The sequence below is a fragment of the Chlorogloeopsis sp. ULAP01 genome, from assembly GCF_030381805.1.
Taxonomy (GTDB): Bacteria; Cyanobacteriota; Cyanobacteriia; order Cyanobacteriales; family Nostocaceae; genus Chlorogloeopsis.
This window is the reverse complement of the sequence record NZ_JAUDRH010000008.1, coordinates 57672-115342: the sequence shown is the minus strand read 5'-3', so window position 1 is coordinate 115342 and position 57671 is coordinate 57672. Positions and strand designations below refer to the sequence as shown.

At 40.5% G+C, this 57671-nt stretch carries 51 protein-coding genes and 2 pseudogenes (2 of these 53 cut by a window edge); 29 read left to right on the top strand and 24 right to left on the bottom strand.

What is annotated here, in order from left to right; translation table 11 throughout:
- The 4 genes from QUB80_RS17320 to QUB80_RS17305 form a co-directional block, all read right to left on the bottom strand.
- Window positions 1–1245, bottom strand: the 5' portion of a protein-coding gene (locus QUB80_RS17320) for a TolC family protein (RefSeq protein ID WP_289790764.1). 1002 nt of this gene lie to the left of the window's left edge; the window shows 1245 of its 2247 coding nt (coding positions 1–1245); it begins with the start codon at window positions 1243–1245; the stop codon falls past the left edge of the window.
- Window positions 1246–1311: 66 nt separating this feature from the next.
- A complete protein-coding gene (gene kaiC, locus QUB80_RS17315) occupies window positions 1312–2880 on the bottom strand; it encodes a circadian clock protein KaiC (protein ID WP_289790763.1) in 1569 nt (522 codons plus the stop codon).
- 84 nt (window positions 2881–2964) lie between these two features.
- A complete protein-coding gene (gene kaiB / locus QUB80_RS17310) occupies window positions 2965–3282 on the bottom strand; it encodes a circadian clock protein KaiB (RefSeq protein WP_026087735.1) in 318 nt (105 codons plus the stop codon).
- Between the two features lie 170 nt (window positions 3283–3452).
- Entirely contained in the window at window positions 3453–3758 is a 306-nt protein-coding gene (locus QUB80_RS17305) for a circadian clock protein KaiA (RefSeq protein ID WP_289790762.1), read from the bottom strand.
- Window positions 3759–5003: 1245 nt separating this feature from the next.
- Between QUB80_RS17305 and QUB80_RS17300 the strand changes: the two genes are divergently transcribed.
- The 6 genes and pseudogenes from QUB80_RS17300 to QUB80_RS17275 all read left to right on the top strand — a co-directional run bounded on the left by QUB80_RS17300 (window position 5004) and on the right by QUB80_RS17275 (window position 11483).
- Window positions 5004–8507, top strand: coding sequence for an ATP-binding protein (locus tag QUB80_RS17300; RefSeq protein ID WP_289790761.1), 3504 nt, complete (start codon window positions 5004–5006; stop codon window positions 8505–8507).
- A gap of 175 nt (window positions 8508–8682) precedes the next feature.
- Window positions 8683–9165 (top strand): phosphate-starvation-inducible PsiE family protein, encoded by a 483-nt coding sequence (locus QUB80_RS17295; protein ID WP_289790760.1) that lies wholly within the window; start codon window positions 8683–8685, stop codon window positions 9163–9165.
- 344 nt (window positions 9166–9509) lie between these two features.
- Entirely contained in the window at window positions 9510–9929 is a 420-nt protein-coding gene (gene nifX, locus QUB80_RS17290; RefSeq protein ID WP_289790759.1) for a nitrogen fixation protein NifX, read from the top strand.
- Between the two features lie 53 nt (window positions 9930–9982).
- Window positions 9983–10162 carry a hypothetical protein gene (locus QUB80_RS17285; protein WP_289790758.1) on the top strand — a complete coding sequence of 60 codons (180 nt, stop codon included), beginning with the start codon at window positions 9983–9985 and terminating at the stop codon, window positions 10160–10162.
- Window positions 10163–10183: 21 nt separating this feature from the next.
- A pseudogene (locus QUB80_RS17280) lies at window positions 10184–11038 on the top strand (hydroxymethylglutaryl-CoA lyase-like TIM-barrel protein); the annotation flags it as partial.
- 109 nt (window positions 11039–11147) lie between these two features.
- A complete protein-coding gene (locus QUB80_RS17275) occupies window positions 11148–11483 on the top strand; it encodes a DUF4870 domain-containing protein (protein ID WP_289790757.1) in 336 nt (111 codons plus the stop codon).
- Window positions 11484–11642: 159 nt separating this feature from the next.
- Here the strand turns inward: QUB80_RS17275 and hisD are convergent, their stop codons facing one another.
- The gene (hisD, locus tag QUB80_RS17270; protein ID WP_289790756.1) at window positions 11643–12929 is read right to left on the bottom strand and encodes a histidinol dehydrogenase; all 1287 of its coding nucleotides are present in this window, start codon (window positions 12927–12929) and stop codon (window positions 11643–11645) included.
- A 1176-nt stretch (window positions 12930–14105) separates the two neighbouring features.
- On the opposite strand from hisD, the gene QUB80_RS17265 reads away from it, so the two are divergent.
- Together QUB80_RS17265 and QUB80_RS17260 are read left to right on the top strand one after the other, a co-directional pair.
- A complete protein-coding gene (locus QUB80_RS17265; protein ID WP_289790755.1) occupies window positions 14106–14942 on the top strand; it encodes a sulfite exporter TauE/SafE family protein in 837 nt (278 codons plus the stop codon).
- Between the two features lie 85 nt (window positions 14943–15027).
- Window positions 15028–15570 carry a DUF1634 domain-containing protein gene (locus QUB80_RS17260; RefSeq protein ID WP_289790754.1) on the top strand — a complete coding sequence of 181 codons (543 nt, stop codon included), beginning with the start codon at window positions 15028–15030 and terminating at the stop codon, window positions 15568–15570.
- Between the two features lie 343 nt (window positions 15571–15913).
- Here QUB80_RS17260 and QUB80_RS17255 read toward each other — a convergent pair whose 3' ends face one another.
- The 4 genes from QUB80_RS17255 to QUB80_RS17240 form a co-directional block, all read right to left on the bottom strand.
- Window positions 15914–16258: a four-helix bundle copper-binding protein gene (locus tag QUB80_RS17255; protein ID WP_289790753.1), complete on the bottom strand. Its 345-nt coding sequence runs from the start codon at window positions 16256–16258 to the stop codon at window positions 15914–15916.
- Between the two features lie 56 nt (window positions 16259–16314).
- Window positions 16315–17067: a rhodanese-like domain-containing protein gene (locus tag QUB80_RS17250; RefSeq protein WP_289790752.1), complete on the bottom strand. Its 753-nt coding sequence runs from the start codon at window positions 17065–17067 to the stop codon at window positions 16315–16317.
- A gap of 84 nt (window positions 17068–17151) precedes the next feature.
- Window positions 17152–17703, bottom strand: coding sequence for an MBL fold metallo-hydrolase (locus QUB80_RS17245; RefSeq protein WP_289790751.1), 552 nt, complete (start codon window positions 17701–17703; stop codon window positions 17152–17154).
- A 149-nt stretch (window positions 17704–17852) separates the two neighbouring features.
- Window positions 17853–18329 carry a protein tyrosine phosphatase family protein gene (locus tag QUB80_RS17240; RefSeq protein ID WP_289790750.1) on the bottom strand — a complete coding sequence of 159 codons (477 nt, stop codon included), beginning with the start codon at window positions 18327–18329 and terminating at the stop codon, window positions 17853–17855.
- A 128-nt stretch (window positions 18330–18457) separates the two neighbouring features.
- Between QUB80_RS17240 and QUB80_RS17235 the strand changes: the two genes are divergently transcribed.
- Both QUB80_RS17235 and QUB80_RS17230 read left to right on the top strand, forming a co-directional pair.
- The gene (locus tag QUB80_RS17235; protein WP_289790749.1) at window positions 18458–18799 is read left to right on the top strand and encodes an ArsR/SmtB family transcription factor; all 342 of its coding nucleotides are present in this window, start codon (window positions 18458–18460) and stop codon (window positions 18797–18799) included.
- 204 nt (window positions 18800–19003) lie between these two features.
- Entirely contained in the window at window positions 19004–20128 is a 1125-nt protein-coding gene (locus tag QUB80_RS17230) for a site-2 protease family protein (protein ID WP_289790748.1), read from the top strand.
- A gap of 227 nt (window positions 20129–20355) precedes the next feature.
- On the opposite strand, the gene QUB80_RS17225 is transcribed toward QUB80_RS17230, so the two are convergent.
- A complete protein-coding gene (locus QUB80_RS17225) occupies window positions 20356–20835 on the bottom strand; it encodes a midas domain-containing protein (protein ID WP_289790747.1) in 480 nt (159 codons plus the stop codon).
- A gap of 378 nt (window positions 20836–21213) precedes the next feature.
- Here QUB80_RS17225 and QUB80_RS17220 point away from each other — a divergent pair, with 378 nt between their 5' ends.
- The 5 genes from QUB80_RS17220 to QUB80_RS17200 all read left to right on the top strand — a co-directional run bounded on the left by QUB80_RS17220 (window position 21214) and on the right by QUB80_RS17200 (window position 26928).
- The gene (locus tag QUB80_RS17220; protein ID WP_289790746.1) at window positions 21214–22161 is read left to right on the top strand and encodes a DUF5996 family protein; all 948 of its coding nucleotides are present in this window, start codon (window positions 21214–21216) and stop codon (window positions 22159–22161) included.
- A gap of 428 nt (window positions 22162–22589) precedes the next feature.
- On the top strand, window positions 22590–22997 hold the full coding sequence (locus QUB80_RS17215; RefSeq protein ID WP_289790745.1) for a hypothetical protein: 408 nt from the start codon (window positions 22590–22592) through the stop codon (window positions 22995–22997).
- 350 nt (window positions 22998–23347) lie between these two features.
- The gene (locus tag QUB80_RS17210; protein ID WP_289790744.1) at window positions 23348–23545 is read left to right on the top strand and encodes a hypothetical protein; all 198 of its coding nucleotides are present in this window, start codon (window positions 23348–23350) and stop codon (window positions 23543–23545) included.
- Between the two features lie 549 nt (window positions 23546–24094).
- Complete coding sequence (locus QUB80_RS17205; RefSeq protein WP_289790743.1) at window positions 24095–24991, top strand: hypothetical protein; 897 nt, start codon at window positions 24095–24097, stop codon at window positions 24989–24991.
- 14 nt (window positions 24992–25005) lie between these two features.
- Window positions 25006–26928, top strand: coding sequence for an Hsp70 family protein (locus QUB80_RS17200; protein WP_289790742.1), 1923 nt, complete (start codon window positions 25006–25008; stop codon window positions 26926–26928).
- 22 nt (window positions 26929–26950) lie between these two features.
- On the opposite strand, the gene QUB80_RS17195 is transcribed toward QUB80_RS17200, so the two are convergent.
- A complete protein-coding gene (locus tag QUB80_RS17195) occupies window positions 26951–27169 on the bottom strand; it encodes a hypothetical protein (RefSeq protein ID WP_289790741.1) in 219 nt (72 codons plus the stop codon).
- 324 nt (window positions 27170–27493) lie between these two features.
- On the bottom strand, window positions 27494–28018 hold the full coding sequence (locus tag QUB80_RS17190; protein WP_289790740.1) for an anthrone oxygenase family protein: 525 nt from the start codon (window positions 28016–28018) through the stop codon (window positions 27494–27496).
- A gap of 240 nt (window positions 28019–28258) precedes the next feature.
- Here QUB80_RS17190 and QUB80_RS17185 point away from each other — a divergent pair, with 240 nt between their 5' ends.
- Complete coding sequence (locus QUB80_RS17185; protein ID WP_289790739.1) at window positions 28259–29386, top strand: serine/threonine-protein kinase; 1128 nt, start codon at window positions 28259–28261, stop codon at window positions 29384–29386.
- A 30-nt stretch (window positions 29387–29416) separates the two neighbouring features.
- Here QUB80_RS17185 and QUB80_RS17180 read toward each other — a convergent pair whose 3' ends face one another.
- Together QUB80_RS17180 and gnd are read right to left on the bottom strand one after the other, a co-directional pair.
- A complete protein-coding gene (locus tag QUB80_RS17180) occupies window positions 29417–29587 on the bottom strand; it encodes a ribbon-helix-helix domain-containing protein (protein WP_289790738.1) in 171 nt (56 codons plus the stop codon).
- 1175 nt (window positions 29588–30762) lie between these two features.
- Entirely contained in the window at window positions 30763–32193 is a 1431-nt protein-coding gene (gene gnd / locus QUB80_RS17175) for an NADP-dependent phosphogluconate dehydrogenase (RefSeq protein ID WP_016876892.1), read from the bottom strand.
- 205 nt (window positions 32194–32398) lie between these two features.
- On the opposite strand from gnd, the gene QUB80_RS17170 reads away from it, so the two are divergent.
- Window positions 32399–33157, top strand: a complete 759-nt coding sequence (locus QUB80_RS17170) for a Ycf66 family protein (RefSeq protein WP_289790737.1) — start codon at window positions 32399–32401, stop codon at window positions 33155–33157.
- Window positions 33158–33799: 642 nt separating this feature from the next.
- A complete protein-coding gene (locus QUB80_RS17165; protein ID WP_289790971.1) occupies window positions 33800–35425 on the top strand; it encodes a serine/threonine-protein kinase in 1626 nt (541 codons plus the stop codon).
- Window positions 35426–35617: 192 nt separating this feature from the next.
- Here QUB80_RS17165 and QUB80_RS17160 read toward each other — a convergent pair whose 3' ends face one another.
- From QUB80_RS17160 to sodB, 4 genes are all read right to left on the bottom strand, one after another.
- Window positions 35618–36307 (bottom strand): PHP domain-containing protein, encoded by a 690-nt coding sequence (locus QUB80_RS17160; protein ID WP_289790736.1) that lies wholly within the window; start codon window positions 36305–36307, stop codon window positions 35618–35620.
- A 352-nt stretch (window positions 36308–36659) separates the two neighbouring features.
- On the bottom strand, window positions 36660–37688 hold the full coding sequence (gene purM, locus QUB80_RS17155; RefSeq protein WP_289790735.1) for a phosphoribosylformylglycinamidine cyclo-ligase: 1029 nt from the start codon (window positions 37686–37688) through the stop codon (window positions 36660–36662).
- Window positions 37689–37825: 137 nt separating this feature from the next.
- Window positions 37826–38032 (bottom strand): hypothetical protein, encoded by a 207-nt coding sequence (locus QUB80_RS17150; protein ID WP_289790734.1) that lies wholly within the window; start codon window positions 38030–38032, stop codon window positions 37826–37828.
- A 230-nt stretch (window positions 38033–38262) separates the two neighbouring features.
- The gene (gene sodB, locus QUB80_RS17145) at window positions 38263–38865 is read right to left on the bottom strand and encodes a superoxide dismutase [Fe] (RefSeq protein ID WP_289790733.1); all 603 of its coding nucleotides are present in this window, start codon (window positions 38863–38865) and stop codon (window positions 38263–38265) included.
- Between the two features lie 425 nt (window positions 38866–39290).
- Between sodB and QUB80_RS17140 the strand changes: the two genes are divergently transcribed.
- Window positions 39291–39785, top strand: a complete 495-nt coding sequence (locus tag QUB80_RS17140) for an ureidoglycolate lyase (protein WP_289790732.1) — start codon at window positions 39291–39293, stop codon at window positions 39783–39785.
- Between the two features lie 35 nt (window positions 39786–39820).
- On the opposite strand, the gene QUB80_RS17135 is transcribed toward QUB80_RS17140, so the two are convergent.
- From QUB80_RS17135 to QUB80_RS17125, 3 genes are all read right to left on the bottom strand, one after another.
- Window positions 39821–40777, bottom strand: a complete 957-nt coding sequence (locus QUB80_RS17135) for an aldo/keto reductase (RefSeq protein ID WP_289790731.1) — start codon at window positions 40775–40777, stop codon at window positions 39821–39823.
- A gap of 432 nt (window positions 40778–41209) precedes the next feature.
- Entirely contained in the window at window positions 41210–42178 is a 969-nt protein-coding gene (locus QUB80_RS17130) for a beta-1,6-N-acetylglucosaminyltransferase (RefSeq protein ID WP_289790730.1), read from the bottom strand.
- Window positions 42179–42267: 89 nt separating this feature from the next.
- Complete coding sequence (locus tag QUB80_RS17125; RefSeq protein WP_289790729.1) at window positions 42268–43092, bottom strand: alpha/beta fold hydrolase; 825 nt, start codon at window positions 43090–43092, stop codon at window positions 42268–42270.
- A gap of 872 nt (window positions 43093–43964) precedes the next feature.
- On the opposite strand from QUB80_RS17125, the gene QUB80_RS17120 reads away from it, so the two are divergent.
- From QUB80_RS17120 to QUB80_RS35245, 6 genes and pseudogenes are all read left to right on the top strand, one after another.
- Complete coding sequence (locus QUB80_RS17120) at window positions 43965–45797, top strand: aspartate kinase (protein WP_289790728.1); 1833 nt, start codon at window positions 43965–43967, stop codon at window positions 45795–45797.
- 135 nt (window positions 45798–45932) lie between these two features.
- Complete coding sequence (gene rtcA / locus QUB80_RS17115) at window positions 45933–46988, top strand: RNA 3'-terminal phosphate cyclase (protein WP_289790727.1); 1056 nt, start codon at window positions 45933–45935, stop codon at window positions 46986–46988.
- A 12-nt stretch (window positions 46989–47000) separates the two neighbouring features.
- Window positions 47001–47834 (top strand): alpha/beta hydrolase, encoded by an 834-nt coding sequence (locus QUB80_RS17110; protein WP_289790726.1) that lies wholly within the window; start codon window positions 47001–47003, stop codon window positions 47832–47834.
- A gap of 300 nt (window positions 47835–48134) precedes the next feature.
- Window positions 48135–48407: a DUF5132 domain-containing protein gene (locus QUB80_RS17105; RefSeq protein WP_289790725.1), complete on the top strand. Its 273-nt coding sequence runs from the start codon at window positions 48135–48137 to the stop codon at window positions 48405–48407.
- A 560-nt stretch (window positions 48408–48967) separates the two neighbouring features.
- Window positions 48968–51886 carry a cation-translocating P-type ATPase gene (locus QUB80_RS17100; RefSeq protein WP_289790970.1) on the top strand — a complete coding sequence of 973 codons (2919 nt, stop codon included), beginning with the start codon at window positions 48968–48970 and terminating at the stop codon, window positions 51884–51886.
- Between the two features lie 128 nt (window positions 51887–52014).
- Window positions 52015–52206, top strand: a pseudogene (locus tag QUB80_RS35245) (IS4 family transposase); the annotation flags it as partial.
- 63 nt (window positions 52207–52269) lie between these two features.
- Here QUB80_RS35245 and QUB80_RS17095 read toward each other — a convergent pair.
- Together QUB80_RS17095 and QUB80_RS17090 are read right to left on the bottom strand one after the other, a co-directional pair.
- Entirely contained in the window at window positions 52270–52713 is a 444-nt protein-coding gene (locus QUB80_RS17095) for a hypothetical protein (protein ID WP_289790724.1), read from the bottom strand.
- Window positions 52691–53089, bottom strand: a complete 399-nt coding sequence (locus QUB80_RS17090; RefSeq protein ID WP_289790723.1) for a hypothetical protein — start codon at window positions 53087–53089, stop codon at window positions 52691–52693. The genes QUB80_RS17095 and QUB80_RS17090 overlap by 23 nt, the downstream gene beginning before the upstream one ends.
- 538 nt (window positions 53090–53627) lie before the next feature.
- Between QUB80_RS17090 and QUB80_RS17085 the strand changes: the two genes are divergently transcribed.
- The 4 genes from QUB80_RS17085 (at window position 53628) to QUB80_RS17070 (ending at window position 56600) form a co-directional block, all read left to right on the top strand.
- Complete coding sequence (locus tag QUB80_RS17085; RefSeq protein WP_289790722.1) at window positions 53628–55007, top strand: cytochrome P450; 1380 nt, start codon at window positions 53628–53630, stop codon at window positions 55005–55007.
- 6 nt (window positions 55008–55013) lie between these two features.
- Window positions 55014–55781, top strand: coding sequence for an SDR family oxidoreductase (locus QUB80_RS17080; protein ID WP_289790721.1), 768 nt, complete (start codon window positions 55014–55016; stop codon window positions 55779–55781).
- Window positions 55782–55871: 90 nt separating this feature from the next.
- Window positions 55872–56180 carry a hypothetical protein gene (locus tag QUB80_RS17075; RefSeq protein WP_276748996.1) on the top strand — a complete coding sequence of 103 codons (309 nt, stop codon included), beginning with the start codon at window positions 55872–55874 and terminating at the stop codon, window positions 56178–56180.
- A gap of 12 nt (window positions 56181–56192) precedes the next feature.
- Window positions 56193–56600, top strand: a complete 408-nt coding sequence (locus tag QUB80_RS17070) for a hypothetical protein (RefSeq protein WP_289790720.1) — start codon at window positions 56193–56195, stop codon at window positions 56598–56600.
- A gap of 52 nt (window positions 56601–56652) precedes the next feature.
- Here the strand turns inward: QUB80_RS17070 and QUB80_RS17065 are convergent, their stop codons facing one another.
- A protein-coding gene (locus QUB80_RS17065; protein WP_289790719.1) for a CocE/NonD family hydrolase crosses the window boundary here: on the bottom strand, window positions 56653–57671 show its 3' portion. 583 nt of this gene lie beyond the right edge of the window; only the last 1019 of its 1602 coding nucleotides appear in the window; the start codon falls outside the window, past its right edge; the stop codon is at window positions 56653–56655.

Genomic DNA, 57671 nt, shown 5'->3' with positions numbered 1-57671 from the left:
ACCATTAAAGGATGAAGAAGGTTCATCTTGGGATGGACTGCGTAATTCAGGTGGTACACCAGCTTCAGCTTGCCTTGTTCGTTCAGTCTGTAATTGTCCGCTAGCAGACTGCTGACGACCAATTTCAGCGCTCAATCCCAAATTAGGATACAAAGCAGCTTGTGCTTCTCGCAGACTAGCTCGCGCACGTTGTAGCTCTAGTAAAGATACTTGTAGCTCCCGATTGTTGCGCCGAGCGAGTTCTATTGCTTGTTCTAAGCTGATTGGTTGCGTTCCCCTCGTTCTCACTTCCTCTATTTCAGTTGGATACTGTAGAGGATTGGGGTTGGGATTGAGATAGTCAGGAATTGGTTGTGGAGTTTTAGATCCAGCAGGGGTGGTTGGCGCACTCTGAGTAGGAGGTGTTACTGGTGCAGGAGTGGTTGGCGTACTTGAAGGTACTTGCGATACTAATTCTGTCACTAATGATTTTTGTGAACAGCCAACCGGGTTCAAAATAGAAGCTTGCTGTTGACAATTCTGTACTTCTAGCAGTTTTGCCGCTCTCGAATTGCTAACATTACTCCGTAAAAATTTTGACAATGATGTACTAGGATTTTTCTGAGAACTTCGTTCCTGAGATGAAAGCTTAGACAAGCTTTTGTCTGGGACAGAACTTAGTTTTAAAGTAGTATCAGAAACACCTATTTTCTGTGATCGCCTCAGTGCGAGTACTTCACGCAGCCTCTGTCCGTTGTCTTTAGCTGTATTCCTGGAACTGGCACGGGCATTCGGCTTAACTTTGGGAACAGGAATACTAACTGATGTTTTGACAGGGCGCTTGGGTGTGCTTGCCAGCTTACCCAAGCTAGCTCCAGATGCGTTACTAGGCTGTATTTGGTTGCTAGTAATAGCACGGTTGTTCCCTGATAGATACTTGGCAGGCAAGGTGGCGCTCAAGCTAAAAATTGCTGCCTCATTTGCGGATATTTGTTCTACTGGGATACCAGTTTTTCCGGTAACTACAACTCCCAGATTTTGACTGCTGGGTGCTGATAGGCGATCGCCAATCGCAAATAGTTGCCGATCTAAATTATTTGCTTTCGTCAGCCAACTACCACTACTGATGGTGGAAGTTGAAACACTCGGAGGGACAACCTGCTGTAACCCACTGGCTTTCGCCGTTTCAGCCCAAGTGGGTTGGGTTGTTAATACAGCTGCTGTCACACCAGGCAAGAAACTATAGAAGATTTGCTGTCCTTTCACCGCATCCCCTCACACGACAATTAAGCGGCTTCAAACCGTTGATCACCACAGAACTATAGCACTATGCTAACTGGAGGTTCCGGAACTATCTTTGTCTTGAAAACTCTTGACTATACGAGATAGTTCGGCTTTTTCATCGATATTAACGCGGGTAGGTGCTCCACTGACAATTCTTTCATAATTACGGAAAGAATCTTTAATTTCTGGCCCATCAGCCGTAATATTGTACTCGCGAATACCCTTGTCATGCCAAGAGCCGCGCATTTTGAATACATTGATTGCTCGTGCCATTTCCCCACGAATTTCTACATATTGCAACATCAAAATTGTGTCAGTAATCGTAGAGATATGGGAATCGGTAATCGAATGTGATCCCATAAATTGATCTGTTGTATTGGTAAAAAAGCCCGTAATTTCTTCTTGCTTGGCGTAACCAGTGACACCAATCACAAATTGCCGGAATGCATTATTGCTCACACCTCGGGCTAGGGCAGAGAGGGAATCAATCGCAATTCGGGCTGGCTTAAATTCAGCAATCTCTGACTTAATAATTTGTAGATGATCCTCTAAACCAGTTGATTCGGGATAGGTACAAATAATTTTGAGCAAACCTTGACGTTCTAAATCTTCAAAATCAATTCCCCAAGAGTAAGCGTTGCGCGATAGTTGGGCGCGTGATTCTTCATAAGCAAAAAGTATTGCCCGTTCACCATTATTGCAGCCATCTTGTAAAAATTTGCTGACGAGTAATGTCTTGCCGGTACCTGTGGCTCCCGTCGCTAAAATTATCGAATCTTTAAAAAACCCTCCACCACACATCTCGTCCAAAGTCTTCACCCCAGACGATACTCGCACATTTGAGGATCTTTGAGTCAAGCGCATTGCTCCCAGAGGAAAAATATTGACTCCTTCGTTAGTGATTGTGAAGGGATACTCGCCTTTCATGTGTGTTGTCCCACGCAATTTGAGAATTTCCATTGTGCGGCGACGGCGTTCTCCTTCTAAGACATTGCGGACGATCACTACATTATCAGAGACAAATTCTTCTACCCCAAAACAGGCAACAGGCCCGTATTCTTCTGTGCGTTCTGTGGTAATGATGGTAGTAACGTTTAATTGTTTGAGTCTTGCTACCAAACGAAAAATCTCTCGCCGCACTACTCCTACTGCTTCATACTGCTGGAATACTGCTGTAATTGAGTCGATCGAAACTCGTTTAGCTTTGTACTTGCGAATTGCATACTGCAAACGCTCGATTAGTGCTGAAAGGTCGAAGTTGCCAACTATGTCTTGTCCTTCAGGATCGGGAGACGCATCGAGAATAAACAACTTCCCTTCGTCCATCAGACGTTGCAAGTCCCACCCAAAAATATAAGCGTTTTTAATGATATCATGTGGGGACTCTTCAAAAGTAACGAATACTCCTGGGTCATCAAAATAGCTGATACCGTTGTAAAGAAACTGAAGAGAAAATAAAGTTTTGCCAGTTCCAGAGGTACCGCTAACCAGGGTTGTTCTGCCCACAGGTAATCCGCCATGACTAATATCGTCAAAGCCTTCGATCATTGTACGAATTTTCTCTACACCCTCAAGTAACGGTGTGTGATTTTTCTCTGGTTGGTCGTTTTCTCTCATTTTTGTGGACTGTTACAAATGGGAATTCAACCCAGTTATTATATTAATAAAATTTGAAGTGTAGTTTGAGCTATTTATAATAGCTTATTCTTGGAATTGTTCTTCTTCAGACAGTTCTTCATATAGTAAATCTAATCCAATTAGCACTCTTTCTCTATCTGATAGATCACCGATGATTTTCCGAACGGGTGGGGGCAAGATTTTTGATAGTGTTGGTGTAGCTAGGATCTTATCTTCCTCGGCTAATTGGGGGCTTTTGAGCACATCGATCACCTTTAAAGCATAAATGCCTTGAAATTCTTGATCTAATATGTTCTTGAGGGTTTTTAATGCCCTGACAGAGTTGGGGGTGTTCCCTGCTACATAAAGCTTGAGAACGTAAGTTTTTCTTACCTTATTCATATCGATTGTACAGGCTGGAGATAAAATTATGACAAGATGATATTATCGGCAATTCTGTCATCAAGTTGGCTACAACATTAGATATCAAAGAATAATGTTTTTGGCTCTATACTTGTTTTCTCGCTTCAATTTATTTGCATCAACACTCACCTATGTCGATCATATACAGGCTATTTAGGAAGCGATCGCCTGTAAATTTCGCACAGATGAGCTAAGATATCGATTAATGTTAAACGGTAGTCAAGCAGGGTTTCGTCGCTCCGTCCCTCTAACTTTAGATGTTTAGAAAATTCGTCAATTAGCTCCATATGAATTTCTATAATTTGCGGCACAGGAATATTAGCACAAAATACTGCATTGATAAATTTATCAATTTTTTCTTGCAAATTTTTGTCTGTGGTAAAGTAATTTATGAGAATCTCACGGTAGTCCGATTTGATTTGCTGTAAAAATGCCTGGCGATCGGCTTTTGTCATTTGTTGAAATATTTACTGCTGTTCTGACTGATGACATCTAGCTACATACAAAATATGAACGAAAAAATTTTTTACTCAACGTTTGTTTGCAACCACTTCAGCACACGATTTCATGGAAAAATTCGTAGTGATAGCAAAATCTTGAACGCAAAATTTCACATTTGCTAAGTGCATTGTTCAACTAAACCTCCAAGAAAAACCTACTTAATGATTAAAGAGCTAAGTAGTATTAGCTTGAAGAACCTCTATAGGAAATACGCAACATAGCACTTATATATTTAAACAGAGTTAGCTCTATGACCTCCTTCGCTCTAGGCGACTCAAAGTAGTAAAAAAGTATTTAAATAAATCTAAACGCTACTTCATACAGTCGAAGCAGGTATGTGAGTCAAAGAGTAAAGTTATTTAAAGCAAGCAGCCTCAATAACAAATTGTAAACTAAATATTAACAAATATTACCCTATTGTTCAGCAGAAGCATTTCATCGGTCTTTGAGGAGGCGTTGGACTGAAAAAGGGTGTAGAGTGTGGGTTATCCCCATCAATCTCCTTCACGAGACTTATATACCTGAGATATTTTGTTTTCGCCATCGACCTCCTTGAGAGGTTTCAAGTCAATTGCTTGTGGGAGAGGATGTCAATTCTTGTATTTCTCGTATTCATCCCTACACCCTACACTCATTCGCTAATTACTCTCAAATTAAATCCTGCATATCTATCTAAATATATATTTTGACTTTGACTCCTTGATAAGATACTTAAACGAAGTTAAATGTTTGTCGCATTCTAAATCATTATAATTCCTAAAGGTTCTAAAGCGAATATTTAGAGCCATAATTGGTTTAGCTGTCGCTATCTTAAAACAAGAGTTTTAACATCAGAAAAACACTGATGAACAGGAGGCTGTGGTTGTGGCGGTAATTACCGTTAGTTGTAAACTACTTTGGTTCAAAAGTAGCTTTCCACTCAAACCCTCAGGTAAATTCCCATAAGGTAGGATAACTTAGCCTCCGGAACTTTTAAGCGGTAAAGCCAAATGCCGTTGTGAGAAAAAACTTGCTTGTTGCAATCAGCATAATTTATGAAGGTAAATTTTGTTCTAAGAGTTGCAAATGTGACAACTATCACCTAAATCCTGCATAATTTGAGGAGATTAGGTTGAGGCGCTAAAGACTATACACCATACTGGCAGCTTGGTAATGCTGGATGCTTCCGCAGGAAGAAAGACCCCTGAAGCCTTATGTCAATGCTAAAGTACCCGCTTTATGAATTTATCGCCACCGCGCCCAGCTGTGTAGAAACAACTGCTTTAAAAATGGTGCTGGAAATTTTTGAGCAACAGCAGTGCGATCGCTTAGTAGTTTTAGATGAGCAACAATGCCCAATTGGGTTAGTTTATTCTGGGCGTTTGCTGACCACACTTTTAGCAGCAAATCAAGCAGAGCATAAAGGTGGTGGGTTGATTGACTTGCAGGAGCCTCTTGCCAAATGGCACTCAACCTTAGTTGAACCAGTCAAGACATTCCCAGCGACATGGAGTATCGAGCAATTGAACTGGTTTGTGCGATCGCAACAAAACCAGAATCATACTCACTTAGATTGGGTACTCATTGACTCAAAGGGCAAGTTTTTAGGACTAGTAGATAGTTTGCGTCTGTTGAAATTTTTAGCCAAGCAGAAAGTAAAAGTTCAGCCACAGGAAAATAAATCTTCTCACCTCCCCTCTGGTGCAGGCAACACAACCAAAGATTCTTCTTGGGTGGCTTCCCCCAAAGTAAAATCTCGTCGCCGCAAACTAGCAACAGAGCAAGCTACTGTGCCAGAAGTCGTAGGTGCCTCTGCGGTGGCGGAAGAAAAAGCAACTGTCATGGAATCGCGAGCACCATTACACCAACCATTAGTACAGTTGTTGGAAAGATTACCTTGGCCTTTGATGTTACAAACTAGCAATGGCGAAGTAGTCACACAAAATCCAGCTTGGTGGCAGCAATTGGGAGTGTTAAAAGATCCAGAAGGAGTGAGACAGGAGGTAGAAGCAATACTCACCCCCACAGTTGTGAAAAAACCTGAATACACAACTGCTAAAGTAGCAAATAATGCAAACGCTAAGATAAATGACAGTTGCTATCAAGCACAGCCTACACCCATCCAAGTTCTGGCATCAGAAAATGACTTATTAAATGACAATACGGTAACATTACCAACAGGCGTGCCATTGCGGCCAAAATTAACTACACCAGATCCAAATCCCTTTGCCAATCTACCTGCACAATCATCTACTCTGCGAGAAGCCGCAGACGCATCAACAACAACAAATCGCTGCTTTTTGGATAGCCAGCAGGGTACTTGTACCTGTGTTGTAGAAGTGCAAAATGGACAAGAGCGAGTTTGGCAATTTGCCAAAATTCCTCTAGATAGTTCTGATTTGAAAACCAAAAGTTCTGAGTCAGGCATGGTGACAAGCACTGACTTGTGGCTGATGCTAGCAACAGATGTGACTGAACAGCAACAACTCAGCAAAGAACTAGCAGCGAAAAATGCCGATTTAATTCAACTAAATCGTTTAAAAGATGAATTTTTAGCCTGTATTAGTCATGAACTCAAGACTCCTCTCACCGCAGTCTTAGGATTATCGCGATTGCTAGTAGATCAGCAATTAGGAAAACTCAACGAAAGGCAAGCGCGTTATGCCGGGCTAATTCATCAAAGCGGACGTCATCTGATGAGCGTGGTCAATGATATTTTAGACTTGACCCGCATGGAAAGCGGACAGATGGAGTTAATGCTAGCAGGTGTCAACATTCGGACAGTGTGCGATCGCGCCCTATCAGAAGCCAAAGCGATGCATACTCAAAACCGCAAAACTACGATTGCCTCGCCAGCACCAGCAGTTGTCAAAGAACACCAATTTACCCTCTCGATTGAACCAGGTTTGGAGGAAATTGTCGCAGACGAATTTCGCCTCCGGCAGATGTTAGTACATCTGCTCTCCAATGCCTTTAAATTTACCGAAACAGGAGGCGATATTGGAGTCAGGGTAAATCGGTGGGAAGGTTGGATTGCCTTTACAGTTTGGGATACGGGTATTGGTATTCCCGAACACCAACAACATTTAATCTTTCAAAAATTCCAACAATTAGAAAATCCCCTCACCCGTCAGTTTGAAGGTACCGGTTTGGGATTGGTACTAACTAGAGCTTTGGCTCGTCTCCATGGTGGAGATGTTAGCTTCTTATCTCGTGAAGGACAAGGTAGCCAATTTACTTTGTTATTACCGCCGACTCCTCCACACAAAATTGGGGCAGGAGAAGATAGCCATGAAATTGCTACAGAAAGTAGTTATTATTCGCCCTCGTCTCTAAACTCACTCGCCCCTACCTCAAATTCCCATTCATTAGTTTCAACTTCTCCAGCCAATCGCAACAGTTTAGTTTTGATTGTAGAGGCAGTAGCCCGATATATAGAAGACTTAACTGAACTATTAACAGCTTTGGGCTACCGAGTTGTAATTGCGCGATCGGGATGTGAGGCAGTAGAAAAAGCACGCCGCTTACAACCAAAAGCGATATTTCTCAATCCACTACTACCTTTGCTGTCGGGTTGGGATGTACTCACCTTACTAAAATCTGATGTTGCAACTCGCAGCATTCCTGTAATTGTGACGGCAACAGCAGCTGAAAAAGAACAAGCATTTGCCAATCGTGCTGATGGTTTTCTCAGTTTGCCAGTGAAGCATCAAGTGTTGGCACCGCTATTGGAAAGTTTGTGTGCCATGCCAGAACCAATGCTGCAAAATGCAATTAAAGAAACTACGGTTGAGCACACGCCACTGCGAATTCTGAGATTAGTTAATCATCAAGGAGATACTTTAAATTTACACCCTTTTTTACAGCAGCACCGGGTGATAGAAGTAGATGACATCGAACAGGCAGAACTTTTGGCTAGAGTTTGGCAATTTGATGTAGTGTTACTAGATGCAGAAATGCCAACAGCACAAGCCTGCTTGCAGAGACTTAAAGCTAATCCTCGTTTGGCGTCACTACCGCTAGTAACCTGTGATGTAGCTACCACCCAGGCGGCTTCTCAAGTAGCTGGATTATCAGTGTTTCCTTGCTTAACACAAAACAGCACAGACAACAGTAATAACGACAAGCAAGTGGACGCTTTGTTATCAGTATTGCAAATTGCAGCTAGTATATGCTGTCCTCCCAGCATCTTAGTGGTGGATTTGGCACTCTTACCTGACTTACCAGACACCAAATACAAACGGGGATCAAGAGCAGATGGTGTTCGTTATGCCAAAGGTGCTTCCTTGGGGGAGTTAACTGTAGACGAAAATACCCCTTTTCCTAGCCAAAATCTGAAATCTTCAACTACCTCTCGCGGTTCGGAGTGGTTCCAAGCTTTGATTCAATATTTGCAAACTGCTGGGCTGAAAGCGACAATAGGGCGTTCTTGGGCAGAACTGTTACAACAACTCCGTCACGAAAGTGTTGACTTATTGCTGATTTGCTTGAGAGAAACTAAGATGCCAAAAGAGGTATTCTCAGCACTTAGGGCATTGGAGCAATTACCATTTCAGTTGCCACCAGTTTTGGTACTCGATCAGCGACGAAATCCCGACATCTCCCATGAAGGTTCTGTTGAAAATGTAGTGGGTGCGATCGCAAGCGAAATCCTCCCCCGCTCAATCTCTATGGAAGACTTACTAAAGCATATCAATCAAGCTTTGAGTACCAAAAATAGGTAACAGCGAATGGGGAACAGGAAACAGGTGCCGCTGTTGTGTCTACCGCGTCTACTGCCCTCTGCCTTTGTTTATTTAAAATCTTCAAGCAAAGCAAAATTAGTTTCTCCTGAAACTAATTTTAAATTTTGAATTGCTTATTATGGATCTGGACGAATCGAAACTGTCCGGAGATGCCATGCCAAAACGGCTGATTACAGAGTTAAATAGTTGGTTTCAACGGGATAGAATTGTCAGTAATCTTGTCATTTTTCAAGACATTATTGTTATCTCTCTCTGCCTTGGTTTATTCTGTGTGATGCTGATCCGATTAGTAGATATGTTCTTCTCCCTTTTGCATCCATTGGATTTAAGGCAAGTAACCTCTGATATCTTGTTCATTTTGATTCTAGTAGAGTTATTTCGGTTGTTAATTGATTATTTACAAGAACAGCAAATCTCTGTTGTTGCAGCAGTAGAAATCACTATTGTTTCTGCCTTAAGAGAAGTAATTTTACGTGGTGTACTTGAAATTCCTCGTGACCAAATTTTTGGAATCTCTGTATTTTTAATAGTATTAGGAGTTATTTTAATTGCGATACCTTGGATGTCTCGATTTTTTGATCACGTCAAAATTCCTCATCCCGAAATTACTGAAGATTCTACACAATTATCATCATAGATGTTTTTAAGTAATTATTACCCTCAAGATATCAATATATTTTCATATCTATCTTTGTAGGTAATAATTTTATAAGTAACTATGAAAATAAATCAGATTTGTAGCTGTATAAAATTACTGTTTATTCAGCAATAAGTAAATTATATTGACTTGTTGCTTGATAATTAATGCTAAGAGAAACGAAAATTTCTGTGGTATTTACCACCACAGAATAAATTGAGCATAAGATTAAAATTAGAATCTTAGAGCAACTACCCATTAGAGGAGTTCTTATTCGGGAATCTGGCTGTTGTAAATGCTGATGTACTGCTCATAACTCCTAATTATGGGAGAGGAGAATAAAGATGAAAATCGCTTTCGCAACAACTGATCGGGTTAATGTAGATGCTCATTTTGGCTGGGCGCAGGAAATTGATGTTTATGAAATATCAGCATCTGGATACAATTTTGTAGAAACCCTCAAGTTTGATGGTAAATCCAAAAAAGTAGAAGTAGAAACTAAGCAAGATGAAAGTAAAATAAAAACAAATAAAGATAGTGAAAGTGACGACAAAGTAGCAGCTAAACTTGAGGCATTAGCTGACTGTGCAATTGTTTATGTAGCGTCTATTGGAGGTATTCCTGCTGCTAAATTAATTAAACAAGGAGTGATGCCAGTACGACCACATTCCGAACAGGAAGATATTGCTTTTATTCTCAATAAATTAGTGCAAACCTTACAAGGTAATCCGCCTCCGTGGTTACGTAAAGCTCTACAAAAGTAATCGAAATAAGTAATTAGTCATTTGTCATTAGTCCTTTGTGTGACAAATGGCTAATGATGATCGCAACGAAAAGATATGCAACGCCAGACGCCCATGACTACTCACCTTTGCTGCTGAAAAGAGAGCCTCTGGCTCTAATTCTCGTTACCAGGTTCAACCTGGTAATGAGGGCTTGTGGGCTGTTAGTAGTGGTGCAAGATGTGAATGGAACAGAGGCAGAACGCGGAGAATAATATATAAGGGGCATTTGAGTAATGAATCAAGTTCTAATTAACGATACAACTCTGCGTGATGGCGAACAAGCAGCTGGCGTTGCCTTTAACTTAGATGAAAAAGTGGCGATCGCAATTCTTCTCGATGCGATCGGCACTCACGAGTTAGAAGTTGGAATTGCAGCGATGGGTGGGGAAGAGCAGCGAGCCATAGCCACAATTTGTGACTTGGGTTTGCGAACTCAACTACTCGGCTGGAATCGTGCGGTTATCTCAGATATTCAAGCTTCTATCAGTTGTGGTTTGCAGCGAGTACATATTTCTATTCCTGTATCAGAAATCCAAATTGCTGCTAAATTTCAGGGAAAGTGGCAATTCGTTTTGCAAAAACTCAAAAGTAGTATCAGCTTTGCCTGCGATCAAGGGTTGTTTGTATCTGTTGGTGGAGAAGATTCTTCTAGAGCTGATGAAAATTTTCTTCTAGATGTGGCGCTTTATGCCCAACAATGGGGAGCATCGCGGTTTCGCTTCTGCGATACGGTAGGCATTCTCGATCCTTTCACGACTTATACGAAAGTGAAGCAACTTGCGATCGCATTATCGATACCTATAGAAATGCACACTCACAATGATTTTGGCATGGCAACTGCCAATGCTCTGGCAGGAATTAAAGCTGGAGCATTATCAATCAATACAACGGTAAACGGGTTAGGCGAAAGAGCCGGAAATGCTGCATTGGAAGAAGTAGTCATGGCTCTTAAATACATTCACGGTATGGATTTAGGTATTGACGCTCCTCGTTTGCTGGAAATATCTAAACTTGTGGCATCAGCATCAGGTTGCAGTGTGCCTGCTGGTAAAGCAATTGTTGGTGAAAATACCTTTGAATTTCCATCTCAATTTCTACAGCAACAATATCTTCTAGCAGAATGAGGGCAACCAAAATTTCACTAGTTAGGATTGGGGATGATAACAAAATTTTGAGTGATTAATTACTTAATTAATTATGGAAGATGAAACAAAACGTAAGCTTTTATCAGCACTATGTCATGGAGCAATATTTTTTAGCTCATTGGTTGTGTCTATAGGTATACCCATCGCCATTTTGTTAATCAGTAATGATTCTGTAATTAAAGCCAATGCCAGAGAATCCCTAAATTTTCACATCAATCTCTACGTTTATGGGATTATCTTTGGATTGCTGGCTTTTATTGCTATTGGTGTTCCATTGCTGATTATATTGTGGATTGTAAGTTTAATCATGCCAATTATTGCCATCATCAAAGTCCTTAACGAACCTCAAATAGCCTATCGCTATCCGTTTATTTTTCGCTTAGTTTAGTAGAAGTAAATTTTAGCGATCGCTCTAATAGTGGAGTTAGAGCGATCGCCCCTAAATACAGGTATCATGCCCGTGGGTAGGGATATATCTAGCGATCGCGCCCATAGTTAAAGATATAGAATTCGCGATCATAATTCTACCAAGGTAGCCAAAGACAAATTAAATTTCTCTTAACCGTATAGCTACACTACCTGCATGAGCAGGCAATCCTTCTGATTCTGCAAGGGTGATGGCAGCCTCACCTATATTGTGCAATGCTTGTTCATCACATTGTAAATAGGTAATCCGTTTGACAAAATCATAAATACTTAAGCCAGAAGCAAAGCGGGCAGAACGTGCCGTTGGTAACACATGATTTGGTCCACCTACGTAATCACCGATAGCCTCTGGAGTATGGCGTCCTAAAAACATACTGCCAGCACATTTAATCTGGTTTGCTAGCAACTGAGGAGCGTCTACACATAATTCCACGTGCTCTGGTGCTAACTGATTTAAAAGCGGAATACTTTCATCTAAGTTGCTCACAACAATCACCGCACCATGCTTTTCCCAACTCGCGCTTGCCACTTCTTTAGTGGGCAAGGTGGCGAGAACTTCCCCAACAGCTGCTATTACCTTTTGAGCGAAGCTTTCCGAATCTGTAATCAAAATTGATTGAGCACTAGGATCGTGTTCTGCCTGCGACAGCAAATCCCAAGCAATCCAGTCTGGATTATTCTTACCATCTGCCACCACTAAAATTTCTGAAGGTCCAGCAATGCTGTCAATACCAACTCTACCAAAGACTTGTCGTTTAGCTTCAGCAACATAAGCGTTACCAGGGCCGACAATTTTATCTACAGGAGCAATACTTTCTGTACCATAGGCTAGGGCTGCCACTGCTTGCGCTCCACCAATACTATATATTTCCGTAACTCCCGCAACTTGAGCAGCAGCCAGCACTACAGGATTAATCTCACCACGCGGCATCGGTACTGACATGACGATCCGCTCTACTCCAGCAATCTTGGCAGGCAGGGCATTCATTAACAGAGAACTTGGATAGCTTGCTCGTCCGCCAGGTACGTAAATTCCGACTGTCGGCAGTGCTACCCAGTTTAATCCCAATTTCACTCCGGCTGCATCGGTATAAGCAATATTTTGGGGTAGCTGTTTTTCATGAAAAGTGGCAATTCGCTCTGCTGCTACTTCCAGTGCAGACTTGACATTAGCAGGACATTGTGATGCTTGCTCGGCAATAAAAGTATCACTAAGACGAAAGGACTGGGGATTGAAATGGTCAAAGCGGCTAGTATATTCTTTTACTGCTGCATCCCCACGCACTCTGACATCAGCGATAATATCTCGTACTGTCCCACTGACATCAACCGTTGCTTCCCTTCGCTCATTCACAAATGCTTGGAATTTGGTAGAAAAATCTTGGTCGGTAGTTTTCAGTATTTGCATGGACAGTTTCTCTAAACTAGGGGCGTTCTACTAGTGTAGTGGGTTGTGTTGCAAAAACTCGTTTAGAGAATGAAAACTCTGCTTTAAATATTCTCACAACCGTTTTATCTCCCCAAGTTAAAGCAGATTCCCCGTCAAAAGGGAGACTTTGAAATAACTTCCCACCTTAAAAAGGGGCTAGGGGGGATGAAGATAAATATTTAATACTTCTAAGATATCCTTTCGCTTGGTATTATCACTATCATCATTGCTAGCTTCCCAGGGTTTTTTGAAGGTTTACTAGTACCAAGAGCCTAGATAAGATGATTGGGAATATTGTAAATTGCAATTATGATGAAGCAATTACTAAATCAAGAAATAAAAATACAGAAATTCAATCTGTTAATACTAATTAAAGCTATCTACTAATAGTCAATCCATACTAAATTTTATTTTGAGTATTATAAGTTTACAAATATATAAATTAACAGTATTTACGCTACAGGTATATACAAATTATTTATTTGCTTTTCTATAAATTTGTAATCTCATACCATTTCTATATGAAGACACATAGAAATAACCCCACTGCCTGCGGCACTCCCCTTGCCAAGGGGAGGTTGGGAGGGGTCAAAATAATGTGCAGCTTTACACAGAATTGGTATAAATATAAAAACATATAAAAATCTCACTTAATTACCGGGTATTATGAAATACATTTATACGTTTTAGTGTGAAATTATGATAGAAAAAATCTGAGTAAATCCGATGGGATTAGTGGTCATTTAAGATTATCGATAAAACCTAAAAAATATTTGTAATCGACTATTGATTATGAAAATTCCTTAAAATAGTATTTACTTTGTGGTGAAAAATGAAATAAGCTATTTGCAAATTTAGCAAAAGATAGATGAAGTTGTGTCTATATATAGGACTCCGATTCGATTTTTGAAAAAATCAGTACACCTCTAACTACCTTCTAAACTGTTCCCTGTTCCCTATCTCCACGAATATTTCAGTAATCAAATCAGATTAATATAGGTTTATTTATGTCTAAAAATCCTAATAAATTTACGCTTAACTTAGCTATATGAATATAAATTAACGTATCCACAAGCGACGCATAGTTTCTGACTCGTTCTTTTTATAGTAGAAATTTCATGCCTTTTGCCCCAATTGGATGAGGAGCTTTAATTTTTGAACATCCTAGAATTTTCTTTATTAGTGTGGCTGGGAGCTTTCAGTGCGGGCTTTGTTGGGGCATTGACAGGCTTAGGAGGAGGAGTTGTCATTGTCCCTTTGCTAACTTCTGTATTTGGTGTTGATATTCGCTATGCTGTAGGCGCTTCACTCGTTTCTGTCATTGCTACAAGTGCTGGTGCAGCCTCAACTTATATTAAAAAAGGCTTTGCGAATCTACATTTGGGAATGTTTTTAGAAGTTGCAACAACTATTGGGGCGATCGCTGGTGCTTTGATGGCGACGTTCGTGTCTGTCAAAGCATTAACTATTGTCTTGGTAATTGTTCTACTTTACTCTGCTTATCTTTCAGGGCAACCTAAGTTAGAAAATCCAGAAAACGACATAACCGATCCTCTTGCTGATTATCTCCAACTCAACGGTACTTATCCCACACCTGAAGGTGTGATGTCTTACCAAGTTCATGCTATACCAGCTGGATTTGCCGTGATGTTGGTTGCTGGTGCAATTTCTGGGTTACTGGGAATTGGTTCAGGAGCGTTTAAAGTTTTAGCAATGGATCAAATTATGCGTATCCCCTTCAAAGTTTCGACTACCACAAGCAATTTTATGATTGGTGTTACCGCCGCAGCATCAGCAGGAGTTTATCTCGCCCGTGGTTATATTGATCCAGGGTTATCTATGCCAGTCATGTTAGGAATATTACCTGGTGCTTTTTTAGGAGCAAGAGTTCTGGTAGGTGCAAAGACACAGATATTAAGAATTGTCTTTAGTCTGGTGTTGGTATCAATGGCTGCGAAAATGGTTTATCAAAATCTCGCTGGAGGAATCTAAACAATTCAAACTTTAATATCCAAAAACGGCAGTATTGGCAAGCAACTTGGCAGACTGCACTAGGTAATTGCTATTGGAATTGAGTATGTTTAAATTAAATTCTAATCAGTTGTCAACCTCTGTACAGTCAGATAGTCGAGTTATTACCTTACCATTGCAGCTACAAAATGCTAACTCTGACATCAATGCATTAACTAAGCCAAGTCTTGAAACTACAGACATCTATGTTGACACTGAAAATCAACAATCGCAGATTATACAGAATTTACATCTACTCAATATCTTATTGAGTAATCTGCTGAAATATGGTGTTTTGCTTGCTAGTAGTATGGTTTTGTTTGGTGGCATACTCTATTTATTACAACATGGGGCTGAACCTGTTGATTATCAATTTTTTCACGGTGAACCATCCGAGTTGCGTTCTCCCACTGGTGTTGTAACAGCTGTTTTGTCTGGTAGTCGTTGTGGCATAATTCAGCTGGGATTGTTAGTGCTAATAGCTACGCCAATTTTGCGGGTAGTAGTTTCTCTGCTAGTTTTTGTTAAACAACGCAACTGGATTTACGTAACAATTACCACTTTAGTACTAACTGCTTTAATTTATAGTCTTGTAGGAGCTTACTATTAAGTGGTCGTGCAAAATAAATTATCTAGTTAGAAAAGGGAACGGGGAATAGGGTTGGGGGAAAGAATACAGCTATTTCAGTCGTGTTGAAAAATGTCTAAATATTTATGCGTAGGTACTTACAGCCATTTTCAGATGAATAGACCACATAATACTGTAGGGGCGGGTTTTGTTTAAATCTCTAGCTCAAACCGAAAGGATATCTGCTAAACACGCCCGACAATAAATTGTGGTTCAAATAAATGAAATTTGCTGTAATAGAAAATTTATAAGTATTCAGGTGTGAAAATCGAGAGGCTCAGATCCCCAACTTTTGAAAAAAGTTGGGGATCTTGTTGTTCACTAATCAAACTTTTGTTGTCCTAATGCTAGCAATCTTCCGGTACTCCTCTGCCGCTTGTTGACAAACCCTAGCGCATTTTTGGCAATGTTCCAAGTTATACTTTTGGCATTCCTTCGCACAGGCTTCGCAGATGTCAGCACAAGCTCGTGCAAGATGGGAAATGAAGTACGAACCACGAACCATGTAAGTTGCAAGAGTTTGGCAAACTTCGGCACAATCGAGACACATTTGAGCGCATTTAACCATGTCTGGATGACCCATGCAGGCTTTGGCGCAGTGTTCGCATTCTACTGCACAATGCATGGCAGTATCAAAGCTAGATTGGTATTCTTGCTGAATTAAAAGCATTGAAGTTCTCCTGATATTATGGTTGCAATAAGTAGATGACTCTAAATGACTAACAACTAACTTGCTACTGCTAGCCCCGCAGCCTTCCAAGCATTCCACGATCCGGGAACGTTAATAACTTTGTCAAAACCGTGTTTTTGCAAGAGACTAGCAGCGATTGAGGCACGGTAACCACTGCCACAGTAGGTTGCGATCGCTTGATTTTTATCCAACTCATTCAGATGTGCTTCGAGATGCGGTACATAGATGTGTGTAGCCCCAGGTACCTTGCCCTGTTGAAATTCATCATCGCTGCGTACATCCAGCACAGTTAAATTCGGATCTTCTTTATGTTCGTTTAATTCATAAACTGTCCACTCACCCAGATGCTGTAGTGGCAAGCCTGCATTTTGCCAACTTGTCATGCCATCGTGTAAGTAGCCGCCTAAGTGATCGTAGCCAAGCCTGAATAGCTGTTCTGTTACTAGTTTAACGTCGCGATCGCTCTCGATGACAAGCAACAGTGTTTTCTCTGGTTCAATCATCCAGCCAACCCAGTTCGGAAATTCAGCTCGTAAGGCGATGTTGATGGCACCTGGAATATGCCCCCCACCAAATGCAAGAATTGAACGGGTATCGATGACGATAATGTTTTCGTCTGCCATCATCTTCTCAAACTCCTGTGGTGAGAGCGGTTGTAAAGTCGGTACACAACCCATCACCTTTGCACCTTGAGCGTTGACTTTTTTAAGGCGTGCGTAGTGTCTGGGCGGTTCTGGCATTCCGCTTAATATCCACTCAATAAACTCTTGTTGGCTACGTGCTTGCAACGCTGGGTTAAATAGTTTCTCGTTACCGATAGTACTTTGTCTACGATCGCCGATTGATTTACCGCAGGCTGAACCAGCACCGTGTCAAGGATAAATCTCTATGCGATCACCAAGTGGCACTAGTTTGTCGAAGATTGAGTTATATAGTTGCGCTGCCAGCTTATTTTCAGTGCCACCACCTAGCAAATCTGGTCTGCCAACATCTAAATTAAATAAAGTATCGCCAGTAAAGATGCCAAATGCTTCCTTACCCTGCTTGGCATCAAAAATCAAAAACGAAAGGTGTTCCGGTGTATGCCCTGGTGTGTGCAAGGCACGTAGAGTAACGCTGCCTATTTTCAATTCGTCACCTTCACTGAGTTGGTGCAACTGAAATTGATAGGCATTACTCTTACCTCCATAGATAGACGCACCACTTCGCCCTTGGAGTTCACGGGAACCGGAGACAAAATCTGCATGGATGTGGGTTTCAATAATGTGGGTAATTCTAACTCCCATCTCCCGCGCTCTTTGCAGATAAATATCCACATCGCGGCGAGGATCAATGACTGCTGCTACACCCGCTTTGTCATCGCCAACAAGATAGGATAAGTGCGCCAGCCCCTCTACGTTAATTTGCTCTAAAACTAATGCCATAGCGCTTATTCCTCCGACTGCAATTTTCAGATCAATCTGAAGAAGCCTGTTTTATATTTTGCATCTAGGCTCTTGTCCGCTAAAAAATAAATTTCTTGGCTCAAGGCTAAAGTCTACTTTTGTAGACTAGGTAGGGTTTTCAGTCCGTTTTAACTGACTTGAGCTATGAGAGAGGAACTGCAGTTCCAGGCATTCTTAGAGACATATTGCGCGAAAAACTCTTTCATTTTTGGATTAGAACTGCAATCAAAGCCAATTTCACCAGCTTTCTCAAAAGCCTGCTCTGGTGTCATTTCTTGCCGTGTCGCTACATTCATTAAAGACATTGCACCAGCACGCATTGTTGTACCGCAATGAATTAAGGCTGGTTTAGGAAGTTCGTCTATTTCTTTGAGAATTTTAGTTGTCTGTTCTTCAGTTAAGGTATCAACTTTGACTGGAATATTTACATAATGTAGCCCCAAAGCTTTGGCTTGTTGCTCCTCGTCAGTTAAAAAACCTTTTTCATCAGGCGATCGCAAATTCATTACTGACTTAAAGCCCTCATTTGCTACTTCATACAACTGTTCTGCCGTTACCTGCCCGGATACAGTTAACTCATCATTAATCTTTTTCATGTTTTCCATTGGTTCCTCCCTGGAAAGTGAAGCCTGCTAAGTTGATTTCTGTGTGTAATTTCAAGCAACTAAATTCAGAAGCCTTAAATTACTATATTACTATATAATTATATATTAAAAAAGATTGTTAAAAGTTTATGTCAGAGATATCAATTACAGCTCTTGCTCAAGTTGCTGAGTATTTTAAAGTACTTTCAGAAGTTAGCCGATTACAAGTTTTGAATTGTTTAAGATCTGGCTCTAAGAGTGTAACGGAAATTGTGGAAGCAACGGGTTTAGGACAGGCGAATGTTTCTAAACATCTGAAAGTTTTGACGCAAGTAGGAATGGTTTCTCGCCATCCCTACGGAGTGAGCGTCTTTTATCAGATTTCCGATCCGGTAATTTTTGAGCTATGTGAAGTAGTGTGCGATCGCATCGCCACCCGCCTATTAAAACAAGTGCAGCAGTTAGAACAGATTAAGGAAATGGCTGAATAAATTTTATGTGCAGATATCAGCGATTGTAAAAAAACCAGAAGCTGTAGCAGAAGTAGCACATACGATTATATTCGCATAACCACACCCAAACAGACGGACTCCACTACCGCCAAAAAGATTAAAACTGCTTAACACTTCGTTACGATAGAAACATCAAGAGGTACAAAAACAAACCTCTGGTGGCTGAAATCAAAGGTAAACACCATGAATGGCACAATTCGCGTTGGCAACCTCTTTGGGATTCCCTTTTATATTCATCCGTCCTGGTTTTTAGTCTTGGGTTTGGTAACTTGGAGCTATAGTAGCGGACTAGGAGCGCAATTCCCTCAACTAGGTGGGGGATTAGCTTTGTTACTGGGATTGATGACAGCGTTGCTTTTATTTAGCTCTGTTGTTGCCCATGAATTAGGACATAGCTTTGTCGCTATTCGCCAAGGAATTGATGTCAAATCAATTACATTATTTATATTTGGCGGATTGGCAAGCTTAGAGAAAGAATCAAAAACTCCAGCTGAAGCTTTTTGGGTAGCGATCGCCGGGCCTTTAGTTAGTTTACTGCTGTTCTGTCTCTTTACAGCCATTAGTTTTGCTACTGCTGCATCTGGCCCTTTGGCAGCGATTATTGGTGTGGTAGCTTTTGTTAACTTGGCGTTAGCACTGTTTAACCTCATTCCTGGCTTGCCCTTGGATGGCGGAAATATACTGAAAGCTTTAGTATGGAAAATTACGGGTAATCCTTACAAGGGTGTAGCTTTTGCCAGCCGAGTCGGACAAATCTTTGGTTGGGTTGCGATCGCTTCTGGTTTAGTGCCACTACTGTTATTTGGCAGCTTTGCTAACTTCTGGAATTTGTTAATCGGTTTCTTCTTACTGCAAAATGCTGGTAATGCCGCTCAATTTGCAAGAGTACAAGAACAACTCACAGGTTTAACAGCAGCTGATGCTGTAACACTGGATAGCCCGGTTGTATCTGCTCATCTTAGCTTGAGAGAGTTTGCTGACGAGCAGGTTTTGAATGAGCAAAACTGGCGTCGATTCTTAGTTACAGATGATAACGGGCAACTGTTGGGAGCGATAACTGTTGATAATCTGCGTTCCATTCCAACTACATTATGGACAGAAACTCTAGTTAGAGAAGTAACGCAACCAATTGCAGACTCTAGTACTGTACAATCCGATCAACCCTTATTGGAAGTAATGCAGCGACTCGAACAACAAAAATTATCTGCACTTGCCGTGATTCGTGACAATGGCGTGCTAGTCGGAATTTTAGAAAAAGCTGCAATTATCAACTTACTCCAGAAAAGAGTACAAACAAACCCTGCATAATGCCCTTATAAGGGAACAGGGAACAGTCTTGAAAGCTGCTTATTGCCCATCTATCCGGCAACTGCTAGAAATTCCAAAATTAGAGGATAATTGTCATTCTAATGAGAAGAGTTGAGTAATCGTTAGGCTTCAACACCTACTAAGTTACTCAACTCTTTTTTTGGGTATTTTGGCGGATATAGCATTGCCAAACTAAAAGCGATCGCAATATTTCCGGATTGTTCTTGTTAATATGCGATCGGAACTTGCATTTCTGGCGCACTTTCCTGCTCTAGGTAAGCTTTTACTTGTTGGCGTTGCTGTGGGTTTAACGCAGTTGCAATTTCTTGATTTGTTTTACGAATAATACTAGCAACCTGCTCTTTTTGCCCATCATTGATATTTGCATCCATGAGTGCTATATCTAGTCTTGTCCCAGAGCTAAGATCTTGTTCAAGTCTAGTTCGTTGCGCTGGAGTGAGAACCAGTCGAATTTGACGGCTTCTGCGAGATAATATTTCCCAAATTTGTTGCTTTTGTTGCTCGGAAAGATTTAACTGCCTCAGAATTGATGTAGAGTTACTTGGTGTACTAGAAAACTCTGTATTAGTTGGTTCGGAGGTACCGTTAGGAGTTTCGGGTTGTGCCAACACTGCACTCTGAAGTAGTGTTGTTAGGGCTAGCGTAACGAAAAAGATTGAAGTGTATTTAGTAGTGTTAAATTTCATATTTAGAAACTCACAAGTTGTAGAGGTTGCTTGAACTTGAGGTATGCATATCAACTAAGCAGTCATTATCTGCGCGGATAACCGATAGTAATTTTGCAGATTGAAAACTAATAGCTCTCAAATAGTAAAGTGGAAAAATAACAGACTAGTAGCTTAAAAATAAGACATCAATAAACAAGGACTGAACTGATCGCAACCAGTTCAGAACTTTCTGCTCAAAAGCAGTGATGGAATTTGTGTCAGAAGAGAAAATTCACGAAAACTTGCGGCAGTTTCGTGTACTCTGTATACAGAATAGGCAACATTTTTGTTTACTCGTATAGTCTTAGTTTATACATAGATGCTGAGTTCTTAATGTCCTCGCATGGAGGTTTTTTTATGGCAGAGACTGTTCGTGGAACATTAACCGATGTCATCTGGCCTACCTTGCCCTTGAGAGAATGGCAAGATACGTATGAAACTTTACATATGTGGACTCAGAGCGTTGGTAAAATTCGACTGGCTTTATCTCCCAAACTCAACCACTGGTGGCAATCTACTTTGTATGTCACACCACGTGGACTAACAACCTCTTCAATTCCTTACGGAACACGCACCTTTGAGATTAGCTTTGATTTTATCGCTCACCACTTACAAATCGATATTAGTGATGGCACCACCAAAAGAATTGCCCTTGTTCCTCGCTCTGTAGCTGATTTTTATCAAGAGATTATGGACACACTAACAGCGAGTAGCATCGAAGTGAAAATTTGGACGATGCCCCAAGAAGTTGCCGAGCCAATTCCTTTTGAGCGCGATCGCAAACATACAGCTTACGATCCGGAATACGCCCAGCGCGTTTGGCGCATTCTTGTGCAAGCAGATCGGATCATGAAAGAATTTCGCTCGCGTTTTATTGGTAAATGCAGCCCAGTTCACTTTTTCTGGGGCAGCTTCGATTTAGCTGTGACTCGTTTTTCGGGGCGTCGTGCTCCAGATCATCCAGGTGGAATTCCTAACATGGCAGATTGGGTAACGCGAGAAGCCTATTCTCATGAAGTCAGTAGCTGCGGTTTTTGGCCTGGTGCCGGAGCAATCACAGAACCTATTTTTTACTCCTACGCCTACCCAGAGCCAGAAGGATTCAAGGATTACCCCATCCAGCCAAAGGAAGCGTTTTACAGTTCCGAGATGCGAGAGTTTGTCTTACCATATGAGGTAGTAAGACAGGCTGAAAATCCAGATGCAGTGCTTCTCACCTTTTTGCAAAGCAGCTACGATGCAGCAGCAAATTTAGGAAATTGGGATCGAGCAGCTTCGGAACGTACGCAACTTTTGTCAGCGTAAGAACACAGACATAACCAAGGAAAGATGAAGGATGAAGGATTTTATGAATTCAGACTTCATACTTTAACTGTGTGCTGTACTTTTCCTTAGAAACTATCTTTATTCTGACAAATTACACTTACCAGAAATAATACCTCTGATCAAGGTTAATGGTAGGTAAAATTGTTATTTTTATTGTCATTGAATTTTCCAATTAAATTGAAATAAATTATAAAAATAAAGATACAATAAGAACTTAATAAGAAAATAATAAGAAATAAGTAAAAATAAAACTATAATAAATAAAAAATCAGAAATACTTAAGAGAAAAGATAAAAAATAAAGCCTTAATCTACCTAAAGGAATATTTGCAGAATTAACGAATGCAAATAATCTGTTACTAACAGTTTTTTGACTGTAAGTATTAATTACTTCCGGTGTTAAAGCTCATGATAATTGCATCTACCAACTACCAGTTTTTTTGTGTAGATTTTTGGCTTCCCAGTGATTATCAATCAGAGAAAAACGGCGAGACTTTTATATTTGCTTACGATGAAAGCTTAAATTTAAGTATTGCAGAGTTTTCTCTGAGTAATTATTGTTTTGCCGAAAAGGAAAATCAGGAATGGTATCAATACAAAAATCTTTTAAAAACTTTGGCTTTCCCATTAGAATTTTATGGAGAGGCTGTGGACTTTTTAAGCCTTAGTAGCGCTATCTTCCTATTAGATGAAATATCTAATAGATATGCTTGGGAACTTTCTTGCTGGCTGCGAAATTACATTTGCCCTTCTTGGAAAAGCCAGGGAAAAATAAATATACCTCGTGTCACTGATTCTTATACTCTCTTTCAATAGAAAGATTGTATAAGTATTTGCGCAAAAAATTCCGAAGATTAATGTCATTCAGAAGTTACGTGTATGATAGGCATCCGCAGCTTTTGATGAAGACGGTAAAAACTTTCAGATTGAGTAAGACTTCGCACACGCTCACAAAAATAAAATCTCAATCTTACTTAACTTAAATTTAAATTAGCAAGCAATTGAGTCAGTCTCAAAAGATAATTTTTGTTCTTTCTAATACTCAAGCTTCAATTCCCAACAACAAATACAAACTGCAAAGTCTGTTACTTTGCAAATTCTGTATGTCTATTTGTTGTCAAACGGAATATGGATGATGTCTTTCAGCAGTAGGAAAACAAAATAATATGAATAGCAACAAGCATCTATACACTCAAATTCAGTCCCATGATGACCTATGCTTGCAATATATCCGCAATCATGGTGGCAGCGCCCAATTGTGTGATATCAAATTTAGTAACGATATCGTTCAAAGATTAATAAATCGCAAGCTTGTTAAAGTTACGAATACAGGCAAAGGCTTTTACCTACAATTAGAAGATTGATGACAATTAAGAAAACTTGCACAATGATTGTGCTGTCATGAGAATAAGCTCTCAATTAAAGTGATCGCTTCTATAATTAAATTATAATTTGGCTCGATGATGGATATCGTAATTATGGTTTCGTGTGCCGAAACACTGATATCTATACATTAGCCAAATTTTTGTTTTTGTGATTTAGCCACATGGATCGTAACTTTTTGCGCGATCGCTAAATCTGAAATTGGATTGCCCATATAACCCCGACTTCTTTAAAGAAGTCAGGGAGCTGGGAACTGAACATCTGCGACTAAAGGATAGAGAATTACCATACTATCAGCCGATTTAGAATTTATGGCTCTATGGATATGCTTAGATTGGCTATATATTACCGCTCTTGAAAATACGCAAGAATAAATTTAGCAGTCATGGTAGGGGTGTGAAAATTTTGTGCTGGCTAGACAGCTAACAGACATTTAACTATTAGCCATTAGCCACTAACCATTAGCCACCAAAGAAATGTCTAGTTAGGATTGCTATGGATATCTTAAATTATCGCTATCATTCAAGGTAATGAAAACACTATCCACACTGTTTAGCGAAGAACGCAACCAACTTCAGACAGAAATTGACAAAGTAACCAGTATTGAAGAAGTAGTTAAGCTAGTTCACAACCAACTAGATCGCCTGGAAAGAATCTACGTGAGTGAGCTAAATATAGCTCAAGTACGTCTAGCTTCCTTTTTCCTGGATACACTACGGCAGTCTATTGCCACTCTTGCTGCGGCTACCCAAACTCAAGTTACTCAACAACAGCAAATTATTCAGGAAACAACAACCTCTACCTCCAAAAAGTTAATCTTGAAATTGCTAAAGGCACTAATCTATATAGGTATTTTCGGTTGGTTGTTCCATTTAACCGAAAATACGCCAGGCGCGTGGATGGGTATCTTGCTAGCTTCTGTACTTTTAGGGCTGGAAGTTGTTCTTCAACTCGACAAAAATAATCAGGAAAATAACTTGCCCCAGCGATTGGAATTACCCCAATCGATTCTACGGGTAGATAGCAGAGTTCTTTTAGATCACCTTGCCGATGCTCTGCACACCATTGACTTAGCAGTTGCTAGAGTTGAAGAAAGAAACCAACCTTTTGCTGAACGCGGTATAGAAGAATTACCAGAGCTATTAAATTTTTTACAAAGACTAATTGGGGCATCGTTTCTCGCCCAACCTCAAATGGTGTTAGAGCTTGCCAAACTTCTGCCACAGATTTTAATAGAGCAAGGAATTCGTGCTCAAATTTATCAACCAAACGAGCCTGATCGCGATCGCGAGAATTTTGACTTTGAGCCCAGCATCGATCCTGCCACCAAAGATTACGTAACTATAACTCCTGCTTTGGTGAAAGGCGATCGCTTGCTGCGGCGTGGGCGGGTAATAGAGCCAGCATACTCTCAGGCTAAAGAATAATAGACAACAAAAGTATGAAAATTTTTGAGACAATCGGTTTTGATTTAGGGCATGGTGAAACAGCTGTTGCAAGAGCAATAGTAGAGAGCATCGAACCTCCCCAAATGCTGGAAGTGAATAACAAGAAAAACCAAGTCACGGCTCTTGGTTGGCATCCTCAGCTTGGTTATCTTGTCGGAGAACAAGCCTTAATTCAAGCTGGCGTTACTCGACTGCAAATTTCTTTCAAGCAGAAACCAAACAACGATCCAAGTTATAGGGAGACAATTAGCACCTTTATTGCCACCTACTACCACAAACTCAAAGAAAGCAAGCAAATTGAAGGTGGGGAAAGTAGCTACTTTTATGTTGGCTGCCCTTCCGGGTGGACAATGAGTGAAAGGGAAGAATACCAAAGGCTACTTCAAGCAGCTGGCATTCCTCTGTTGACTGTTGTACCCGAATCACGAGCTGCTTTCATGCAAGCTAAAGAAGCCGGCAAACTAGAGTATGAAAAACTTAGATCATCGGTGCTAATGATTGATATTGGCTCTTCGACCACAGATTTTACCCTAGTTAAAAGTTTGCAGGAAATTCCTATAGATTTTGGAAGTAACGCTTTAGGAGCATCCCTAATCGACAAAGCCATTTTTGAGCGCACTCTTGCTCAACACGAGCGATCGCAATTACTCGAAAAAATATTCACAGAATATCCCCATCATCAAGCTCGTTGTGAACTTGCCTGCCGCAAAGCCAAAGAAGATTACTTTTCTAATGAGCAGGTATACAGCGATCCCCAAACCTTTGCTCGTGGCTTCGAGTCTATTAACGAACAAATTTACTTTATCCCCCAAGTTAACAAATTAATTATGGAGGAAATCTTGAACCAACCATTGCCCCAACTAGGGCAAAAAAGTTGGCTTCAATCTTTTCACGCAGCTGTCAACGAGGCAAAACAAAAGCTAGATGAAGAAAATATCGTACCGAAACTCGTACTGATGACTGGTGGTGCATCTCGAATGCAGTTTACTCGCCAAATCTGTCAGGAAATCTTTAGTGATCCCCAAACGTTACTTCGCCCAGATCCAGAGCCTGAACGATGTATTGCATTAGGATTAGCGCGAGTGGGGCGATGGGATTTGCGTGCCACTGCTTTTAAACAAGAAGTTAACACCCTCTTTGACTCAAACACACTCCAACAGATTATTGAAAGATATATCCCAGAGTTAATCACATCCTTAACTAGGCTGCTGGCGGATAGCTTGCTTGAAAACACAGTCAAACCAAGTTTAAAAGATTGGCAAAAAAATCAAATCCGGACTTTAGCCGAATTGGAAACATCAATGAAGTATCGAGCAGAGCAATGGTTTAAGGGTAATAACGCTCAACAAATAATTAACAATCAATGCATCAGTTGGTTTAACAACAAAATCCAACCCAACTTAGCTGCTCAAACCGATCCTATTTGTCGAAAATTTCATATCCCTAGAAGCAGTTTAAGATTTGAAGATAGCATTAACCCAGATTTTGTCCAACCAGAGTTGCGAATCGGAGATGCAATTCTTGCCGATACGGTGGCGTTTATCGTCAATGTTGTGATTGGCGGAGGCACTCTTGCTAGTATCATTACTTTGATATTAACAGGACATTTAATCTGGCCGATCGCATTGGTTTATGGAGCTTCAGTGATGGCAGCAGGGATGGAACTAAATCGCAAAGGTGTACAAGAGGCAATCAAGACAAATGTAGATATCCCCGGTTGGATGCGTTCTAGTTTTTTAAGCGACAAAAAAATTGAGGATATCTGCGAACAAATCAAACCTGAGTTAGAGAAGGTGCTGCAAGAACAACTAATAGCCAATCAAGAGGCTTTTGACAAACTAATAGAGAAAGTTTGGCAAGGGCTGCAAAAGGCTCTTTCCACAAAGGTACAAGAGGCAATTATTCTAATTCAATAGTGCTGTTTTAAAGATGTTGTCATTAAGGAATGAAAGAATTTGCAATACTAAGTAAACCTTGTGTCACAAGAGGATTTAAACTTTGCCAGGGAATCTGAGTAGAGGAATTTGGTGGTTGGACAGTAAAAGAAGGAGAAAGTGAAATGTCTTGACCTCCTATAATGATTTTAGCTTCTTCTTCTGTTAAATCTGTAATTGCCAAATCATCTACTAGGTTATTAACTGATATTTGGGTAACCATTGTAAAACTTCCTTAAGCAAAAACTGATTATGACTAACTAACTAGGAATAAATCCCATAAAACTTAGCATTCCAAAAAAATATGGTCTTGTAAAGTTGTATACAACTTCCATGCAATTCAACACAACATCATTGTTATATTTCAATTGCAAAGATAATAAAATTCAAAACTCAGAACTCAGAAGTAAAACAGCTTCTTTAGTTGGTTACCAGACATATGTTGCGTACTTCACCAAACAGCAGAACCGCTATATTTATTAATAAGAAAAATCGCCTCTGATTCGGAGGCGTTTGTCTAACAGAATTTCTCAAAGATAGGCTATTATCAAGCTACACCCTGGCGTTGGCGTTCTGTGGAAGCTTCTGTGAGCGGACGGTTTTTTGGAGTCTCAACAAGCACCGAAAGCAGGAGCGCACAGAATCCAATTAATTGAAAGACAAAGCGTGTCGCGTGTGAGTATTCCCATTGATCGCGCCACCGCATCCAGTCTGCTGGAATTGTATCAATTGTCCATTGTCTCACTTGGGCATTCACAGGCTCAGTGAATGCAAAGAAGATGATAGGAAAAGCTATTAGCAGGCAAACTGTTCCCACCAGCGTGAAGCGAAAGGCTGTACGACGTTTGCGGACGAGGAAAGTTAGTATGATCGCCGCCAGCAGGGCAGCAACCTCAACAAATGCACCAATATTAGGCGGGCCAAAAGTTACATACAGAGTTTGATGGAGCGTCACCCAAAGGGAACTATCATAACCCATCTTGGCTGGTAGCTCCAATGCATGACACCATGCCATCCCCATGCTCAGGGCGACGAGAGTAATAGTAATAAAGCGCCAAGTTCTCACCAGCATAAGCATCTCCTTATTGTTTGAGAAGCGCGAACAAGCACGGTAGAGAGCAGCAGCCAAGAGCTAAAAATCCTTTAATCACTATCAAATATACCAACAATCAGTCAGAGCAGGGCAAAATAGAGACAGTTATAAATCATCAACCCATTTGATTAATCCCATAACAAAATACTTTATGAAAACCTCTTTTCCTTAGCTTCTAGCCTCTAGTCCCTAGTCCCTATTTTCAGGTGAGTCCTCAATATGAGTTATTGCCTCAATCCCAGCTGCCCCAAGCCTCAAAATAACAATCATAGTAACTTTTGCCTAACCTGTGGTGCCAAGTTATTTCTCAAGGAACGCTACCGCGCTATCAAACCCATAGGACAAGGTGGTTTTGGCAGGACTTTCTTAGCAGTAGATGAGGATAAACCCTCCAAACCACGGTGTGTAATTAAGCAGTTTTACCCACAAGCACAAGGCACTAGTACTGTGCAAAAAGCAGTGGAGTTATTTAACCAAGAAGCAGTGCGGCTGGATGAATTGGGCAAACATCCGCAAATTCCAGAACTTTTGGCACATTTTACCCAAGATGACAGGCAGTATCTCGTGCAAGAATTTATCGATGGACAAAACTTAGCGCAGGAATTAGCAGAAAAGGGAACTTATAACGAAAAGCAGATCCGGCAACTGCTGAATGATTTATTGCCAGTGTTGCAATTTTGTCATGCCAGGCAAGTTATTCATCGCGACATTAAGCCAGAAAATATTATTCGTCGTGAAAGCGATCGCAAACCAGTTTTGGTAGACTTTGGTGCTTCTAAAGTTCTCACCAACACAGCCCTCAATCGCACAGGTACAAGTATTGGTAGCCCAGAGTATGTTGCACCCGAACAAATTCGCGGACAGGCGATTTTTGCCAGCGATATTTACAGCTTGGGTGCTACTTGTCTGCGTTTATTAACAGGGCAATCGCCTTTTGACTTGTATGACGTTAACAACGATGCATGGCTTTGGCGGCAATATGTAAAATCTCCACTGAGTGATGAGTTAAGTCGGATTTTAGACAAAATACTAGAAAGCATTCCGGCGAGACGCTATCAAACAGCTGATCATGTCCTTAGAGATTTGAACCAAAACTCACAGGCGATCGCTAAATCTGTAGTACCAAATCAGCCAACTGCAACATCACCGCCCGCTTCTACATCAACCTCAATCGGAAATCCAGTAGAGAAAGATTTAGAAGAGCTAAAAACTATATTTCTTGGTGGTAATAAGCCCCAAAATCAAAAGACAAAGCCATCAGTACAACCGACAAATCAGTCTACTGGTAATAGCAAAATAGATGAAGAATTAGAAGAAATGAGAGCTAAATATTTGGGTGAGCGGTAAGTTTATTATTCTGTATTTCTGGAAAATAGATTAATCGACCATTTTTTGTTCATCTTGTGTTTGTACGGATAATCCTCTAATTAGTTCCCGAATTACATCTGTTGCCGGTCTACCCGTTTGCTGGCAATAGTTTTCAAGTTTTTCAGCTTCACTTGATGCCAGATTTACGGTAATCCGTTTCGTTGCCCATTTTTTGTTCATCTTTAAAGAAAAGTTATAAGTATTTTGGCGCAGTTTAGTCTACACATCTTTAATCACTATTGGTAGAAATAACTACTCTGAATAGAGATTTAGTTTTTTGTGAAAGAAAAATACCTTTCCAAGATAATCACATAATTATTCCATTTTCAGGAGAATTTGACTAGAAAATAACTTAATTCAAGTATAAATTACAAAAAAATTATGTGTAAGCAGATAAAATATTCTAATACTAAATTTTCCGGAATTTTCTAAATCCAAAATTAATAATTCACAGAAATAAAGCACTGTCAATTTATATGCAATTTTCTTGCAATATCATGTAAACATTATTTGCATCTTTAGAAATGCCATTGGACATAGTAGTTGGGGAATGCTAAAAGCAAATTTTTAGCAAAACTAGCATTTTGCGCTTTTCAAGATATGAGGCAGACTATTGATGAAGAGAAACGTATAAAAATAAAAAACGCCAGGGTTTTCTTACCACTGGCGAAAGGTAGCATACCAATGAGGTTCATCTAGCACAAGGAACTGTATATAAGAATTACAGAAAATTATGTTTTTATAAAGTTATATACAATTTTCATGCAACATCTCATAAATTTTAGTGCTTTTAAGTAGAAGGCATCTGCTGTAGACGCAGTAGAAAGAGGATTTTATAAGGATTTTGCGTAAGTCCTATAATTGCTAAACGTAGAAAAAAGCCAGTGTGAAAAACACCACTGGCAAGAGATAGTGCAAAACTACAACTAAGAATTCCAGAAAATCTTGATTTGATAAAGTCAAATACAACTTTTGCGCAACATCTGGTTATTCATCTTAAGTTAAGGGACTTCCAATCAAAAAATACAGCAGATTTCAACTTCGTGAGGTACAGAAATACCTCTCCCTAACCCTCCCCTTGCCAAGGGGAGGGTTAGGGAGAAGTGTACCTCATGTACTTGCAAAACGCTGTATCTAATTTGTAGGGAGGCAGTTTGCTGTGTAGATTTTCTAATCGCAAAACTGCCGTTGTGTTAAGACGATAGTCCGTAAAGCACCATCAACTCTCAAATAGTGGTGGGTCACCCTACATTATTGATTGAATAATTTATTTTTTGGTAATCCCTAATAAAGAAAGCGATTCTGAAAACTCAGAATCACTTTCTCAACCTCCTATTCAGGAGTTATATGAAAATTTACTTTGATTTTTCAGTTACAGGTACCCACTCGGTGTGGAAAGTTCCTGGTTTGTCGAGCCGTTCGTAGGTATGTGCTCCGAAGTAATCGCGTTGTGCTTGGGTGAGATTTTGAGGTAAGCGATCGCGGCGATAGCTATCAAAGTAATCTAAAGATGCACTAAATGCTGGCACGGGAATTCCCAATTTTGCTGCGGTTGCCAACACTTCGCGCCAAGCTGTTTGTCTGTCGAGAATTGTTTGCTTAAATTCAGGAGCCAATAAAAGGTTAGGCAGTGCCGGATCTTCATTAAAAGCTTTCTTGATCTTGTTCAAGAATCCAGCACGAATAATACAGCCGCCTTTCCAAATCCGTGCCAATTCACCTAGCTTCAAATTCCAGTTATAGGTTTGTGAAGCTTTAGACAAAAGCGCCATGCCCTGAGCATAAGAACATATTTTAGAGCAATATAGGGCATCACGCACCATATTGATAAAGTCCTTAGTTGAGCCGCTATACTTGCCGCTAGGACCTGTCAATACCTTGGATGCTGCTACCCGTTCTTGTTTGTAAGAAGAAATAATTCGGGCATTGACTGCTGCGGTGATTGTCGGGATCGAAACTCCCAATTCCAAAGCAGTCTGTACTGTCCACCGTCCGGTTCCCTTTTGCCCTGCTGAGTCTACAATCAATTCAACTAAAGGTAAACTTGTGTCTGGGTCAATGTAAGGGAAAATATTGGCAGTAATCTCAATCAAAAATGAATTGAGTTCGTCGGTGGTGTTCCACTCCGCAAATACTTCGTGTAGTTGCTTGTGGTCAAGTCCGGCGGCATTTTTCAGCAAATCGTAGGCTTCGGCAATTAGTTGCATATCGCCGTACTCAATGCCGTTGTGTACCATTTTTACATAGTGACCGGAACCACCAGGGCCAATATAGGTTACACAAGGGCCGTCATCAACTTGAGCGGCAATTTTATTGAAAATTGGCGACAGATACTGGTAAGAGCTTTCTGTTCCTCCAGGCATCAGGGATGGGCCGTTTAGTGCTCCTTCTTCACCGCCACTGACACCCATACCAATGAACCGAAATCCGGCGGGTTCTAATTCTTGGGTGCGGCGATCGGTATCCTCAAACCAAGAGTTTCCACCGTCAATAATGATATCACCTTCATCCAGCAGGGGTCTAAGTTGAGCGATCACTGCATCTACTGGCTTACCAGCTTGCACCATGATCAGAATTCTTCTTGGACGTTCTAGAGAGGCGACAAAATCTTCCAGGGTATAAGCAGCTTTAACGTTCCTACCCTCGGCGCGCTCCGCCATAAATTTATCGGTTTTGTCGCGGGAGCGATTATAAACTGCGATTGGGAAGCCGTTACGCTCTACGTTCAGAGCGATATTTTCTCCCATCACGGCCAAGCCAATCACACCGAAGCTTTGTAGTGTCATAAATGATTTTGGCTAACTCTTCCAGTTATCTTTAGGGTAGTCCGAGATTTTCGCTTCTCCCCTAAAGAAGACATTAAGAGTTAATTCACAGACTATAAATGCACATCCGACACAGATAATAAATTTTAATTTGTATTGAAATCAACAATTTTCTTGCAAAATTTGCAAAATTAGTTAGTGATTACGTAGAAGGAGTAACCAGAAAATGCTGGCATATATCCTGGCGCTAGTAGTTGGACTTGGTAGTATAGCGATTTACATGGCTGCTTTCTTTTTTCCAGAAATACATCGCAAAAATGATTTTATCTGGAGCGGTGTAGGGTTGTTCTACGCCTTAATGTTATGGGTGTTTGCGCCACGCTTATCAGGATGGCTTTTATTAGGACATTTGGCTAGTGTTGCACTTTTGGTTTGGTTTGGTTGGCAAACGCTTTCACTACGCCGTCAGTTGACACCCAAGGTACAGCAAACTCCAGTACCTACTACTCAGGAGGTGCAGACAACCATTGAAGAGCAGGTTAGTAAATTGTCCTCATTGCAGGAACGACTTGGCCAAGTACAAAATAGCTTGAGCGGCGTTATTTCTGGTTTACAAGGTCGATTCCAAAAGACTACAACTAAAAAGGCACCTGAAACTCCCACAATTAAAGAAGCGATCGCCCAAACTACAGAAACACCTGCTGTTGAGGTTATCGACAATCGAACTTCGACAACAGAACCACTAGCAGAAGCGATCGCACCTACCGAAACAGAAGCCACAATCGAGACTGTACCTGAGGCAATTCCACCCCATCCCCCATCTCCTGAGTTGGTAGAGGCTGCCCAAGAAGCTGCTGCTGAGGCACAGGCAGTAGTAGAAAATTTAGAGAAAATTCCGGTTGAAGAAATTGCTCCTGATGCTGAACTAGCTCCGCCAGCAGAAGCTCCTCCCGAACAAATACCGCCGAGTGATCGGGCTGGTTAAATAAAAGGCAGAGGGCAGAGAGAAGTTTGTAGGCGCGGAGCGACTTCCCGTAAGGGTGTAGAGGTTTCCTCCGAAAGCGTTGCTCCTCCGAAGGAGGCTCAAAGCTTCAAAGAAGCAGTACGCCCTTGGAGGTTCCCCGGAGGCGGAACTTCCCCGACTCCGCTCCGTTATAGCAACTGCCGATTAGATTAGATCCCCAACTTTTTAGAAAAGTTGGGGATCTGTGTTTTTAGTTAGATGAGTCACGAGTATTTCCCCCATCGCCAGCCATAATTTTTTCAATGGATTGTTTATGCTGACACGTATCATACAGTGGGCAATTACAGGTTTTTGGTTTCGATGATGACTTTGGACGTGGCACAAACAGTAGCACGAAACCAATGAGAAGGGCGACCACGATTATTGATTCCATAATCGCAATAATTAGGTATGAGTGACTTAATTGTTAGTCTACCGAAAAAAAGATACTTGGAAGTATTGCTGTGAAATTCGTATACTCGGTATTTTGGGAGAAAAGTTCAAGAATTCATATTTCACACAGTGAAAATACGCATAATGTCAAATTAATGCAGGTACAATAAGAATGGCGAGCGATCGCACTGGCGATGATGACTGGCAAAATCAGCAAATAGTGTTTTGATCATGCGCTATTGTATTAATCCCCACTGTCCAAATCCTCTCGATCCAGCTAATGCAAATACTTCTAAGTGTTGTAACTGTGGCTTCGATCTCCTACTGCAAAACCGTTATTGGGTAGTAGAGCGGCTGGGAAAAGGAGGTTTTGGTAACACTTGGGTAGTAGATGATCGCGGTACGCCCAAAGTTTTAAAAGTTCTGACAGACAATAATTCAAAAGCCATTGAGCTTTTTCGGCAGGAAGCACAGGTTTTAAGCCTCCTCAAACATCCTGGAATTCCCAAAGTAGACTCTGATGGTTATTTTACAGTTCTCCCTCAAGGTAGCTCTGCGCCGTTGCACTGTCTGGTAATGGAAAAAATTGAGGGAGTTGATTTAGAACAATGGATGCAATCACGTCACAATCAACCAATCTCTCAAACTCAAGCTCTTGATTGGCTCAAACAACTGGTTGAAATTCTATCTCTCATACATTCTCAACAGTATTTTCATAGAGATATTAAGCCTCAAAACATCATGCTCCGACCTAACGGACAGCTTGTTTTAATTGATTTTGGGGCAGTCAGGCAAGTTACTACAACCATATTAGCTGGAGTTTGCCATACCAGAATTGTTTCTAGAGGATATTCTCCGCCAGAGCAACAAAATGGTTATTCCGTACAACAGTCTGACTTTTTTGCTTTAGGACGCACTTTTGTTTTTCTGCTTACAGGTAAAGATCCTCAAGATGTAGATATTTATGATCCTTTCAATAACAAGTTAAACTGGCGCAATTATGCATTGCATATTTCACCACTTCTAGCAGATTTGATAGATTATTTAATGGCTCCTACCGCAAATCAGCGTCCTCAGAACACGCAGGTAATTTTGCGATGCTTGCAGAAAATTGAGCAAGATTTAAGTCAGCCAAATACACTCTTGCAAATATTTCAAAAATCAGCTTTACCTTTGGCAACTACAGCTATCTCTCATCCAAATTGGATAACTAAACAATTGTGGAAAGTTCTCATTGGCTCCGGAGTAGGATTCTTTACTGTTTCAGCATTAATTATCAGCTTCAATGGTGTTAAAAAACAAGTTTCTACAACTACACCAGATTCTGTTATTACTCCTATTGTAACTCCTGCATCAGTTCCCCTAGTTACTAAACAATATAAGTACAAGAAGCCTCAAAAGATAAGACCATTATTTATTTCAAATTCTAATAAAATAACATTAAAACAGAAAAGAACAGTAGTTAGTAAAGAAAAACCAAAAAAATATCTAGTCAAAGCTAAGGCAAATATACCATCATCATCTCACATTCAACCGAAAAAGCGACAAGCGAAATTTACAGTTCATCCAAAAAGATTAACCACTCTAAGTCAAAGAAAGAATAAGCTAACTTCCAAACTAACAACAAGAAGTATTATTCAACTTAGGATAGGACAAGAAATCAAGATAAACCTTAACCAAGGCAAATCAATAAAGCATCTATTTAATAAGAAGAAAATACCAGAATTAAATATCAATTTGCCCAAGCCAATCAAATCTTTAATTAAACAAAAAATCCATAATAGAAATTCAAGATATAAGTTCAATAGCCGGATGAGAGTGAAGCTAAAAACGGATCACAAAAAAATTAAGAAGTAAGCAAAATAGTTTAGAGTCAATCAAGTTATGCCCTCAGAGCAATGAGCCTGTAGGCGAAGGTAACACAATTAAGCTTCCTGGCTAGTTAAACCAGGAGTAATACTAATTTTGGATTTTGGATTAAAAACATTGATTAATAGACTAGTTCAGAATTTTGAAATCAGACTCCCTCCGCAAATTTTATATAATTATTTACAATCGTTGCAGAAGACTTAATCCATGAGTATCAGTTCCACAGGAATTGTAAAGCCCGTGTTTAGCAGCTAATTGTTGCACTTGTTGTGATTCTACAGCACTCGGTTTCCAAGGATTAGGGTTGTTGTAGGCGTAAAAACTTTCCACACCATTAATACCAATTTCGGCAGCAGCAGGAATTAAGTCTAGATGCGATCGCCTGTAACGTGCGGGGTGAGCAAGTACTGCTAAACCACCAGCTTTGTGAATAGCAGCAATCACATTTGCCGCTTGATATTCTTCGCCTGTAACAATTCTCCTTTGAATATATGGTTTAATGCTTGGATGTTCTAGGTCGAAAGCATAACCCAAAATGTGGACTTCCACACCTAAAAGATTGGCATTAATTTCTACACCAGTCCAAAGCTGAGGAACTTTAGCGTCTGGATTGTGATGCTGCCAATTTTTCAGCCAGCTTTGTGCTGCTTGGTATCCACCGACAGTGTGGTGATCGGTAATAGCAAGCCCTTTTAAGCCGATAGCGATCGCTTGCTCCATCAATATATGTGGCTGCAATTTTCCATCAGAGTAGATGGTATGCATATGAAAGTTAAAATACCTTGGACAGCTTTGGGCATTAATATTTTGAAATACCTCTGCCAAGGATTCTTTAGTCGCAGAATAAGTCGGAGCAAAATTGACAGCCATAACCCCCTCATTTCTAACTTAGGTAATATTTACCACTCCAACACGACAAACACATAGCTTGGTCAATTCCAGCACTTTAATGTAGTGTTAGCAGGCTTTTTTTAAGCTTAGTTAGCTAAATTTTTCAATATGTTAAGACTACGTTAGCAAATTCAAACGCTCGTAGTCATGAGTATTTCCGATTAGCGATATCAAGAAAGTCAAAAGTATTGCCAGTTAAGGCATTTCTTCTTGAATAAAAAACCCAGAACGCAGAATCCAATTATTAAGACATTTAAACGCTACACGAATCTTCACCTTTACTCGCTCAATATTTTTTTGCCATATTTTGGATTTTGACTTCTGAGTAATTTTACTCAGGAATTCCTACTAATTCACCTGAGCCAACAACTACCTCACCGATCGCAAAAGCCGCAATATTTTGTGACTCAAAGTAGGAAATTGCTTGCTGTGCTTGTTGGGGAGGCACAAGCAGCACAAAACCAATTCCCATATTAAAGGTGTTATACATTGCTTTACGGCTAACTAAACCAGCCTCCGCCAGCCACTGAAATACTGGTGGAATTATCCAACTAGTAGTATCAATTTGAATTGCTTGTTCTTGCCCTAAGCACCTGGGTAAATTTTCAGGTAATCCACCGCCTGTGATATGAGCCATACCGTGAATTTCTAGCCCTGCTTGGCGTGCAGCCAGAACGGGTTTGACGTAAATACGGGTGGGGGTGAGGAAAGTTTCTCCTAAAGTTTTGCCACCAAGTAATTCTGGGCTATCGCTCCAAGCAAATCCCCGATCACTAATAATTTTTCTTACCAAACTGTAGCCATTACTGTGAACACCAGCACTAGCGAGAGCGATCGCTACATCTCCTACTTGTACCTGAGAACCATCCAATAGCTGGCTCTTTTCCACAATTCCGACACAAAATCCAGCCAAATCATACTCACCTACCTGATAAAAACCAGGCATTTCTGCTGTTTCTCCTCCCAACAAAGCACAACCAGCTTGTTTACATCCAGAGGCGATCCCCGCAACTACCTGAGTTAACTGCTCTTTGTCTAGCTTGCCAGTAGCCAAATAATCTAAAAAAAACAATGGTTCTGCGCCAGATGTCAATACATCATTCACGCACATTCCTACTAAATCAATACCAACGGTGTCATGACAGTTGAGAGCTTGAGCAATTTTGAGTTTTGTACCCACCCCATCAGTTCCGGAAACTAAAACGGGTTCTTTAAAGCCTGTTGGTAGTTGAAAGCAACCACTAAAACCACCCAAACCGCCAAGTACTTCCGATCTAAATGTGCTGTTAACCAAATTGCGAATTTGAGTTACAAATGCTCGACCAGCCTCAACATCAACTCCTGCGTCCTTATAGTCCATTACTCAAAACACCGTTATCAATCCACCAACCACTTAGGCTATCATCACATATTTTGTCATTAGTCATCTGTCATTAATCAATTGTGAAAGACCAATAACAAATGACCCATGACAAATTACGATTGACTATTAACTAATTAAAACACTTGATCTTCGATACCATGCCACCATTCACCCAGATTCATTAAATCCTCGTGAATGTCTGCTAATGCTTCGGCGTACTCATTTTCGGACAGTTTATCTCGATGCTCTTGGAGCTTCTTTAAGCGTAGCTGTACTAACAACCACGGTTTAGCGAAGCTGTTAGTAGCTTCCAGATACTGTGCTAATTGTGTGCTATCCATATACTGAGTTTTGAATTTGGTATTTTAGATTAGTCATTGGCTCTCACACCCTTATTCATAAGTAGAAGCCTTTTCATGCCTCTACTCAAAATATAGATTGACTTCGTTAATACAAATCGCACTTGTGCAAAAACAAATCAAAAACAGTCACGACTAGTTTCGTGACTGCTTTTAACTATTTGAGCTAGAAAACATCCAAAACTTAAATAGTCGGTTAAATTTTTGACTAATTAAGCTTTGCTATATTGTTCAGCAGCAAAATCCCAGTTCACCAAATTGTCTAAGAAATTCTTGATGAATGCAGGACGAGCATTTCTAAAGTCTATGTAGTAGGCATGTTCCCAAACATCCAGTGTCAGGAGTGGTTTTTGCCCATGAACAATAGGATTTTCTGCATTGGGGGTTTTGGTGATTTTTAAAGTCCCATTATCGTCTACCAACCAAGCCCAACCACTGCCAAACTGAGTAGCGGCAGCATTGGAGAACTCTTCCTTAAATTTGTCAAAACTACCAAAATCTTTTTCAATTTTGGAACCTAGTTCACCTGTAGGCTGTCCTCCACCTGAGGGACTCAAGCAATTCCAGAAGAATGTGTGGTTCCAAACTTGGGCAGCGTTATTAAAAATGCCCGTTTTTGAGGAGTCTTTAAAGGAGATTTGGATTACCTCTTCTAGAGGCTTATTGGCAAGTTCTGTCCCTTCAGTCAGCTTGTTGAGGTTATCTACATAAGCTTTATGATGTTTACCATAGTGATACTCGAAAGTTTCAGCTTTCATCCCATGTGATTCCAAAGCATCCATAGGAAAAGGAAGGGGGGGCTGTGTAAATGCCATGTGAAATCCTCTCTTGACCGTTTTTTAGTTTTCAGCTTCTTGTTAAGGAAGCTAACAAATTTACAAGCTCAGTGTTCAGCAGTTTGAGATGCTTCAAACTGGCACATAAAACTTAACACTTTGATCTTACTAGCAAATGCGGCACTGAGAGCGTTAACCAGTACTAGTACAAGGATGAAATTACTACCAAACTAAAAGCTCATCAAGCATTAACACCAAAAATCTATCGCAGGATTGATCAAAAGCCTAGAATAAGCATTACTAAAAATCGGCGATCGCAAAAATCCTATGAGTTAAGCTTCAGCAGCAGTCTAAGTATTAGTTATATTTATCACAAAAAACTTGAACTATCTACAGGCATGAGGGCGTTAGCTAGTTGTATCAAATATGAATAGTAAAATAATGACGATGCAAAAAAATAAATTATGAATACATCCAAGACAGTACAACAGTTGCAGGCACAATGGGTGACACCAGAGAATTTTCGCCGTTATGGACAGGTAATTTTTCCTAGTCAAGATGGCAAAGTCTTTGATGCAGAAGATGCCAATTTAGTTCTAGACAAAGGCACACCTCGTTTTTACATCATGCGGTTGGAGCGTCGAGGGCGAAAGTTTCATAAAATCACTCGTCATAGGCAATGCACTCAATGTCTGGGTTCATTGGAAGGCAAAGACTGGTTGATTGCAGTTTGTCCCCCTGATCATGATGTGGATGAACCAGATTTAGCAAATATTGCTGCTTTCCGAATTCCAGGGAATTGTTTTATTAAATTAGAGGTGGGAACTTGGCACGCGGGGCCATATTTTGAGCATGAAGTTGTAGATTTTTATAATTTAGAGTTGAGTGATACGAATGTGGTGGATCATTTTACTCATGATTTTTTACAGAGTCAGCAAATAGAATTTGAAATCGTTTAGGTAATTGTGATTCCGCATTGAAGATCCTAACCATACTAAGCCCAAGCGCGGTAGAATGTACTATCCTGCCAAATTTCAGCCGTGCGTTTCTCAATCTCTGCTAATTGTGTATTACTCAGTTGCTTAAAAGTACTGGCTACCTTAACGTTTTCTTCTAATTGCTTTGGATCGTCTGCCGCTATTACGCAACAATGTACTCCAGGTTGGGATAGTGTGTAACCCATTGCTTGCTGCATTCCCCTCAAAGCACCTGCTTGAAACAACTTCCCATAAGCTGGTACTTTCATTGCAATGACACCTACATTTTGTTTCTGAGCTTCTGATAAAACTGTCGGAAAGAACGGTTGCGGATGATTTTTTTCGGCGGCATTCACAGGAATTAGGGTGGTGTGGAAGGGATAGCGACGCAACCCTTCAATAATTACTGTTGGATTGTGGTGTCCTGTAATACCAGCAAAGCGCACGAGTTTCTGTTGTATTGCTTCTTCTAAAGCTTGAATTGCTCCTGATTTGCCAAAGATAGTGTCAAGTTGTTCGGGATAGGCAACAGCATGCATTTGCCATAAATCTAGATAATCTGTATGCAGACGTTTGAGCGATCGCTCTAATTCTCGCCATGCCCCATCCCGATCTCTTTTATCCGTTTTGGAAGCTAAAAAGATCTGGGAACGATAAGATGGCAGCACTTTACCGAAATGATCTTCACTAGAGCCGTAGTTAGCAGCACTATCAAAGTAACGAACTCCTAGCTCTAGCGCTCTTTCAATAATAGCCACAGCATCACGTTCTCTGTCTTCTTTGTCTAATGGTGTTTTTGAACCTGCACCACCCAACCCAAAGATTGGAACTTTTACCCCTGTACGTCCTAGCAATCGTTCTGGTATCGTTGCAGTACTAACGGAATTTTGTTGCAAGCTGTTTGCTCCTACAATGCCACCAGCAGCAGCCACGCTGGTAATTAAGAAGTTGCGCCGTGTCGTTTTTTCCGTCATCGCTTCTCAAAATTATGTACAAACAGAACTTGTACAATTTGAAACTATTTATATAGTTATTATTTATTACTCAAGATAGATATTTTTAGAGACTATTTATAAAGTTAATATTAAAAGTAGGGTGTGTTACGGCTATGTAGGGATTTGAGTGTTTAAGAGAGTCAGATTAGCCGTAACGCACCAGTAAATGCGGCGCGTTACTGGATTGTTTCAGCTAAAATAGTGCAATAGATTTTGAGCTATTTTTTGATAAATCAAAATTTCTGATTTTTCCTAATGCACAAATTTAGTCTAGACAGTCCACTACAATTTAAGATTTACTTTATAAGTAATCTCGTACTTCTAGAAATAAATATTTTAGTATCTGACTCAAAACGTGAGCTAAGATTTAAAAATTATATTGTATTAATTACTAAATTTTATCAAATACAATCAGCGAACTAAGCCTTCTTCCTTAGCTGCAATAGTTTGCAATATTCTTGCATCTAGCATATCTAAAATTTTACTATCGACAGACATATCAAATTTTCTAGCAAAATGAATTTCGTCCGAAATTAAGTGTGAATAATGATTAACTGTAAGTATACGAGGATGTCCTTGTCGACTATTCGTAAAATCTATATAACGCTTATTGTCATTACAAATATTAAATAATTCACTATTAATTAAAATAGTTTGTATAAAAGATTCATCAGGAAGACACGTCTTTTGATAGTACGTAATTAGCTCAGGATTTTGATTACAAAAATAATATAGATATTGAATGCATTTTAATGAAAGAGTATGAAAATAGGAGCCTCCATAACAAGCAAAGTATTCATTAAATGGAGTGAAATTAGCACGAATTCCCGCTGTTATTCCATAGGAGGTATGAACACGAATGTAAGGCTGAATGTTATTGATAATTCTTCGTGAAAATTTAATTAATCCTTCTTGCCAGGGTGGTAGTGATTCAGCTAATTTCCTGTATTGGTAAAGATAGCGATCGCGTCCTTCCTTACTGCCCCAACAATTTTTTTCACAATCAGAAAGTGCATTAAAATGAAATAAAAATGCATCATATTCGGTTTCGGCAAGAAATTTCTCAATTTTAGGTAATGGTTGGGTGGGATAATCTTGACCAGTGAGATTAATTAGCCAATCAAACTTAATATTGTGGCTAAATAGCCAGTGAACAGCATCCAGATAGCCTTTAATGAGTGAAAAATCTCCTCGTCCTCCTTGATTATTAATAATCTCAAAATTGGTTAAATTACCAAAGGTTTCTTTGTCTAACTTACAAAAATAGGGGTTATGGCTGATTAATATATAGGATTTGGGACTTGATTCTTTAATAATGTTAACTAGTCTATAAATTTGCTCTGGATTTTTATGAGTTTGAATTAGATAAACAATTTTCATAAATTTACCCACAATTTTATAAACAGCAAAAAACTAGGTTATCAAATGCTTTCGGAAATAGCTAAGTTTTAAAGTTTCCTAATCACTTGTTAAAATTTAATATCTAACTGAACAGTAATCAACCACTTAGCGATCGCCTCATTTATCAAATCAGAATATTCTATCATCACCAGATGTCCTGCTTGATTAATGTGTAAATGAATACTGTTGGAAAAATAACTTGCTAATTTTTTTCCCATGCTGTGTGTAAATATTTTATCTTGACCGCCAGTAATCACTAAAGCAGGGACTTGTAAATTTTTGGGTGAAGGGTAACGGGCAAAAAAATCATAATTCCAAAAGATTTTCAACGCTTTGTAGGCAGAGAAACCTGTCGATATAGAATTTTCACTAAGAAACTGTTTTACCAATTTGTGATGGTATGAGGTTGAAAAAAAGTTTGTCAGTGTTTGTACGGCAGGTACCTTGTAAAGAGAACTTCCTCCCAAAGCTATCAACTTCATCAAAGGAATTTCCCACCAAGGTATTAAATTATGGGTTCCGCCAGCAATAGCGATGATGCCACTAATTGGACGATACTGAGCCAACTCTAAACCAATAGAAACTCCAAAGTCATGACAGCATAAAATAGGTGAGGAAATACCAAAATGATCCAACAATCGCCCTAAATCACGACAATGTCGCCCGATGGAGTAGCGCTTGTAAGGGCTAGATTGTCCGTTTCCTGCTAAATCATAAGCCAAAACTTGCCAACCTAAACTTTGGCTAAATTCATACTGAGAACGAAAGTCGAAGCGGTTTCCCATTACTCCATGGATAAATACCACAGCAGGATTTGTACCTCGACTGTGACAGACTTGTAAATTTACTCCACGCCGTAGATGAATGCTTGAACCGAAGGCATCTTTCATCATAGTTAGTTAGCTAGCAGTTGGCGGTTTTGAAATCGAATCATCAAGTAATTGCTTTTGGAGTAGTCACCCTCGGTATAACTATTGGTAGCTTTGACATTGCGCCAACTATTTTTGACAAATAACACCTAAACATTGAATTCTACGTGCGTTATGTTTCAATTTTGTGCCAATCTTGTGTCAAAGTAATGAAGTTTTCACGACAACTTGCAATACGTTAAAGATAGCTATGCATTAAGCAGTCCTACATCAAAAAGTTTTACAGGCATGAATAAAGAGAAAGTGAGCCAGACAATGAGACAAAAGGAGAAACCTTGACTTGTAGTTCCGTAAATCAGCATTCTTTCAAGCAAAATCTGCACATGCTGGCTGTTTGCCTACTCATATACTCAATTAGGTTTTGAAAGCTGTTATGTTCAAAAAACTACAAATTTATCTGCTGTGATTAGATTTTTGCAGCAGCTATGTAAATTTTATTGTCTTATAATATACAACTATTCTAATCAAACTTTATGAAAACCTATTTATTAGCAATTTTTGCAAGTGCAGCACCCTTCTTGGAAGATTAGGTGTCTTAGAATCTATAATTTTTTGATTTTTTCCTCATACAAATTTATACCATAGGTATTTAAGGGTAATTATTATCTAATTGAGTAGTTTATTACTTGCTTTCTAGAAGAATCACAGCAAATTTACTAGAAAAGTATAAATTTAAGCATGGTATTAAAATCTCATCAAAAAAAATGTAAAATTCATTATCTGTGTGTGATCTGATTCTGATAAGTTAATTAAACTAATATACTGGCAATCTTTTCTAGACTTCTTTATTCAGCGCGGGTGTTGATAAAGCAAGCACAATCCATCTAGTTAAACTTATGGCGCTCATAGTTCAGAAATTTGGTGGTACATCTGTCGGTTCAGTCGAACGCATTCAGGCTGTGGCACAGCGCGTTTACAAAACCGTAAAAGCAGGAAACTCTATTGTGGTGGTGGTTTCCGCAATGGGTAAAACCACCGATGGACTCGTGAAACTGGCGGCAGAAATCTCCAAAAATCCTTGCCGCCGAGAAATGGATATGTTACTTTCCACAGGTGAGCAAGTATCCATTGCCTTGTTAAGCATGGCCTTGCAAGAACTTGGGCAACCTGCAATTTCTCTAACTGGTGCTCAAGTAGGAATAGTGACTGAAGCTGAACACACCCGCGCTCGCATTTTACACATTGAAACAGAGCGGGTTGAAAGACATATTCAAGAGGGCAAAGTTGTTGTTGTTGCTGGTTTCCAAGGTATTAGCAGTACGGAAAAATTGGAAATTACAACCTTAGGGCGTGGTGGCTCGGATACTTCAGCAGTTGCCCTCGCCGCAGCATTACGAGCGAATTTTTGTGAAATTTATACTGATGTGCCAGGTATATTAACTACCGATCCCCGCCTAGTGCCTGAAGCACAACTAATGGATGAAATCACCTGTGATGAAATGCTGGAACTCGCCAGCTTGGGAGCCAAGGTGTTGCATCCCCGTGCGGTGGAAATTGCCCGCAACTACGGTGTTCCCCTGGTAGTACGCTCTAGTTGGACAGAGGAACCCGGTACTTGGGTAACATCGCCTCCCGTCAAAGAGCGATCGCTCGTCAACTTAGAAATTGCCCGTTCAGTAAATGAAGTACAATTCGACACCAATCAAGCTAGAGTTTCACTATTACGGGTTCCAGATAAACCAGGCGTTGCAGCACAGCTGTTTGGAGAAATTGCTCGTCAAGAAGTAGACGTAGATTTAATTATTCAGTCAATTTATGAAGGTAATACAAATGACATCGCCTTCACAGTAATGACACCAATTTTAAATAAAGCCGAAGCCGTAGCAGCAGCGATCGCCCCAGTTTTGCGTACTCACAAAGGTACAGAAACCACAGAAGCAGAGGTAATGGTTCAGCAAAACATTGCCAAAGTCAGCATCGCAGGTGCAGGAATGATTGGACGTCCTGGAGTTGCAGCTAAAATGTTTGCTACCCTAGCAAAAGCAGGCGTGAATATCCAGATGATTTCCACCAGTGAAATCAAGGTTAGTTGCGTAATTGATGCCGCAGAATGCGATCGCGCCGTTGCTGCCCTGCGAGAAGCATTTGAAATAGACAACACAAAGACAGAAAATTTCTCCGCGTCTTTAAGCCCCCGCGTCTTTGTTTCCTCTTCCTCCACTCCCCCCGTGCGTGGTGTCGCCCTCGACATGAATCAAGCTCGTCTTGCCATTCGCCAAGTGCCAGATCGCCCAGGGCTAGCAGCGAAGTTGTTTGGACTATTGGCGGAAAAAAATATTAGCGTAGACATGATTATTCAGTCGCAGCGCTGTCATGTCATTAATGGAGTACCAAGGCGAGATATTGCCTTTACTGTAGCGCGGTTAGATGCCGAAGAAGCTCAAAAAATGTTACAGCAAGTAGCAGCAGAGTATGGTTGGGGTGAAGTTGCACTAGATCGGGCGATCGCCAAAGTGAGTATCGTTGGTGCTGGCATGGTAGGGCAACCAGGAGTCGCAGCAAAAATGTTTGCAGCGCTGGCACAGCATCAAATTAACATTCAAATGATTACTACCTCAGAAATAAAAATTAGCTGTGTAGTAACACAAGAAGAAGGTGCAAAAGCTTTGCAAGCCATTCACGCGGCATTCGGACTAGCAGGTAGCGAAAAATTCGTAGTACCAGCTTAGAAAATTTTACTCTCACCTCATACCATTTTGGATTTTGGAAAATGGAATTGGAAATCGCCTTCTGTATCAGGGTTCCATTTTTCAATTAGTATTAAAACTTCTAGAAGGCTCCCCTAAAGGCTACTTCAATTTATAATGATTCACATTGATGGTTCCTATGGCGAAGGTGGAGGGCAGGTTCTTCGCACTTCCCTGAGTTTAGCTGCTATCACCAGTAACCCCATAAGTATTCATAACATCCGTGCTAAACGCAAAAAGCCAGGGTTAGCAGCTCAACACCTAACAGCAGTTCGCGCCGCCGCCGCAATTTGTAATGCCAAAGTGCGGGGCGATAGTTTGGGTTCTACAATGCTGGAATTTATTCCTGGTGGTACTATCAACACCGGAAACTACACCTTTGACGTGAGTGAAGCTCAAGAAGGTGGTTCCGCAGGTGCGATTACTTTAGTATTACAAACAGTCCTCTTGCCTCTATCATTAGCAAGTGGTGACTCCCAAATAACACTAAGAGGTGGAACCCACGTTCCTTTTAGCCCACCAACAACTTACCTTGAGCAAGTATATCTACCCTTACTCAAGCGGATGGGCATACAAATGGAGATGCAACTAGATGCTTGGGGGTGGTATCCCCAAGGCGGGGGTAGGGTGAGACTGTGGGTGAATGGTGGTAGAAAACTTAGCGGGATAAACTTAGAGGAACGCGGTAATTTGCAACAGGTACGGGGATTAGCAGTAGTGACAGAACTACCTTCCCACATTCCTCAAAGAATGGCTAGCCGTGCCGAGAATTTATTGCGCGAAGCAGGATTGAAAGCTGTTGTGCAACCATTAAGAAATAAAGGCATAGCATCTGGAGCAGGTTTATTTCTCACTGCTGAGTATGAAAATAGTTTAGCCGGGTTTAGCGCCTTGGGGCGTGTGGGTTTACCTGCCGAGAAAGTTGCTCAAATAGCTTGTGAGGAACTACTGGAGTTTCATCAAAGTGGTGCAGTAATAGATGAACATTTAGCAGATCAGTTGTTGTTACCAGCTGCTTTGGCTGCAAATCAAAGTAAGTATCGAGTAGCCAAGGTGAGTATGCACTTGACGACAAATGCCTGGGTAATTGAAAAATTCGGATTGGCAAAGATAACAGTAGATGAAGTAGAAAAGATGGTGACAGTACAACCTTCTCTACTATTGCCAAGCTAAGAGAAAATATTTATGGCTAAAAGGCGTCTTAGCGAACTATTATTTGGTGATTTTACTTGGAAAAGATTGATTAGCTCGCTTGTATTTATCTATATATTTTTTGCTGTTTATATTTTTTTTGGGGCAGATAGCATGATTTTTCTACCTCAACCATCTAGCTATCAAGATACAAATGAGATTATAAAGTTGACTAGTGCAGATGGTACAAAACTTTCAGCAATTTATTTTTTTAATCCTACAGCTACAAACACTATTCTTTATGTTCACGGTAATGCTGAGGATTTAGGAGATATTAAAGTTGTACTCGAAAAATTACGCAATCTGGGATTTAGCGTCTTTGCATACGATTACCGGGGCTATGGCACAAGCGAAGGAAAACCTACAGAAAAAAATGCTTATCAAGATATCGATACTGCTTACAATTATTTGACACAACAATTAAAGATTTCGCCACAGCAAATAATTGTTTTTGGACGTTCGGTTGGAGGTGGTTCTGCTGTTGATTTAGCAGCCCGGAAACCTGTTGCAGGCTTGATTCTAGAAAGCACTTTTATTTCAGCATTTCGGGTTGTTGTGCCTTTGAGAATTTTGCCTTTTGATAAGTTTGCCAATCTGGATAAAATCAAAAGAGTAAATTGCCCAGTATTAGTGATACATGGTAAAGCAGATAGAACTATTCCTGTTGCTCATGGAAAAACGCTATTTGCTGCTGCACCATCACCCAAACTTTCTTTATGGGTAGACGGCGCAGATCATAATGATTTAGCTTGGGTGGCTGGGAAACGGTATGACGAAATTTTACGAGAATTCGAGCAGCTAGTAAACAACAATAGAAATCACGTCTAATGTAAATTAAAATGGCAAGCAAAAATTATGTTTTAGAAATCGACCACCGATAAACCACCAGATGCACACAGATGATTTATCTGTGTTCGTGATTATCCTAAACAATAAACCCTGACGCAGAAGACGAATTTTAATCCAAAATCTAAAATCCAAAATAGTACGAGTTCGGCTAATTCACATTATACGTATTATACGTAAATTAATAGTTGTGTAACCACTCAACAAATTTTAATAATCATCTCTCTCATTTAAATGATGATATAATGATCAGATTGCATGAAGAAAGGGGGTGAACATACTATGCTACCCAAAGTTGTACCTAACTTAGAAAGTGTAGTCGAAGACTTTGGTATTCCTGGTATTGTGGCGATAGTGATTCTGCCTTTAGCGATTCCGGTTGTCGCACGTTTTGGTAAATCCTTAACCAAGACAACTATTAAAGGCGGAATAATCCTCTATGAAAAGAGTCAGAGAGCGATCGCAGCAGTTAGTGAAAACTTCGCAGATATAGTCGCTGAAGCCAAGGCAGAACTTACTGTAACTGATAGTACGCGCCTCCGAAGAATTAGGTAAGATAGTTATTGTTTAGCTGCGTAAAAAGCATAAAGCTATCACCTTAAAAATATAACTTCTACAAAAAAGCATAATATTCCCATCGGTAGTAACCAAAACCGATCGCAACCTCATTAAACAATTGAAACAAGTTGCAATTCAAGGAGAAATTTGATGCAAACAAGGAAAGACACGGCAATGTGGATAAAAATCAAATACATTTACCGTGTTGACCGAAGTTTGTATCTTAGTATTAGTCCCCACAACTGAGTGCAATTTGGCAAGCATTAAACATAATTTGCGAATAACATCACATAGGAAATCTCGTAAATTAACAACGATTTAAACTCAGCAATTTTGTTGTTGATTAGCGATTTATTTTCAGCTTGGAAATGGGTGTATTGCAAATTGATGTGCCTTTATTTGGTGTGCTTGCCATACTTGCTTTCACCATTGCAACTATCAAAGGCAACGGATCAGCAGTCTATAAACTGCCCAGAGCAACCATCCGCTACATCCGCTTGCTTTGGTTCTGTTTACTTCTACATCTACCCATCCCATCACAGTTGAGGAGGCGCAACATGAGCAATTGGTACAAACTCGACGCCCAAAAAGTCCTGCAACAACTCGGCAGCGATATGGCTTTTGGATTAAGTACAACTGAAGCCAGTCATCGTTTAAAGCAGCACGGTTTCAACGAATTAATTGAGCAAGGACTAAAAAATCCCTGGCAGATTCTGTGGGAACAAGTCACTGCCAGTTTGGTAATTATTCTAATCGTGGCTGCATTGATCTCAGGCTTATTGGGTGATTATAAAGACGCAATAGGTATTATCGCTATTGTTGTCCTGATTGCTTTTTTGGGTTTCAGTCAAGAGTACCAGGCACAAAAAGCGATCGCCACACTCAAACGACTATCTTTACCTAATGTTAAGGTACTCCGTAACGGTCGTTGGGAAGAAATTTCAGCCCGCTATCTTGTGCCGGGAGATATTGTGCAGTTAGAAGCAGAAGATATTGTTCCGGCTGATTGTCGTGTGTTAGAAAGCTTTGGTTTGCGCATCCAAGAATCAACTCTGACTGGTATATCCGAACCCATAGATAAAGATCCACAGGCACTCACTCAAGCAGATTTACAACTAGGCGAACGCCACAATATGGCTTACATGGATACCGTCGTCACCTACGGACGGGGGTTGGCAGTGGTGACAGAAACCGGGATGAACACAGAGATGGGGTGTGTTGCCTCAAGGATTCAAGCAGTAGAGGTACAACCAACACTACTCCAAAAGCGCTTAGATCATCTAGGAAAAGGATTAGCATTTGCCTCTCTGGCTTTAGTGGCAATAATTCTAATTTTGGGAATCCTGCGGGGAGAAGACTTGAGGTTGATGCTCTTGACTGCCATCACTTTAGTAGTAGCAGCTTTACCGGAAGGTTTGCCAGCAGTGGTAACAATTGCCTTAGCTTTAGGGGCGCGACAGATGTTGAAACGGCGAGCGCTAATTCGCAACTTACCTGCCGTGGAGACTTTGGGATCGGTAACGGTGATTTGTTCTGGTAAGACAGGTACCCTCACAGAAAACCGCATGACAGTCAGTGTCCTTGATGTGGCTGGACAACGTATAGATTTGACTACTCGAATGCGTACTCCTGTAGGAGAAAAAAACCGAGAAAGGCCATTTTTACTGTGTCAGCCGCCAAGTGTAGCCCTACTTTTAGCTGGTAGTACTCTCTGCAACAATGCTTTGTTAGAACCAGATCAAGATGAACCGCTCTACTGTCGTGCCGTCGGCGATCCCACTGAAGGTGCTTTGGTAATGGCTTCAGCTCAACAAGGACTATGGAAAGCTGACTTAGAATATCTCCTCCCCCGCATAGCTGAAGTTCCTTATGCATTTCAGCGCCAGCGCATGACTACTATCCACAAATTCCCAACTAATGCATCGAGAATTCCCTGCGTTTTGGAAACGGTTTGGCATTGGAGTGAAAAAATCGGCAGAATATCTCACATTGCCTTTACTAAAGGTACGGTGAATAGTCTTTTGGATGTTTGCAGTCATATTTGGATCAATGGACAAGCAAAGCCGCTAACTGAAATTTGGCACAGACATATTTCTGTTACCTATAGTCAACTAGCCAAAAATGGTTTGCGAGTGATGGGTGTAGCGTTTCGACCTTTACAATCTGCCCAAGCATGGGAAGATGTAGAGCAAGACTTCATTTTCATCGGCATGGTAGGCATGAACGATCCAGCTCGCCCGGAAGTCAGAGATGCCGTACTCACCTGCAAAGGTGCAGGCATCCGTCCAGTCATGATTACAGGCGATCACCCTCTCACAGCCCAATTTATCGCCCGTGAAGTAAGTATTGCTACTAATGGTCGCATCCTCACCAGCGATGAACTTTGCCAATTACCAACTGAAGAATTAGTAGCCATTCTAGAAGATGTATCTGTTTATGCACGAGTAACTTCCGAACACAAGCTAGAAATTGTGCAGACATTGCAAAGACGGGGGCATATCGTCGCGATGACAGGTGATGGCATTAATGACGCACCCGCTCTTAAAGCAGCTAATATTGGTGTGGCAATGGGAATTAGAGGTACGGATGTAGCCAAAGAGGCGGCAGATATGGTGCTGCTAGATGATAACTTCGCAACTTTGGTTGCTGCTGTCAAAGAAGGACGTGTCATTTACGACAATATCCGCAAGTTCATTAAGTATCTGTTGAGCAGTAATGTTGGCGAAATTTGGGTTATGTTGGTAGCTCCTTTTTTGGGAATGCCGTTGCCGTTGTTGCCACTACAAATTCTTTGGATTAATCTAACTACCGATGGTTTACCAGCCTTAGCTTTAGGTGTAGAACCAGCAGAACAAGACACTATGAATCGTCCCCCTTACCCTCCCAACGAGAATATTTTTGGTCGAGGGATGGGCAGAGATATTATCTGGATCGGAATACTGATGGGAGTAATATCTCTTGGTACAGGCTATGTGTACTGGAGAATTGGTAATCCGAATTGGCAAACTATGCTGTTTACCACCCTTACCCTTGCACAGATGGGTAATGCTTTAGCAATCCGCTCGGAACAAGACTCGCTATTTCAAATCGGTTTGTTGTCTAACAAGCCACTTTTGGGAGCAGTAACTTTGACGCTGGGACTACAGCTAATGGTAACTTACGTTCCTTTCTTCCAAAAACTATTTACAACCTTACCTCTGTCAGCAGTTGATTTTGCTGTTTGTTTGGTTGTCAGTAGTTTAGTGTTCTGGTGCATAGAACTGGAAAAATTACTGTTACGTCGCCGTCAACCTCGTACCAACAAATTGCATTTAGTTCCAGAAGTTGAACAGAGCTACGTTCAGCCGTGCCATGTCACCTCATCTTCTATGGCATCACCCCGGATGCACTCATGTAATTCCTCAAAGTCACGCGATCGCGCTGCTTCTTTACGTCTGCATTTGCGGTTAAAAGCGAGTGGATATAAACGAAAGTGAATAACATGAACGTTCAGACAGGGAACAATACAACTATAATGTTCTTGCCGTTGGTTTCTCCCAAGGCGCACCTTACTCTGTCCTTGAACAAGATCCGCATCACCCGTAATCGTAAAATCTGCATTTGCACTTTAGTCTGGTCAATACGTACTGGCATTTGGTAACATTATCAACAACAATTACCTCTCAAAAAACATGGTCGTCCTGCTCGTAGTTTTTTGTTTCGTCTCGGTTTAGATTTTCTTCGTCATGCTTTATTTGTTTTAGATGCTCAACCTCTATTGTTTCGACAATCTCTCACTTTTTTGTCCTGTACTTAGGCGTACGCAGGCTTATAACTCTACATATCTTGTATTAAAGCTCTCAAAATTACGTGCATGAGATCACAATAACTGTGCAGCAGCTTCGCGCAATCTTTGAGGGCAATTATCTGCGATCGCTTCGCCATGAGCCACAGAAATAATACGCAAATCAGCTACGCTATCAGCTAAAGCTTCTAACCACTGACGATAGGCGTTTTTGTCAGTTATGAAAAATCGTTTTCCTAAGGCTGTAATTCCAAAATAACCAGTTGCTCCTAGCCATCGTAAAATAAATTTGTTTTTGGATACGTATTTTTGTAAATAAGGCTCAGTTAAATTAAACAAAATATCCGTCAAAATTAATGCTTTTCCTGTTGGTAGTTGCAATTCATATACCAACTCTTGCGGACGGATACCAGCAGGTTGATGGCAAACTATACCGTAGTTAGGAAGAAATTCTTCGGCGATCGCATCAACAGCAACAACTTCTTCAACATATGGTTTAGCGGCGGCTGGAGCAACCAACGACTAATAGTTCGGGATAGCGTTGTTTATAGACACGTGCATCAAGTCTGTGAATCCGATTTGGTACAATCATGATTTTTGGAGTACCTAAAGATTCGAGTTGTGTCATCTGTGTTTCATTCAAAGCGATCGCATTATGAATTAAAAGCGCAGAATCTGGTAATTGGTACAGCACCATTTCTCTATGTGCCATTGGTGCATTTGGAAAAATGCCTGTAACGTGCCAAAGTTTGGGTGCAAGTTCTTGAATAGAACTGTGAAGTACTATGTGTGAGTGCCACTCATCGCTACCAATATTTACACTACCTTGACGAGGTTTAACAAAAGAAAATAAAGAATAAAATAACTCAGACGCATCTATTTTTTCTTTGTTCATAAACTTCTCTAAGGCAGGAGGCAGAGAGCAGCGCGTTGCGGAGCTAGTGCTTTGCGGAGCCAGTGCGCCCTTGCGGGTTAAGCGCGTCGAGTGCGACTGCCCAGAGGCAGAAGGAAAAAGATTATTTTCTCTATTGTTTAAGGAATGAAATTTTAATTATATCTATCTACTCATACCATTTCTATATGAAGACACATATAAATAACCCCACCGCCTGCGGCACCTCCCCTTGGCAAGGGGAGGTTGGGAGGGGTCAAAATAATGTGTGGCTTTACAGAGAATTGGTATCAGATATTTTTTCATTTTTTGATTTTTATTGCCAACGTATATAAAGTATTGAATGATTTTTAATTATAATATACTCAACAAGTAGAGCAAAAATTAACTACTTTATTTTATATTTTAAATTATTTACATTATCAAGTATCAAGTATGAAAAATCAGATTACTGACTTCTCAAAGAAGTCGGAAATCTGCATTTTAAATTGCTATATTGCTATAGTGGAGAAAATATAAATAAACTAAATTTCAAACTATTATGAAACTTTCTGATGGGCCGAATATACCCCCACTGATACAGCTAAGTCTAACACTCTTTCGCCCTTTAGAAACTCTAGAAGAGTATCAAAAGCGCTATGGCGATATCTTTTTATCAAAATTAATTGGTCTTGGTCAATTTGTAGTCTTGAGTCATCCACAGGCAATTCAAGAGATTATGGCTGCTGATCCGAAAGTGTTTAAGTCTGGATCTGCCAATCAATTATTACATCCGTTAGTAGGAGATGATTCAATGCTGTTGCTAGATAGCGATCGCCATCAAAGTCAGCGGCGATTGTTGAACCCTGCTTTCCATGGAGAAAGAATGCGGGCTTATGGCAAATTGATTTGTGAGATTACTGAGCAAGTTACAAGCGACTGGACTGTTGGCAAGTCTTTCATTGCCCGTCCTACCATGCAAAAAATTTCCTTGCGAGTTATCCTTAAGGCTGTTTTTGGCATTGATGAGGGAGAGCGTTTTGAGGAACTGCAACGCTTTCTCAGTGGAATGTTGGATACTTTCGATTCACCTTTAAAATCTAGCTTCCTGTTTGTAAAGGCGCTGCAAAAAGATTTAGGTGCGTGGAGTCCGTGGGGACAATTTGTGCGCAAACGGGAACAAGTTAACAAACTCATTTACGCTGAGATTCAGGAACGGCGGCAACAGCCTCACTTGAATGGTGAAGATATCCTCAGTTTAATGATGTCAGCTCGTGACGAAGCGGGGCAGCCAATGACGGATCGAGAACTACGTGATGAGTTGATGACTTTGCTGTTTGCAGGACATGAAACCACCGCTTCTGCCTTAGCATGGGCATTGTATTGGATTCACAAACTGCCGACAGTTCGTGACAAACTTCTTAGGGAATTAGAGAGTATTGGTGAGGATAAAGATGCTAGTGAAATTACTCGCCTGCCCTATCTGACAGCAGTATGCCAAGAAACTCTGCGGATTTATCCGATCGCTTTGTTTACCTTCTCTCGGATTTTACAAGCACCATTTCAGGTAATGGGTTATGACTTTGAAGCTGGTACAAGATTTTCCCCTTGTATTTATTTAATTCACCACCGCGAAGATATATACCCAGAGCCAAAACAATTCAAACCGGAGCGCTTTTTAGAACGGCAATTTTCACCTTATGAATATTTGCCCTTTGGAGGTGGCAACCGTCGCTGTCTGGGTATGGCTTTTGCCATGTATGAAATGAAACTTGTGTTGGCAACAATTTTGTCACGCTGGCAACTATCTTTAGCAGATAACCATCCTGTATGCCCGGTTCGCCGTGGTGTTACTACCACACCTGCTGGTGGTGTACGGATGGTAGTAACAGCAAAGGTGTCACAATACCCTAAAGTTAGAAGTGAAGCGATCGCACAATAATTAAAGATGGCAAAAAATCAAACCATAATCGTGACGGGTGGCGCACAAGGTATTGGCAAATGTATTAGCTTAAGTTTGCTTGAGTGCGGTTACCAGATTGCGATCGCCGATATAGATCGTGAAGCTGGAGAGGAATGCCTGCAAGAGTTCAACAATTTTGAAGCCGCTTTGTTATTTGTGGAAACCGATGTTTCTCAAGAAAATTCTGTCAGACAATGTATAGAAACCGTTGTGAATAGGTTTCAACGTATTGATGGACTTGTTAACAATGCTGGTATTGCTCAACCAGATAACGGCCCGGTTGAAGATTTATCATTAGATGATTGGCACAAAGTCATACAAACCAATCTGACTGGTTGTTTTTTGATGTCTAAGTATGCCATTCCATACTTGCGTCAATCAAAAGGAGCGATCGTGAATATAGCCTCGACTCGTGCCTTACAATCAGAGAAAAATACAGAAGCCTATTCTGCTTCCAAAGGGGGCATTGTTGCTTTAACTCATGCTTTAGCTATTAGTCTTGGATCAGATATTCGAGTCAATTGTATCAGTCCCGGATGGATTGAGGTGAGTGAATGGCGTAAGTCGAGACTAAGAACAAAGCCTCAATTAAAAGAAATTGATCATCATCAGCATCCGTCAGGGCGAGTTGGAAAGCCAGAGGATGTTTCTTCTATGGTTAAGTATTTAATTTCTGATGCAGCAGAATTTATCACCGGGCAAAATTTTGTCATTGATGGTGGGATGACTAGAAAAATGATTTATGAAGAATAGCGAAGTTAGGATTTTGTTACTCTCATCCACTGGGATAACTTTTACTGAATTCAAATAAATATTGTTTTGATTATATCAGTAGTAAGTTAAATGGAAGCCTTACCCAATAATTGGGCAGATGTTAAACCAGACATTGTATATTTTTCAACCAATGGTCTGCAAATTTCATTTGCTAGCGAGCAAATAAGGTTGGGATTAAAATACGATCAAAAAGGCAAACATTTAAAAGCTATTGAGAAAGGTCAAGTACCCATACGCGGTAATATTGGGCTGGTTCCTTCTCAAGAAGAAGGCTACGATTTGAAATCCAAGGTATTAGGTAAAGGCGGCGATCGACGGTTTCATGCAAAATTTATTGATGGAGTTTTACACTTCCCCGGTTTTGTAACAGAACATTAATCCCGAATAAGTATGACAAGACTCGAATTAAAAAATCACCAAGTTTGGCAAGATTTAACTGAAATATTAGAAAATATAAATGCTAACATCCTTGTTAAAGAACATCTTGAAAAATGTGATTATAAAGTTTGCGGTTACTGGGATGAGCAGGATGAATATTATGAAACAATTACTTTCCCTCGTAGTCTAAAAGCTGAATTAATCGGTAGTTCTATCGGTGTTACTAACAAAGAACGCTTTCTAAAACTAAAGTTTATCCTCCTAACTGCTGCTGTTGATGCCACACAGGCACTAAGTGATAATGCTCAAAAGGTAGGCGAGTTGATTCTTGTTTATGATGAAAATCTGGAATTTATTGATGAAAATTGGCTTTTAGATGTCGATTCTCCAATGCTTGAAATCAAAGGAGCTCACACTTGAGCAGATGTGGTTACTGACAAACAACCTTCTATTTAATTTGCAACACTTTACTTTAGCCAGTTCGCGCCACTACTGGTAACAATACTTGGGAAAGGGAAGCACCCCCAGAACTCACCTTTAATGTAATTGTTTGTGCATCGATACCAAATGCTGAATGATTACCATGATTCATGGCATAGGCTGGAAAACAGGCAGCGCTCAGACTTAGGCGTAAGGCATTACCTTGAGGAATTCGCGCACAAGTCGCCTGCAATTGAATTTTTCTAGTCACCTGATTCATGCCACCTCGACAACGCAGATAACCTTGCGTCAAATTGTAAACTCTACCGTCGGGATATACTTGCGAGATGACAGCACATAAATCAAAGCTTGGTTTATCAGCCCCACACAAAATTGCTACTACTACATCACCTGCTAAATGCAAGTCAGATTCTAGAGGTTCGCTAGTGTAAGTTAAGACATCTGTACGGCTATCAATATGCGATCGCTCAAATACACCCGCAGGTATTGCTGCATGACCGCCCAGGGAAGGAACTGGTCGCCAAGGATCGTGAACTAACACATCATCAACACTATGTTCTGGACAAGTGGTGGTCAAAACGCCTTCATCTTCCCGAACACTCACAAGTCCATAGCTTGACAAAAAATAGGATTTGTGGTCAAATTCAGGAAAGGTGGGAAAACCCTGCCAGTTGTTACTTCCCATTTCAAATAACCAAACAGGCATTTGTTCTGACAAACCTGTGTTTATTCCTTTGAGAAATTGGTCAAACCAGCATATCTGCATCCTATCTACAGGACTGATGGCATTAGCTCCAAAATCAGCTTCACCAACTTTACGCCCCCAAGGCAAGTGACACCAAGGCCCGATTAAAAGTTGTTGGCGATATTGACTCCGCGCTGTCATATCTTGATATAAATTCAGAGTGCCGCGTAAATAATTATCAAACCATCCACCAATATGGAACATTGGTAAATCTACATTTTTCAAGGATGTTTTGGGTGAAAGTTTTTCCCAATATTCATTAGGTTGGGAATGATTTAACCATTCGTGATAAAACGAATCAGGAG

Coding starts and splice junctions, on each gene's coding strand:
- kaiC (WP_289790763.1), bottom strand. CDS start 2,880: ATGAGAGAAAACGACCAACCAGAGAAAAATCACACACCGTTACTTGAG.
- kaiB (WP_026087735.1), bottom strand. CDS start 3,282: ATGAATAAGGTAAGAAAAACTTACGTTCTCAAGCTTTATGTAGCAGGG.
- QUB80_RS17305 (WP_289790762.1), bottom strand. CDS start 3,758: ATGACAAAAGCCGATCGCCAGGCATTTTTACAGCAAATCAAATCGGAC.
- QUB80_RS17300 (WP_289790761.1), top strand. CDS start 5,004: ATGCTAAAGTACCCGCTTTATGAATTTATCGCCACCGCGCCCAGCTGT.
- QUB80_RS17295 (WP_289790760.1), top strand. CDS start 8,683: ATGCCAAAACGGCTGATTACAGAGTTAAATAGTTGGTTTCAACGGGAT.
- nifX (WP_289790759.1), top strand. CDS start 9,510: ATGAAAATCGCTTTCGCAACAACTGATCGGGTTAATGTAGATGCTCAT.
- QUB80_RS17285 (WP_289790758.1), top strand. CDS start 9,983: ATGATGATCGCAACGAAAAGATATGCAACGCCAGACGCCCATGACTAC.
- QUB80_RS17275 (WP_289790757.1), top strand. CDS start 11,148: ATGGAAGATGAAACAAAACGTAAGCTTTTATCAGCACTATGTCATGGA.
- hisD (WP_289790756.1), bottom strand. CDS start 12,929: ATGCAAATACTGAAAACTACCGACCAAGATTTTTCTACCAAATTCCAA.
- QUB80_RS17260 (WP_289790754.1), top strand. CDS start 15,028: ATGTTTAAATTAAATTCTAATCAGTTGTCAACCTCTGTACAGTCAGAT.
- QUB80_RS17255 (WP_289790753.1), bottom strand. CDS start 16,258: ATGCTTTTAATTCAGCAAGAATACCAATCTAGCTTTGATACTGCCATG.
- QUB80_RS17245 (WP_289790751.1), bottom strand. CDS start 17,703: ATGGCATTAGTTTTAGAGCAAATTAACGTAGAGGGGCTGGCGCACTTA.
- QUB80_RS17240 (WP_289790750.1), bottom strand. CDS start 18,329: ATGGAAAACATGAAAAAGATTAATGATGAGTTAACTGTATCCGGGCAG.
- QUB80_RS17235 (WP_289790749.1), top strand. CDS start 18,458: ATGTCAGAGATATCAATTACAGCTCTTGCTCAAGTTGCTGAGTATTTT.
- QUB80_RS17230 (WP_289790748.1), top strand. CDS start 19,004: ATGAATGGCACAATTCGCGTTGGCAACCTCTTTGGGATTCCCTTTTAT.
- QUB80_RS17225 (WP_289790747.1), bottom strand. CDS start 20,835: ATGAAATTTAACACTACTAAATACACTTCAATCTTTTTCGTTACGCTA.
- QUB80_RS17220 (WP_289790746.1), top strand. CDS start 21,214: ATGGCAGAGACTGTTCGTGGAACATTAACCGATGTCATCTGGCCTACC.
- QUB80_RS17215 (WP_289790745.1), top strand. CDS start 22,590: ATGATAATTGCATCTACCAACTACCAGTTTTTTTGTGTAGATTTTTGG.
- QUB80_RS17210 (WP_289790744.1), top strand. CDS start 23,348: ATGAATAGCAACAAGCATCTATACACTCAAATTCAGTCCCATGATGAC.
- QUB80_RS17205 (WP_289790743.1), top strand. CDS start 24,095: ATGAAAACACTATCCACACTGTTTAGCGAAGAACGCAACCAACTTCAG.
- QUB80_RS17200 (WP_289790742.1), top strand. CDS start 25,006: ATGAAAATTTTTGAGACAATCGGTTTTGATTTAGGGCATGGTGAAACA.
- QUB80_RS17195 (WP_289790741.1), bottom strand. CDS start 27,169: ATGGTTACCCAAATATCAGTTAATAACCTAGTAGATGATTTGGCAATT.
- QUB80_RS17190 (WP_289790740.1), bottom strand. CDS start 28,018: ATGCTGGTGAGAACTTGGCGCTTTATTACTATTACTCTCGTCGCCCTG.
- QUB80_RS17185 (WP_289790739.1), top strand. CDS start 28,259: ATGAGTTATTGCCTCAATCCCAGCTGCCCCAAGCCTCAAAATAACAAT.
- QUB80_RS17180 (WP_289790738.1), bottom strand. CDS start 29,587: ATGAACAAAAAATGGGCAACGAAACGGATTACCGTAAATCTGGCATCA.
- gnd (WP_016876892.1), bottom strand. CDS start 32,193: ATGACACTACAAAGCTTCGGTGTGATTGGCTTGGCCGTGATGGGAGAA.
- QUB80_RS17170 (WP_289790737.1), top strand. CDS start 32,399: ATGCTGGCATATATCCTGGCGCTAGTAGTTGGACTTGGTAGTATAGCG.
- QUB80_RS17165 (WP_289790971.1), top strand. CDS start 33,800: ATGCGCTATTGTATTAATCCCCACTGTCCAAATCCTCTCGATCCAGCT.
- QUB80_RS17160 (WP_289790736.1), bottom strand. CDS start 36,307: ATGGCTGTCAATTTTGCTCCGACTTATTCTGCGACTAAAGAATCCTTG.
- purM (WP_289790735.1), bottom strand. CDS start 37,688: ATGGACTATAAGGACGCAGGAGTTGATGTTGAGGCTGGTCGAGCATTT.
- QUB80_RS17150 (WP_289790734.1), bottom strand. CDS start 38,032: ATGGATAGCACACAATTAGCACAGTATCTGGAAGCTACTAACAGCTTC.
- sodB (WP_289790733.1), bottom strand. CDS start 38,865: ATGGCATTTACACAGCCCCCCCTTCCTTTTCCTATGGATGCTTTGGAA.
- QUB80_RS17140 (WP_289790732.1), top strand. CDS start 39,291: ATGAATACATCCAAGACAGTACAACAGTTGCAGGCACAATGGGTGACA.
- QUB80_RS17135 (WP_289790731.1), bottom strand. CDS start 40,777: ATGACGGAAAAAACGACACGGCGCAACTTCTTAATTACCAGCGTGGCT.
- QUB80_RS17130 (WP_289790730.1), bottom strand. CDS start 42,178: ATGAAAATTGTTTATCTAATTCAAACTCATAAAAATCCAGAGCAAATT.
- QUB80_RS17125 (WP_289790729.1), bottom strand. CDS start 43,092: ATGATGAAAGATGCCTTCGGTTCAAGCATTCATCTACGGCGTGGAGTA.
- QUB80_RS17120 (WP_289790728.1), top strand. CDS start 43,965: ATGGCGCTCATAGTTCAGAAATTTGGTGGTACATCTGTCGGTTCAGTC.
- rtcA (WP_289790727.1), top strand. CDS start 45,933: ATGATTCACATTGATGGTTCCTATGGCGAAGGTGGAGGGCAGGTTCTT.
- QUB80_RS17110 (WP_289790726.1), top strand. CDS start 47,001: ATGGCTAAAAGGCGTCTTAGCGAACTATTATTTGGTGATTTTACTTGG.
- QUB80_RS17105 (WP_289790725.1), top strand. CDS start 48,135: ATGCTACCCAAAGTTGTACCTAACTTAGAAAGTGTAGTCGAAGACTTT.
- QUB80_RS17100 (WP_289790970.1), top strand. CDS start 48,968: ATGAGCAATTGGTACAAACTCGACGCCCAAAAAGTCCTGCAACAACTC.
- QUB80_RS17090 (WP_289790723.1), bottom strand. CDS start 53,089: ATGAACAAAGAAAAAATAGATGCGTCTGAGTTATTTTATTCTTTATTT.
- QUB80_RS17085 (WP_289790722.1), top strand. CDS start 53,628: ATGAAACTTTCTGATGGGCCGAATATACCCCCACTGATACAGCTAAGT.
- QUB80_RS17080 (WP_289790721.1), top strand. CDS start 55,014: ATGGCAAAAAATCAAACCATAATCGTGACGGGTGGCGCACAAGGTATT.
- QUB80_RS17075 (WP_276748996.1), top strand. CDS start 55,872: ATGGAAGCCTTACCCAATAATTGGGCAGATGTTAAACCAGACATTGTA.
- QUB80_RS17070 (WP_289790720.1), top strand. CDS start 56,193: ATGACAAGACTCGAATTAAAAAATCACCAAGTTTGGCAAGATTTAACT.